Genomic DNA, 56,489 nt, shown 5'->3' with positions numbered 1-56,489 from the left:
TGTCGATGATTTAACCCCACAAATCAACCCTTTATGAAACTAAGAAGTATCGTGGTTGATGATTCATCAATGCAACGTATGGCGGTTGCCAAGTTGGTGAATAATCATCCTAACCTTGCTCTGGTGGCCGAGTACAGCAATGCGATCGAAGCCAAGAATGGCATCAAAAACAACGAGATCGATCTTATTTTCCTGGACGTAGAAATGCCTATCATCAACGGTTTCGACCTGCTCGAAACCCTGGAGAACCCTCCACAGGTGATCCTCATAACCGGGAAACCGGATTATGCCCTGAAGGCTTTCGACTACGACGTTACCGATTACCTGCACAAACCCATTACCATGGCGCGGTTTGACGCCTCCGTAAAACGGGCGGTAACCAAGTACGAACAAATCAACAAGGTTTCTGAAGACGAAGAGCACATCTTTGTAAAGAGCAACCTGAAAAAACGCAAGGTCTTCCTGAACGAAATCAAATGGATCGAGGCCCTGGGTGACTACATCAAACTGGTTACCGACGATGCCAATATTGTGATCCTGAGTACTATGAAGGCCTTTGAAAAGCAACTGCCCTCCGATAAATTCCTGCGCATCCACAAATCCTACATTGTGAATCTGGAAAAAATCGAAAAGTTCAACAGCAAGAACGTAGAGGTAGGCGGTCGCTCCATTCCCCTGAGCCGGAACAAGAAAACTGAGCTGGCGGAAGCCCTGAGCAACGTATAATCAGATATAATCTACATTATAGACCACACGAATACTTCTGTACTGGGAAATAGCATTAAAGGAACGTTCGATTCTTTTAATGCTATTTTTCGTTGGTGACAGGGGTTGCCCCGGCGGGATTTTCAGCAACACATTCATGTGGTACTGATTGCGGATCCGCGCCACCGCCGGGAATTCCGGCCCCAGCACCTGGGTGCCGAACTGCTGGCGCAGGGCCTGGGCAAACCAGGCGGCTCCCTCCCCCACCCGGTTATACTCCTTATGGCGGAACGTGATCTTTAATATCCGTACCGCCGGCGGGTATCGAAACTGTTCCCGCTCATAGAGTTGCTCCTTGTACATCCCCTCATAATCCCCGTTAGAAACCTGCACCAGGATCTGGTGGTGGGGGTTGTAGGTCTGGATCAGCACCTTGCCCCGTTCCCGGGTGCGGCCCGCGCGGCCGGACACCTGCGTAAGCAACTGGAAGCAGCGTTCGTGGGCGCGGAAATGCGGAAAGTGCAGCAGCGTATCCGCATTCATGATCCCCACCAGGCCCACGTGCCGGAAATCAAGCCCTTTGGTAAGCATCTGGGTGCCTACTAAAATGTCCGTTTCCCGGGCCTCAAAGGCCCCGATAATTTTCTGGTAACCGTATTTGCCCCGGGTGGTATCCAGGTCCATCCGGTCCACGATGGCCTCCGGGAAGAGCTCCCGCAGTTCGGCCTCCACCTGCTCTGTCCCGAAGCCCTTGGTATCCAGGGTGGGGTTGCCGCAGGCCTCGCAGGTCTGTTCCAGGGCCCGGTGGTGGCCGCAGTAATGGCAACGCAATTCATTGCGGTAGCGGTGAAAGGTCAGGCTTACATCGCAGTTGGGGCACTGGGGGGCATGCCCGCAACTCTGGCATTCCACAATGGGGGCGTATCCCCGGCGGTTCTGGAAGAGGATCACCTGCTGGCGGGACGCCAGGGTTTCGGAAATGGCCTCGGCCAGGGGTTCGGAAAACCGCCCTTTCATCCGCTTCTGGCGGTACTGCCGGGCCAGGTCAACCAGTTGGATGTCCGGTAGCAACACGTTCCCGTAGCGGCGTTCCATCCGGGCCAGCGCATATTTACCCTTCTGCACGTTGTGCATGCTTTCGATACTGGGGGTGGCTGAACCCAACAAAACCCGGGCCTTGTGGTAGCCGGCCAGTACTATGGCGGCATCCCGACCGTGGTAGCGGGGGGCCGGATCGAATTGTTTGAAGGTGTTTTCGTGTTCCTCGTCCACCAGCACCAGCCCCAGGTCTGCAAAGGGCAGAAAAAGGGCGGAACGGGCGCCGAGCACTACCGCAGCTTTCTCGGTGCCGGCCTGTACATGGTACCAGAGTTCGGAGCGCTCCATCAGGTTCAGCCGGGAGTGAAAGACCACCACCCGCCTGCCAAAAACGCGTTGCAAACGGTGCACCAGTTGCTGGGTGATCGCGATTTCCGGGACCAGATAAAGCACCTGCCGGTTTTCCTGTAAGGCTTCTTCGATCAGGCGTACATACACCTCGGTTTTCCCGGATGCCGTAACCCCGTAAAGCAATACGGGTTTCCCGCTTGCAAAGCCCTGTCGTACTTGCTGCAGGGCTGCCTCCTGATGCGGGCTCAATACGGGCATAGGGCCGGAAGGCCCCTCCTCCCCTACGGCAATGCGATCTTCCTCCAGCAGATACTCCTCCAGGATTTCCTTATCGATCAAAGCCTTGAGCACAGCCCGGGAGGCTCCTGCCTTTTCCTGCAGCACTTTGCTTTTGACCGGCTTTTCGGCCCCTTCCTGCAACTGGAACAACTGCAACAGGATGGCCGATTGTTTAGGTGCCCGGCCCAGGCTGTCCAGCAAAGTCTCCAGGGCCTGGTCCGACCGGTATTGGGCATGCAGGCGGATGTAGCGCACTGTCTTGGGGGTGTAGCGCTCCTGCAGTTTTTCCTGCAAACGGATCAGCCCCCGGGACCACATGCCGTGCAGAAGGGGGAGCACCCGTTTGCGGTCCACAATCTCCCCGATCTCCCCCACGCTCAGGGCCGGTTGGTGTTCCAGGGCTTCAAGGACCAGGTACTCCAGGTCATTGAGTTCCTCGCCCTGCAGGTCAGTACCTTCCACGCGCAGTACGCGTGTTTCGCTCTCCAGCAGGAATCCTGAGGGTACGGCCGTGCGGAAAACTTCCCCCAGGGTACACATATAATATCCGGCCATCCAGGCCCAGTGCCGGAGCTGCACCGGGCTCACCAGGGGCTGGTCATCCAGCACCCGGAATACCGGCTTGGGGGTATACGCTTCGGGGCGTTCCTTATGAAGGCGCAGTACCAGGCCGGTATAGAGCTTGGACTTCCCAAAGGGTACGGCCACCCTTGCCCCAATGGCTGCAGAGGCCACCTGAGATTCGGAAAGCACATAGGTAAAATTCCGTTCCAGGGGGATGGGCAGTAAGACTTCGGCATAGGTTTCCATAGGCCGGCCTTATTCGTCTTTTCCGAGTTGCTTCCTCAGGTAGGTAAGCGTGGCATTGAGTTCAAAGCCCAACAACAGAATGTTGGCGTTGAGCCAGATGTATACCATCAGGATCAGCAGGCCGCTAAGGGCGCCGTATAATTCATTGTAGCGGGCAAAACTGTCGATATAGATCCCGAACAGGTAGGAAGTCAGGATAATGAGCAGGGTGGTCATCAAAGCGCCGTACGAAAAGAATCTGGCCTTCTTCCCTTCGGCCGTCCCGAAATAATACAGGATGGCCGTGGTCAGGTAGGTAAGCAGGACAAAGAATACAATCTTGGCAATTCGCGCCCCGAAAATCTCCCCTTCGTCCAGTACCACCCCACTGGTGCGGGCCGTAAAATCCGTAAGGTAACCCAGGATATAAAATTCAAAATACACGTAGGCCACCGCCCCGGTGATCAGCAGCAGGGAGAGTACCAGCCCTACCATCAGGGCATAGGCATACTGTTTAAAGAAATTCCGGGTCAGCTCAATATGGTAACTGTTCTCGAAGCCCCCGAAAATGGAGTTCACCCCATTGGCCATCAGTAAGATGGAAATCAAAAAGGAGGTCGAGAGCCACCCGCCCTGCCGCTGGTCCTTGATTTGCTGGTAAACTTCGGAGAAATAGTCGCCCGTGGCAGTTGGCAGGAAGGTCTCCAGGAAATTCAGGAACTCCGCATCAAAATTCTGGTTCCCCAGGCTTACATACGGGATCAAAAACGGGATGAGGGTAATCAGAAAAATCAACAGGGGGAAAATAGCCATAAACAGGCTGAAGGCAATGGCGCTGGCCCGTGTGGAAAGGGCCCCCTGAATGATCCCCCGAACGTACATGGCCAGCAAGTCGTACAGGGAAAGGCCTTCAAAAGCGGTGAGCTGTATGCGCTTGAGCAAAGCTATGGCCTCACGGACCACAGGGAGTTTGAGCAGGCGTTCCTCCAGCGTCATGCCCATTTATTCCGCTTTTAGGCTCAGGTCCAGGTTGTAAACCGAATGCGTAAGGGCCCCGGATGAAATAAAATCCACCCCGCAAGCCGCGTATTCCCGCAACGTCTTTTCGTTGATCCCCCCGGAAGACTCCGTTTGTACCCGCCCGCCAATGCGTTTCACGGCCTTGCGGGTGTCTTCGTAATTAAAATTGTCCAGCAGGATACGGTGTACCCCGGGTTCGGAGAGGATCAGTTCCACCTCCTCCAGGTTTCGCGCCTCCACGATGATTTTCAGGTCCCGCCCGGTGCGCTCCAGATAGTCCCGGGTCTTGCGGATGGCCTGGGGAATACCTCCGGCAAAATCGATGTGGTTGTCCTTAAGCATGATCATGTCGTAGAGGGCAAACCTGTGGTTTTCACCCCCGCCAATGCGCACGGCCCATTTTTCCAGGGCCCGGATCCCGGGGGTGGTTTTCCGGGTATCTAAAATGCGGGTGCCCGTACCCTCCAGTATCTGGGCGTAGCGCGCAGTCTTGGTCGCAATGGCGCTCATACGCTGCATGGCATTGAGTACCAATCGCTCCGCCTTCAGGATGCTCTGGGACGAGCCTGCCACGCGAAAGGCAACATCCCCGTATTTCACCGGGGTGCCGTCCGCGATCAGTACCTCCATCTCCAGGGCCGGGTCTACGGTTTGAAAGACCTGCCGGGCAAACGCCACCCCGGCCAGTATTCCTGAATCCTTGACCAGCAAACGCGCACCGCCCCGGGCTGTTGCGGGGATGCATGCCAGGGAACTGTGGTCCCCGTCGCCCACGTCTTCCCTCAGGGCGTTGGCAATGATAAGGTCGATTTCTTCCTGAAACTTTTCGGGTGAGATCATCGCTGTGGTTTGGTGTACTAAAGTACTAAAATGTTCGGGGAATCCGGGGGGGCACGGCCAGGCATTTTCGGGTCTGCCGCCAATGGTGTACCTTCCCGGGGTGAAACTGCTTTTGCTTGCCGTAGGCCCCACAGATACAGGGGCCCTGACTGAACTGGTCACTACGTTTTCAGACCGGATTGGCCGCTATGTTCCCTTTGAACTGGAATGCATCCCCAATGTGCGGGCAAAAGGGGCAGACCCTGCCCTGTTGCGCCAAAAAGAATCCGACGCCCTCATACGGCGCCTTGAAAGCCGGGACCTGGTCTGGCTGCTGGACGAAAAGGGGAAGGAATTTACTTCACGCCAGTTTGCAGACTATCTCCAGAAAGGGATGAATACCGGCCCTAAGCGCCTGGTACTGGTCATTGGCGGGGCATACGGCTTCGGACCAGAGCTGCAGGCCAGGGCAAACGGGCGCATCTCCCTCTCCCGCATGACTTTTAACCATCAGGTGGTACGCCTGCTGGCCGTGGAACAACTCTACCGCGCCCTGTCCATCCTGAAGGGCGACCCGTATCACAACGATTAAGAATAACCGGAACAAATCCTGCGGGGGTAAGCTGCGGTTTGAGGTTGGTCCGCTGCAATCCGGTTTCGGACCTGCACCCTACTTTTAAGCCGGGTGGGCGGGTGGCTCCCCTAAGAGGCTGCACACAAGGTTTCAACCCAGAAGCCCTACATCCTGAACCCTGGGCCCTTCCCTAAAAGCGCCTGCCCGATTGCCCCCTGCAACCGGCGGGTGGCTAGTACAACACCCGGAATTTTATAGTGTGTTCGATATTCTTCAGCGCCTTGATGGCCGCCTTATTGTAATCCTTATCCAGGTCTGTGATCACATATCCCACGTCGGGATCTGTGGAGAGGTACTGCCCGGTGATGTTCATATCGTAGGAGGCCAGCACCTGGTTGATATGGGCCATAATGCCGGGCACGTTCTTGTGGATGTGCAGGAAGCGGTGGGCCTTTTGCTGCTTGGGCAGGCGGATGTTGGGGAAGTTTACCGCATCTACCGTACTGCCGGAGTTGATGTACTCCATGATCTTGTTGGGCACAAAATCCGCAATGTTGCGCTGGGCCTCTTCCGTACTCCCCCCAATATGCGGGGTAAGGATCACGTTGTCCAGCCCGGCCAGTTCCGTGAGGTAGGGCCCATTGCTGGCGGGTTCTTCCGGATACACGTCAATGGCAGCGCCCCCGAGTTTGCCACTCTTCAGGCCTTCCACCAGGGCGGGGATATCCACTACAAAACCCCGGGAGAGATTAATCAGGCACGCCCCGTGTCGCATCTGCCCGATTTCCCGTTCGCCAATAAAATTCCTGTTGGCGGGGTTGTCGTCCACATGGAGGGTCACCACATCGGAAACGTTCAGCAAATCCTCCAGGCTGTCGCACTTCACGGCGTTGCCCAGGGCCAGCTGTTCGTCCACGTCGTAATAATACACGCGCATGCCCATGGCCTCGGCCAGGACGGAAAGTTGTTTCCCGATATTTCCATAACCCACGATCCCCAGGTTCTTGCCGCGGATTTCCCGGGCATTGGCTGCGGTTTTGTTCCACTGGCCGGAATGAATTTCCGTACTCCGGGGAAAAATGCTGCGCATCAGCATGATAATTTCCCCCACCGCCAGTTCGACCACGGAGCGGGTATTGCTATACGGAGCATTAAAGACCACCACGCCCTTCTGGCGGGCGTAGTCTAAATCTATCTGGGTTGTTCCGATACAGAACGCCCCCACCACCATGAGCTTGTTGGCGGCATCCAGCACCCGTTGGGTTACCTGGGTTTTGGAGCGGATACCCAGCACGTGCACGCCTCTGATCTTTTCCACGAGTTCGTCTTCGGATAGGCTGTGTTTGACCAGCTCTACGGAGAACCCGTCTTCGGTCAGGTTTTCAAAGGCTGCCGGGTGTACATTCTCCAGCAATAAAATCTTGATACGGTTCTTGGGGTAGGAAAGGTTTCTAGGCAAATCGTTTACAAATAAAAATTCATCCAGGTTGGGGGCTACGTGATCCGCATGGCGGGTAGCCTTGTCGCGGTGCACGTTTTCGGTATAGGCGAAAAATTTATGGGCAATTCCGGCCTCGCGCATCACATAATCGCTGTAGCCGTCGCCAATGACCTGTACCTCGCCTTCCAGGTTCAGGGCGCGCAGGCAGTCGATCTTCCCGTTGTGTGCAGCCAGGTAATTTTCCTTGTCGAAACCGACAATATTCCCGTCCGCATCACATTCAAAGGTGTTCGCATAGACCCGCTCCGCTGGGATGTTGTATTCCGAGACAATGGGTACGATAAACTCCTTAAAACCCGCAGAAATCACATAGATATCTTCCGCATAAGTCTCGAAGAATTCCTTATTCGCAGCAATGGATCGGGAAATCTTTTTGCGGAGTTGGGCAATGAGAGGTTTCAGGTCTTTCCGGTGCGCACCCAGCAGGCGGATCCGCCGTTCCAGGGATTCGGTAAAGGAGATGTCTCCGTCTATGCCGAGGTTTGTGATTTCCTGGATTTCCCGGATAATCGCCCCCCGGTCTTCCCGGTCGCCCAGGGTAATTTCGGCCAGGACATCCAGGGCCTCCACCTGGGTCAGGGTGCTGTCAAAATCGAAGACAAATTTGCGGCTCACGGTCAGGTGTTTTCAGGGCGTGAATATAACAAGAAAAACCCGCTTCGGCAGGAAGCCGACGCCAAATTCGAAAGGCCGTTACAAAGGCAGGCGGCTTTGTTAAAAAAATGCGGGCTATCTCCCTTTTCATTGCGAATTCCGCATTGGGAAGGCTTTAGCCCATCCGGGCCAGCAGCCCTGCGCAAATGGCCATTCCAAAGCTTAGCAGCGTACCTATGAGGATATACTCCGTCCATTTGCGGTTGTTCTGCTCCTTCAGGTCGTTAAAACGGAACACGGACTTGGCGGCAATCAGCAGGCCTATGGCTTCCCAGTGGTCCAGCAGGATAAAAAGGAACACCAGCAGCCGCTCCAGAATGCCGATATACATCCCCGCCCCGGGCAGGGAAGCGTGGTCCCACTGGATCTGACGGGACAACCCTTCCAGCAGGCGGGCGTTCAGGATGGCGGCCGGGTAAGTCACAAAAAATAACCCGGTAACCAGGGCCCAGTTGGTCTGCTGCAACATCCCCTGCAAGGCCTCCAGGGTATGCGGATAAGAGGCCACGGCCCCCAGCACGGCCAGGTGTGCGGCCTGGTCCAGCAGGAATGGGACTTCTACCCGCTTATACCTTTTTTCGGTATACAGCTTGACCAGGTCAATTACCCCATGGGACAACGCCACCAGCAGGGCGGGTTTCCATCCCGAGGGCGTCCAGAGCAGCAACCAGGCCAGCCCAAAATGGATGCCCACATGCAGGTAAAAAAAAGGCGATGCCGCCTTTCGGGCCTGTTTATGGATCAGGGCCCGGCGGGGTTGGAGCAGAAAGTCCCCAAGCAGGTGGGCCAACAGGAGTTTTACGAACATGGGGGCAGGGTTTTGAGGTAATCGGTTTGATAATATTCCAGTAATTCCCACACCAGATCCAGGCGAGCCCGGCTTTGGCGCTGGCTAACGGCAGGCTGCCGGATGCCCAGGCTATTGGCGAGTTCCTGCTGGGAGGCTTCCGGGTGGTCCAGGACCATCCCGGCCATTTCCGCGGAAACCTGTGTCCACTGGTCCATAAACTGGAGGGCCAGTCGCAGCATCAGGTTCAGGGTGCGATCCGGAGCGGCTGCCCCACTGGCTACCTGCAGGTGTATTTTCCGGGTTTTCAGTTGTTCAAAGAGCCTTCCGGAGTGGCGGTAGGCCCCCCCATTGGATTCCGAGAGGTTCGTGGCATGGTGGTTCTCGCCCCCCAACCCGATTGCGATCCGGATATCCATCCCGGAAAAAGTGCGCACCAGGGCCTTTAGGCGGAAGGCTATCCGGAGGGCATCCTTGGGGTCCAGGCGCAACTGCAGTTCATCACCCCGGTAAATGACCCAATCGGACGGGCTTTTGCCCTTGCGGGAGAGCAGGGCCTTAAGCGGCGGCAACCAATCCGCGGGCGGGTGGGCCGCAGAATTGATGAGGTCGGCGGTAAGAACGGCGATCACTGTATAAGGTTTTTAGCTTATTTTTATATATATAAGCAAATATATCAATAATAAAGAACATGCGCAAATCTAAAACCACCTGCGTACGGCCTGGCCATATTGGCGGTAAGCCCCGCCAAAGCGGTCTTCCAAAATTCGCTCTTCAGGCCGGATCTGAAACCGGTTCATATAGGCGACAAACAGGCCGGCCGTTACGGCGTTAAACGCATTGCCCAGCCAGAGGCCCCAGGCCAGCAAAACCAGGAGCAGGGCCAGGTACATGGGATTCCTGCTGAAGCGGAAAACCCCTCCGGTTACCAGTGCCCCGGTCGCTTCCGGGCGGAAGGGGTCCAGGGTGGTCCCCCGCCGGAGGAACTGACCCACGGAAATCAAACCCACCAGGATGCCGAGGCCAGCCAGCACCTGCCAGAGGAGTTCCCTCCCGAAAAAATCGAACTGGCCCACGGGCAAAAAGGCAGCCAGCAGGTACATGGCCCCGCCAAATGCCAGGAAAACCAGGGCTGGCGGGATTTTCAATTCCAATGCATGGGTTCTGAACATCTCTCAAATGTAGTATTTTTGATGTGGAACCGACCCCTGCCCTATGGAAAAAGAATTGGTGTTTGCCACCCATAATCCCCACAAACTGGAAGAAGTCCGCCAGATGCTGCCCCCGGGCTTCCGATTGCTTTCCCTTTCGGATATCGGCTGTATGGAAACCATCCCGGAAACCGCCGAAACCCTGGAAGGTAATGCCCGCCTGAAAGCCGCACACGTGCAGCAACATTACGGGTACGACTGCATTGCAGATGATACCGGCCTTGAAGTAGAAGCCCTGAACGGGGCCCCGGGGGTCTATTCGGCCCGGTATGCCGGCCCAGAGGGCAATGCAAAGGCCAATTGCGAAAAGCTGTTAACCGCCCTGGCCGACACTGATCACCGCAGTGCCCGCTTCCGCACCATCATTGCCCTGACCGAAGGGGATACCTTTCATTATTTTGAGGGGGTTGCCCAGGGAGAAATCCTCAGGGCCCCACAAGGAGAAGGCGGTTTCGGGTACGACCCCATCTTCCGCCCCACAGGGCATTCCCGCAGTTTTGCCGAATTGACCCGGGACGAAAAAAACCGGATCAGCCACCGGGGAAAGGCCTTTCGTGCCCTGCAGGCGTTTATGGAGGATGCAGGAGCCCATAAACCAGGCTGAATACCAGAAATTTAAAGTCTTCGAAAAAAGACGGTGTCTGGATTATTCGAAGTATATTTGCCCCCGAATTGCAACCGCCGTCCAACCCTGCTTTCCAATATATTCAGGACGCCGAACGCCTGGTTGACCAACCACACTACATGTCTACATTTACCGATTTGGGGTTGAGCGCCCCTGTTTTAAAAGCCATTGAAGCCCTTGGCTTCGAAACTCCTACTGAAATCCAGCAACGGGCCATCCCCGAATTGCTTACCGGGGATAAGGACCTGGTAGCACTGGCCCAAACCGGTACCGGGAAGACGGCTGCCTTTGGCCTGCCACTGCTGGAGTGTATAGACACCGACAGCCGCACCACCCAGGCGATTATTCTGGCGCCTACCCGCGAGCTCTGCCTGCAGATCACCAACGAAATGCAAGCGTATGCCAAGTTTATCCCTGGGTTCTCGGTGGTTGCCGTATACGGAGGCGCCTCCATTCAGGAACAGGCCCGCGCCCTGAAGCGCGGCGCCCATATCATTGCAGCCACCCCCGGCCGGATCAAGGACATGATCTCCAGGGGCCTGGCAGACCTTTCCAAGGTAACCTACTGCGTGCTGGACGAGGCGGACGAAATGCTGAACATGGGTTTCTATGAAGACCTGACCGACATCCTTTCGCATACCCCTTCGGACAAATCGACCTGGCTTTTTTCGGCTACCATGCCGGATGCCGTAGCCCGGATTGCCCGCGAATTTATGCACCAACCCACCGAATTGACCGTAGGCGGGCGCAACGTGGCCACAGCTACCGTACGCCACGAATATTACTTAGTAGGCGGGCGGGAACGCTACGCCGCTTTGCGCCGTTTGGCCGACGCCAACCCCGGTTTGTTTTCCGTAGTCTTTTGCCGTACCAAAAGGGATGCGCAAAAGGTGGCCGAAAAACTGATTGAAGACGGCTACAATGCGGGGGCCTTACACGGCGACCTCAGCCAACAACAGCGGGATCTGGTCATGAGCGCCTTCCGCAAACGGCAGTTACAATTACTCGTAGCCACCGATGTGGCCGCCCGTGGCATCGATGTGGACGACATCACCCACGTTATCCATTATCAGCTGCCGGACGATATTGAAACCTATACCCACCGGAGCGGCAGAACCGGCAGGGCTGGAAAATCTGGGGTTTCCCTGATTATCATGACCCGATCGGAGCGTGGGCGCATCCGCGCCCTGGAACGCATAACAGGCCGGCCCTTTGAGGAACTGCCCCTGCCCACCGGGATGGAGATCTGCGAAATACAGTTGTATCACCTGGCGGATTCGATCCGCAACACAGAAATCCATCCGGAGGTTAAAACCTACCTGCCCGCCGTGAACGACCTGCTCGACGGCCTGGACCGGGACGATCTAATCGCCAAAATGGTATCGGTAGAATTCAGCCGTTTTGCCGAATTCTATGCCAAAAACCAGGATCCCAAGGCAAGTCCGAAAGCAGGTGGAACGTCCGAACAATTGCCCGGGAATGCCCCGGCGCGCTTCTTTATCAATGTTGGGGAGCGGGACGGGCTGGACTGGATGATCCTCAAGGACATGCTGAAGGAAGCTACCGGCCTGGGCAAAGAAGATATCTTCAAGGTGGAGACCAAGGACAGCTTCTCCTTTTTTAGCACGGAACCCGAAGTAGCCCCCCTGATCCTGGAGAGCCTGAAAGGGGCCAACCTGGAAGGCCGGGAAATCAAGGTGGAACTCACCGATGCTCCCCCGGCATACAAGGGGAAGAAAAAACCCTGGAAAAAAGGCGGGAAGCCCCCCTATGCCAAAAAAGGCAAAGGCTACGGGAAGCCCCCCGGAAAAAAGGGGAAAGGGTATGGGAAACCGGCCGGGAAAAAGAATAAAAAAGGGAAGAAACAAGCTGGTAAAGGCTAGTTAATCCCATGCTAAAATTTGGCATTCACCTGGATTTTTTACGTTATTAGCGTAGTGAATGCATCCCTCCCAATCAGGTACCTGCTCCTGCTGGCATTAACCTGGCTGGCGGCCTTTCCGGCCCTGGCCCAGGACGCCGATTCAGAAGACACTTTTTCCGCCGTGGTCATCAATGCCCAGAGCCAGTTGCCTCTGGAGAGCGTACACGTGATTAACCTGAACCAGGTGGTGGGCACTATCACCAATGCCCAGGGGGAATTTTCCATACGCGCCGCGGTTAACGATACCCTCTATTTTTCCTACCTGGGCTTTAAATCCCAGAAAATCCGGGTAACCAATGATATGTTCCGGTTTTCCGGGACCAAAATTGCCCTGACCGAGCTGGCCTATGCCCTGGAGGAGGTAATTGTACGCCCCTACCAGCTTACGGGATACCTGGAGGTGGACGTGCGCAACCTCCCGGTAAACACAGCCTACCAGTACAGCATTTCCGGGCTCCCGGTAAGTTATGAGGCGGGCAGTAAAAACCCCAGTGCCGTAACTAAGGTCCTTGGCGCCATCCTGAACCCGGCGGACCTGTTGCGGAATTTATTCGGGAAACACCCCCGGCAGATGCGCAAGTTGCGGCAGATCAAGGAAGACGACCGCATCCGGGATCTGCTGGCATCCAAATTTGACCGGGAAACCCTGACCGAACTCCTGCAGCTCGAGAAAGTGGACATCGAAGACATCCTCACCAATTGTAATTATTCCAGCTCGTTTATACAAACCGCAAATGACCTTCAGATTCTGGATGCCCTGAGCAGCTGCTACGAGGAATTTAAGGTGCTGAACCGGGAAAATTAGTTTTATTTCTCCCCGCCATTTTATAGCTTTAGGCAAAGCTAATACATGAAACCACTGTTGCTGCCGCTGCTGGCCTTGCTGCTGCTCTGGAATTGCCAGGGCGAACCCCAGAAACAGGACGCCTCCCAAACCACAGAAGAACAAGCCAAAACAGCTGCGCAAACGGACAGCATACCCTTCCTCTGGGAAGGGGCCAATGTTTATTTCCTCCTCACGGACCGTTTCAGAAACGGAAAGCCCGAGAACGACGTAAACTTTAACCGCACCCTCCCCACAGGCCCCTTACGGGGGTTTATGGGGGGAGACCTGGCCGGGATTATCGACAAAATTGAAGCCGGGTATTTTGACCGTCTTGGGGTGAATGCCATCTGGTTTACTCCCGTAGTAGAGCAAATCCACGGGGCCACAGACGAGGGCACCGGCCTCTCTTACGGATACCACGGCTACTGGGCCAAGGACTGGACGGCCCTGGACCCTAATTTTGGGACAAGGGCCGAACTGGAACGCCTGGTGGAAACCGCCCACAGCCATGGGATTAGGGTACTGATGGATGTGGTGCTGAACCACACCGGCCCGGTTACGGACCAGGACGCTGCCTGGCCCAAGGACTGGGTGCGGCAGGAACCTGTCTGCACTTTCGATTCCTATGAAAACACAACCGCCTGTACCCTGGTGGAAAACCTCCCCGATATCTATACGGAATCCGATGCCCCGGTGGAACTGCCGGACGCCCTGCTGGCCAAGTGGAAGGCCGAAGGGCGGCTGAGCCTGGAACTGGATGAGCTACAGGTGTTTTTTGAACGCACCGGCTACCCCAGGGCACCCCGCTTTTACCTCATTAAATGGCTCACGGATTACGTGAATGATTTGGGCATAGACGGCTTCCGGGTAGACACGGCTAAACACGCGGATGAAAAGGCCTGGGGCGAACTCTACAAGCAGGCTTCCTTCGCGTTCGAAAACTGGAAAAAACTGCATCCGGATCGCATCCTGGACCAGAATCCCTTTTTTATGGTGGGCGAGGTATACGGGTATGGGATTTCCGGGGGTCGCGACTACGATTTCGGCAACCGCAAAGTGGACTATTTCGACCACGGGTTCAAGGCCCTGATCAACTTCGAGTTGAAGATGGACGCCGCCAATCCCTACGAAGAGACCTTTCGCAAATACAACCGCTTACTGCAAAACCCCCTGAACGGTAAATCCGTAATGAACTACCTGAGCTCCCACGACGACGGCAACCCCTTTGACCCGGACCGGGTGCAACCCTACCGGGCTGCCAATGTGCTGTTGCTCACCCCTGGAATTTCTCAGATCTATTACGGGGATGAAACCTCGCGCCCGCTTAGAGCCGAAGGCGCGGTGGGCGATGCCAACCTCAGGACGTTTATGAACTGGGGTGATCTGGACAGCCTGGAAACCACCCAAAACATCCTGGACCACTGGCAAAAACTGGGACGTTTCCGCCGGATGCACCCCGCAGTGGGGGCAGGGCGGCACCACCGACTGAGCAGTTCACCCTACGTGTTCAGCCGAAGCTATACCGGGGAAGGCTTTCGCGATAAGGTGGTGATTGGCCTGGACCTAAAGGAAGGCAAGAAGTCCCTTCTGGTGCGTGGCTTCTTTGGAGACGGCACCGCGCTTCGGGATGCCTACTCCGGGCAGGAACTGGTGGTGCGCAACGGGCGCGCCGAATTTGAAAGCCCCTTTGCCGTGGCTCTGCTGGAACTCAAACCTTAAGCCAGCACCTAAGCCTGTGAATACAGGGCAACCCGGTTGCCCTCGCTATCCAGGAATAGGCCCATATAGCCCATGCCTTCGGCAATCAATTTTTTGGATTGCAGGATTTCCCCGCCCAGGCCGGCAATCCGGTCCAACTGGGTCTGTACATCCGCACACTGCAGATATACCAACGTACCCTGGTCCTTGCTGGGAAAGTAAAATTCCGGGTGTTTCACCAGGGAACCCGGCGCCCCGGACTTACCCGGGGCCATGGGAAACCACCCCATCTCCAGATCATTCATCTGTTGCACGTGGATCTCTATATCGAATACCTTTTCGTAAAATGCCCGGGCCCGTTGCATATCCGTAACGGGGATTTCGAACCAGGCTACCATATTTGTTTCCATAGTTTGCTGTTAGGCGTTGGTTTCCATTAGGGCCTTCAGGGAGGCCAGGCCTTCCTCAAAATCCTTTCCTACCATTTTGTCCATGCTCATAAAGAGCATCATCAGGCGCATGGGAAAGCCATTCTCCCCCTTAAATCCCCATCGGACACGGGTGCCGGAGCCCAAAGGTTCAACCTCCATGTAAGCATCGGAGGTGGATTTCCAGGGCTTGAGGAACCGCAATTCGGTTTCGATGCGGCGGCCGGGTTCGATACGGGTAATCTCCTGTTCCCCGGACCCGACTTCCTTATTGCCTTCCCAGGCGCTCACGGCGCCTACCATGCCGTCCTTGCCCCTGAAATCCTTTTTCATATCCGGGTCCCGCTTGCCCCAGGGGGACCAGTGGTCCTGATTCTTCAGGAGCTTGAGGTACTCAAAGACCTCCTGCGGGGGTTTCTGGATTTCGATACTTCGGGAAACGTCGTAGCGGGCAGGGCCCAGCTGGTACAGGACAATAAGCAGGAGTAAGAGTCCTGCAATAATATAGAGTGCGGTTGTCATAAGGCAGGTTGTTGTTTCTGGCGGGATGGGGGCCTGGCATGGCGCCCGCTTTACCCGCCTTCTTAAGGTACAAAAAATCAGGATTCGCTCCGGAAACGGGCAATAATATCCTCAGAAGACTTGATGGTTTTTTTTGTCCAGTCCAGGCGCTTCTCCAGCTGGTCGGCCTCGGATAGCCCCCAGGGCATATCGGACTGCCGAAGGCGCTGTGTTAAGCGGTACAGCAGGATGGCCGCCGCCACAGAGATGTTCAGGCTTTCGGTAAACCCCTGCATAGGGATGTGGATGGTGTGGTCGGCCTGCTCCATTACTTCCTGGCTCAGGCCTTCCTTTTCGGTGCCCAGGAACAGGGCCAGGGGGCGGTCCAGGGGAAAGTCGTCCGGGGTCAGGCTCCCCTCGCGGGGAGAGGTGGCTACAATGCGGAATCCGCGGGCTTTCAGGGCACGCAGGCAATCGGCCGTGGTGGCATGCCGGTGGATATCCACCCAGCGCTGGGCGCCCATGGCAATTTTTTTATCCAGCCTCCGGCCAAAACGGGCCTCAATCAGGTGGGCCTCCTGCAGGCCAAAAACATCGCAGGAGCGGATTACCGCACTGGCGTTGTGCAGCTGGAACACATCTTCCAGGGCCACCGTAATGTAGCGGGTACGCCGGGCCAGGACCTCCAGGAATCGGGCCTTGCGTTGGGAGGTTAAAAACCCCTCCAGGTATTCCAATAATTCCGGGTCAAAACTTGGCATATGTCCGTTTGGCGCCTAAATTTAACAAAATTCATCGCGGGGCAGACCCGGCAAAACAGATGGGATATACGAAAAAACGATTGGTGGTCCTGAGCGGGGCCGGGATGAGTGCAGACAGTGGTATCCGTACCTTCCGGGATGAAGACGGGCTTTGGGAAGGGCACGATGTGATGGAAGTGGCCTCTCCGGCCGGATATCACCGAAACCCCGAACTCGTGCTGGATTTTTACAACCAGCGGCGTCGGCAACTCAAATCCGTAGCCCCCAATGCCGGGCACCAGGCCCTGGCGGAACTGGAGGCAGCCTTTGAGGTAAATATCGTAACCCAGAACGTGGACGACCTGCACGAACGGGCAGGCAGCTCACGGGTGCTGCATCTGCACGGCGAACTCCGCAAGGTGCGCAGTACCGGGCCTGGAGCAGAGGTGTTTTTCTGGGAAGACGACCTCGCGCTGGAAGACCGCTGCCCGAAAGGCTACCCCATGCGACCGCACATTGTCTGGTTTGGAGAAGAAGTGCCCTTGCTCCAACCCGCCTCAACCTGCGTACAACAGGCGGACCTTTTGCTCATTGTAGGCACCTCTATGCAGGTATATCCGGCTGCCGGGCTGGTGCATTACAAGCGTACCGGGGTACCCCTGTATTTTATTGACCCCAGGCCTCAGGTGCTCCCGGGGGATTTCGACGGGTTGGAAATTATTGCGGAGCGGGCAGCAGTGGGCGTGCCTACTCTTGTGCGGCAGCTGTTGGGTAAAGGGTCCGGGACTTTTTAGCCCAGGCGATAAGGGCCTCCTTTTCTTCAGCCGTCAGGCGGGCTCCGGCGTGCGTCCAGGTGTATTCGCGCAGGGGCATTTCGCCTTCCTCTACCGTTTCCACCACCTCTTCCAGCTTGTGGTCTTTCTTTTTGGCGGAATACGCAGCCCACTCGGAAAAATTCAGGTGTTCCTTCCCTTCGTCTACATGGCTGGCCAGCCAGAAGGACACCGGGGCTATATGATTGTACCAGGGGTATTCCGTATGATCGCTATGGCAATCGTAACAGGCTTTGGAAAGGGTTTGAGACACCCCTTCCGGCGGGGTAGTTTCCTGCAGGAAGGCCTGCAGGTGGTCTGAAGTGGACTCATTCTTTTCCGGCCGAATGAACTGGATCACGATAAAGGCCAACAGCAGGGCCCAGGCTATTTTTTTCCCTATTTTCACGATGTGTATCTTTTTCACTAAAGTACAAACTTGGAAGAGAAAGCCCAACTGCTACATCGGCTGGATTATGTAGATGCCACCCGGAAAGCCCGCACGGCCATGGCCGGGGAGGTGCTGGCCAACCCGCAGTGGGTGCCCACCCTGCTGGATATCGGCTTCGGGGCAGAAGAACCCGCAGGGCACCGGGCCTGTTGGGTATTGGAACGGGCCATTGGGGAAACCCCGGGAATCCTGTTCCCGCACCTGGAAGCATTCACCCTGGGGCTGGAACACCTGCAGGGGGAGTCTTCCATCCGGCCCATGGCCAAAATCTGTGAAATCCTGTCCCTGGCGTATACCCGGAAGCCGGAAGCATCCCGCCCGCCCCTGAGCATGGTGCAGCGGGAGCGCATGGTGGTGGCTTGTTTTGACTGGCTAATCGGCCCGCACAAAGTGGCCCCGAAAGCCTTTGCCATGCAAACCCTGTTTGCCCTGGGGCGGGAATGGCCCTGGGTTCACCGGGAGTTACGGGCTACCCTGGAAAAAGGCTACCCCACAGGCAGCGCCGGCTATCAGGCCAGGGCCCGAAAGGTCCTGAAATTGCTGGATAAACCGGCATAATCCCTATCTTTGCCTCTTTCTAAACGACCCCCTATGGCCGCAGATCCGTTATTAGCCATTTCGCCCGTGGATGGGCGCTACCAGGGCAAAGTTGCCCGCCTGAGCGACTATTTTTCCGAAGCCGCCCTGATCCGCTACCGCCTGCGGGTGGAGGTGGAGTACTTCATCGCCCTGTGCGAGCTCCCCCTGCCCCAACTTAAAGCAGTGGATGCCAGCCGGTTTGCAGCGATGCGCGCCATTTACGAAAATTTTTCCCTGGAGGATGCCCGTGCGGTCAAGGCCATTGAGAAAATCACTAACCACGACGTAAAGGCCGTGGAATATTTCCTGAAACAACGCTTTGACGACCTGGGCCTTTCCGCCTGCAAGGAATTTATCCATTTCGGGCTTACCTCCCAGGACATCAACAATACCGCCATCCCGCTTTCCCTGAAGGAAGCGGTGGGGGAAGTCTACATCCCGGCCTACCAGGCCGTACTGGAGAAACTCGAAGCCCTGAGCGACGAGTGGAAGGACATCCCCATGCTGGCCCGCACCCACGGGCAACCGGCCTCCCCTACCCGCCTGGGTAAGGAAATCGCCGTTTTCGCTACCCGCCTGCGGGAGCAGTTCGACCTGTTGAACGACATCCCGTCCGCCGCGAAGTTTGGTGGGGCCACCGGGAATTTCAACGCCCATGCCATTGCCTACCCCGGGGTAGACTGGAAAGCCTTCGGCCAGCGTTTTGTGCAGGAGCAACTGGGACTGCACCACTCCTTCCCCACCACCCAGATTGAACACTACGACCATATGGCGGCCCTCTTTGACGGGTTGCGCCGCATCAACACCATCCTGGTCGACCTGAACCGGGATATGTGGGCATACATCTCCATGGATTACTTCAAACAGCGCATCCGGGAAGGGGAAGTCGGGTCTTCCGCCATGCCGCATAAGGTGAACCCCATCGATTTCGAGAACTCGGAAGGTAACCTGGGCATTGCCAACGCCCTGTTCGGGCACCTGGCTGCCAAACTGCCCATTTCCCGCCTGCAACGGGACCTGACCGACAGCACGGTACTCCGGAACATCGGGGTGCCCCTGGCCCATACGCTGATCGCCTTCGAAGCTACCCTGAAAGGCCTGGGCAAACTCCTGCTGAACCGGCAGCGCCTGGAATCCGACCTGGAAGACAATTGGGCCGTGGTGGCCGAAGCTCTGCAGACCATCCTGAGGCGGGAGGGCTATCCCAACCCCTACGAGGCCCTGAAGGCCCTGACGCGCACCAACGCCCGGATTACGGCCGCGACCATGGCTGAATTCATCGATGCGTTAGACATTGCTGAGGCCGTTAAGGCCGAGATGCGGGCCATCCGCCCCGAAACCTATACCGGTATATAGAGAAAAGCCGCCCTGGGGCGGCTTTTAAAGGGAACTACCTCTAACGGGGGATTATTTCTGTATCTGTACGCGATGCGGGTACGGAATCTCGATCCCGGCTTTATCCAGGGCCAGTTTACACCCTTCATACGTGGCAAAGTATACGTCCCAGTAATCCTCAGGGGTACTGTAGGGGCGTACCGCCAGGTTTACCGAGCTGTCTCCCAACTCCAGCACGTTCACGGACGGGGCGGGATCCTGTAGAACTTTGGGGTTGCTGGTCAGGACTTCGGTGAGTACCGCCTTGGCCTTCTGCAGGTCCTCCCCGTAGCCTATACCCACCACCACATCGACCCGGATCTTGCCCAGAGCCGTATAATTGATAATATTGCCGTTGGCCATGGCCCCGTTGGGCACAATGGCTAGTTTGTTCTGGGGCGTACTGAGCTTGGTGGTAAAGATTTCAATCTCCTTTACCACGCCCAAAACCCCCTGGGCTTCAATCAGGTCGCCAATGCGGTAGGGCTTGAAGATCATGATCAGCACCCCGCCGGCAAAGTTGGACAGGGAACCCTGCAAGGCCAGGCCCACGGCCAGGCCGGCAGCTGCTATAACCGCGGCAAAGGTGGTTACGTCTACCCCAAGTTTCTGGATCACCACCAGGATCAGGGCTACCCGCAGGGCCCAGGAGAGGAGGTTCAGCAGGAAGCGCTGCAGAGATTCGTCATAAGCGCTCTTCTGCATCACCTTGCGGACACCCCGCATCAGGCGCCTCAGGATCCAGGAGCCTACGATCCAAATCAATAAAGCCCCAACAATACGGGGGCCGTAATCTGCGGCGAATTCCACCGCCTTGTTCATCCATAATTGTGCTTGTTCCATGGGTATGTTCTTGTGTTCGTTCGCTCTTATGACACGCCCTGTCTCCGAAAGTCACAAAAAAAAATCCCGCAGCGCCGGGCTGCGGGATTGAAAATGCGGTACAACGGAATTAACCTTTCAGCATCCCGGAAAGTTCGCCCAGGCCGGAGCCTTTAAAGTCCGCCTGGTCAATGGCCTGTAACAATTGTACAAAATGGGCCGGGTTCATATTCTTGCCCAGCACGCGGATTACGGCAAAGCCGTTATCCTTGTTGTGGCCGTAGATCACCACCTCGTCTATGGCGTCTTCACTGCCCAGGTATTTCACCACGCCCTTCCCGTATTTGGTGTTGAGCTGGATGAGCTCCTTAAACTGAGGCGCTTTCAGGATGGCCTTTACCTTGGCTGTTTCCTCCTGGTAGAGCTGGGCATTCGCTTCGGTTTTTTTGAAGGCGAGAATGTTCAGCTTATGCAGGGAATGCAGGGCTTCCTGCTGGGAGGCATCCAGGTTGGCCTCCTCCAGTTTCAGGATACTGGCCGGGACATCCAGGGATATAAAATTCGGGTTCTCGGAATTGTCCACATAGTACTCCTGCAGGTTCTGGCTGCCGGAGCAACTCCCGAGGAGGAGCAACAGGAACAAGCCGCCAAAGATCCAGGCTTTCATGGCATAAATGCGTTTCATCTGGGTTGGGTTTATGAAATCCCGGGGGCAAGCCCCCGGGAATTTTCGGTTGTTACTGTTTGGATTTATTTTTCTCCGCCTGGTTGAGTTCCTCAGGGAGATTCATCTTGCGGGTCAGGGCCCCGATCTTGGTCAGGTCAATGTCCCCGGTCAGGGTCAGCAGGACGGTTTCGACCTGGCGGTCGTTCACCTCCACGTCCATGTTCTTGATCCCGGTCACAAACATGAGCAGCTCGCTTACATGGTCGCTGTCCTTGCCCTCGCGGATGTAGAACTTCACGTTGGCATCCTTGTCCTTTACGCGCATCAGCTCGCTCAGGGAGGCGGATTTCAGGTAGCGGTCTACCGTGGCTTGCATGTCTGCAGATACCCCTTTGTCTTCGGTAATAAAGACTTTGACGCCGCTCAGGCTCTTGGCGATCTGCATGAATTCCCGGGCTTCCGGATCGTCCACATCCACGTCCATCTTGACCAGGAGTTCAAACATGTTTTTGTTGACAATCACGGAACTTACCTGGTCCATGTCCTCGTATTTGTCAAAGATTGACTGCGCACCGGCCAATACGGGGGCCAACAACAGCAGGCTTAGGGCTACTAACTTTTTCATCGTTTTTTGATTTTACTGGTTTTTGTAAATTTTTTGTTTCGTCGTTTCAAAGGTTTCCAGATGCGCCACCTTCTCGGTGCCGCGATCCAGGTTCTGGGCAATCAGCCCCAGGGCTTTGCGGGTCTGCTGGTAGGCATACTCCGCTTCGCGCTGCTCTTGGTACTGGTTGCCGAAATAAAAGCCAAGTGCGAGAACTGCAACCGCTGCAACGGATAACCACCTGTATGGCATGCTTCTGGTTTTTAATGGTACCTGCCGGGTATACCGTTCCTGCTTGGCCTGGGAAAAGAACTGGAACATGGGGGTGTATTCCTCCAGGTGGGGCGCTACGTCCCCGCTTTCAAAATACGCCCGGAGTTCCTGCTCCTCGGCTGCGCTGGTGGCTGCCTCGAAGTACTTTTCCAAAAGTTTTTCTATTCTATCCGATCCCATAGCGATGTTTTTCTAAAAGTTTCTCCCGAACCGCCTTCCGGGCCCTGGATAGGGCCACCCGTACGGCTGTGGGTTTCATATCGAGCAATTTTTCAATCTCTTCGTATTCGTAGGCCTCTACATCCCGCAGCTGCAGAATCATCCGCTGCTGCTCCGGTAACTCTTCCATGATGCGCTCTACCCATTCCAGGCTGTTGCGGCGCTCTACCTGCTGTTGCAGGGAGGCCCCGGTTTCCGCGTAATTGCTGTGTACCAGCTTCAGGTTCGCGGACTGCTTGGATTTCAGGCGGTCCAGGCAGAAGTTCTTGGTCATGGTCATGGCAAAGGCTTCTACATTATTATAGCGGTGCATTTGCTTTTTCCCGGCCCAGAGCTTCAGCAATACCTCCTGGGTGGCGTCCTCGGCTTCCTCTGCGGAAATCAACAGGCGCTTGGCCAGGCGGTAGAGCTTGTCCTTGAACGGCATCACGATGTTTAAGAACTCTGACTGCGTCATACGTGCAGGTTGGGTTGTTGTGGTCATCACCTTTTACGAGGGCTTTACACCAGCAAGACGATGGGGGCCTAATTTTGTTACAAAAAATTTTTTTTTAGGGCCTTAACCCCTAAATTGGGTCCTTAAAGCTACGGATTTAGGCGTATCCCCCAACCCTCCGGGCGCCCGCCCCAAGCGGTCCTGGAACGGTTTTTGCGCCACTTCCGACAAAAAAAATGCACCATGAAAAAGTTTGCCTACGCCCTTGCGGCCCTGATGGTCGTGGCCTGCAGCAAGGATAACGAGACCAACCCCGGTCCCGATCCGGTCGGGAACCTGGATGTTCAGGACTTTATGTGGAAAGCCATGAACATCTGGTATTACTGGCAACAGGACGTGCCGGACCTGGCGGATACCCGGTTTTCCACCGATGCCGAATACACCCAGTACCTGGCCTCGGAAACTGACCCCGCCGTTTTCTTCCAGAGCCTCCTCTTTAGCGCGGACCGCTTCAGCTTCCTGAGCGAAGATTATGTGGAACTCACCCAGAACCTTTCCGGGGTTTCCCGCAGCAACGGCCTGGAATTTGGCCTTACCTACCAGGATGCCAACAGCAATGGGGCCCTGGATCCTTCCGATCCCGTTTACGGGACCGTACGCTATATCGTGCCCAACTCCAGCGCCGCCGCGGCGGATATTGCGCGGGGCGAGGTCTTTGTTGGGGTGGACGGGCAGGCCATGAACGGTGGTAATTACCGGGACCTGCTCTTTGGCGACAATGCCAGCTACACCCTGCAGATGGCGGATGTACAGGGCGGGGTGATCACCCCCAACGGGAAGGAAGTGCCCCTGACCAAAGAGGAAAACCTGGTGGAAAACCCGGTTTACATTGCCAAAACCCTGGATGTACAGGGCCAGAAAGTGGCCTACCTCATGTACAACGGCTTCACCAACGAATTTGATGAGGACCTGAACGCTGCCTTCGGCACCTTTGTGGCCGAGGGAGCGACGGACCTGGTACTGGACCTGCGTTACAACAGCGGGGGTTCTGTGAACAGTTCCCGCCTGCTCTCCAGTATGATTTTTGGCCGGCGCACCCAGGACGTATACCTGGTACAACGCTGGAACGATCGCCTGCAGCAGATCTTTACCCAGGACGACCCGGATGCCCTGACGGATTACTTTGCCGCCACTACCGGGGCGGGAAGCACCATCAATACGCTGAACCTGCAGCGGGTGTACATTCTGACTACGCGCAGCACGGCCTCCTCCAGCGAGCTGGTGATCAACGGCCTGAACCCGTATATCGATGTGGTAACCATAGGAACCACCACCACGGGCAAGAACGAATTTTCCCTTACTATGGTAGACGACCCGGACCGGCAGGGGGCCCCATATATTTATACGTCCTCCCGGGAGAGCCAGATCAACCCCAACAACAGCTGGGCCATCCAGCCCCTGGTGGGCCGGAATGAAAATTCTGCGGGCTTTTCCGATTACACCTCCGGCTTTCCCCCGGATATCGAGCTTCGGGAAGACCTGGAAAACATGGGGGTGCTGGGCGAAGTGACCGAGCCCTTGCTTGCCCGTGCCCTGGAGGAGATTACCGGGATATCCGGCAAACGCAGCTTCGAGGTATGTACCCCGGACCGCCCCTTTACCCACAGCAAGATGTTCAAGCCCTTGCGGGACAATATGTATGTGGAACCCGGAACGGATTTCCAATTGCCGGACAACCTGCTGAAAACCCTACAGTAATCACGCCTGTTTCCTGAAAAATAAAAAGCCCCCGAAATTCGGGGGCTTTTCTATTCGGTTATCTAAAACCGGAAAGACCATCCCAACTGGGCGGTACGACCCGGGGTCTGGTAACCCACCACCTCGGTGAATTCGGTATTGAAGATATTGTTGACGGCCAGGAACGCCTCCAGGCGGTCCGATATAAACGTATACCGCAGGCGTGCATCCACCAGGGAAAAGGCATCCAGTTCTACCTGGGTCTGCGTGCTGAAATCCGTATCCGGCCGGTCCCCGGTAAAGGCATAGGCCAGAGTGCCCTGCCAGCGCGGGGCCAGGGACCCGGACAGCAGCGCGTTAAACTTGTGCTTCGGGATGCGGATGGCAGCATCGCCCTGCCGCTCGGTAAAGGTGTAGTTGGCCTGCAGGTTCCAGCCTTCGGAAAGGGTCAGGTACCCTTCGATTTCCACCCCGGATACCCGGATGTCGTCCGCGGCATTGAAATAGGCAAAATTGGCATTATCGAAGACCACGGCCTGTTGCTCCCGCCGGTTGAAATAGAGCAGGCTCCAGCGCAGGGTTTCCCCGGGCCGTCCCTCCAGCCCGGCCTCCAGGCTGCGGTCCGTTTCGGGTTCCAGGTCCGGGTTGGCCCCAAAGGCCCCGTAAAGCTGTTGCAGGGTTGGGGTAATGTAGGCCGTGGAAAAGGACCCGAATACCTTCCAGTACCCCCCATCCGCCGGAAGGGTCCAGGAGGGGTTAAGCTGGTAGACCCACTGGCTCCCGTACTCCGAATGCAGGTTCAGGCGGGCCCCGGCATTCAGGTTAAAGCCTTTGGCGCTGCCCCAGACCACATTGACAAAAGGGTCTATCAGGGTAAAGGACTCCGGGGCCTCCAGGTCTGCCCGGTCCCTCAGGTATTGCACCCCGGCTACCAGGTTCAGGTTTTGATCCAGGGGCTTGCGCACCAGGACCTCCCCGGCCCAGTTGCCGCCGGTATAGGCCGCCGGGAAGGCACCCCGGTCTTCCGAGGCGTAGGCGGCATAGGCCGCATAGGCCTCCAGGATAAAACCGGTGCCTGTATACTGGAATTGCGTCCCGATGCGCTCCTGGTCCGTCTGGTATTCATGAGGGGCATCCGTACCCCCAAAGGCATCGTCGTACCCGGTCTTCATTCGCGTGCGATCCGCAAAAACGGAAAGCCGCGTCTGCTGCCCGGCCAGCCAGGACAGGCGGGCATTGAAACTACTGTTGCGATAGGCGTCCTTTTCGTCCGTATCCGTAGCCAGGGCCGAAAGCCCGTTGGCCAGGCGGTGGGAAAAACCCGCCTGGTAGGAAAAGGCACCGCTTGTGCCGCTTAACCCCAGGCTGGAGGTATACTGCCCAAAGGTCCAGGCATCGTTTTCGGCCGCCCGGTGGGTGCCGGCGCTGTTCTGCACGCTTAACTCCAGGGGTCGGTCTGCGGGTTTTCGGGTGCGGATATCGATCACGGCTGTAGCCGCATTGGTCCCGTAGAGGGTACTGGCCGCCCCTTTCACGATTTCGATGGAGGCCACCTGGTCCAGGGGCAGGAGCCGCAGGTCGTACTGCTGGGAAAAGGACGAGGGGTCGTTTACACGTACCCCGTCTACCAGTACCAGCACCTGCCGGCCCCGGCCACCCCTGGCATAGAGCCCGAGAACTTCCCCGGGGCGCCCGCGCCCCCCGCCGATTTCAAAGCCGGCCTGCCGGTTCAGTACATCGGCCACACTGCCGCCCTGGTAGGCCTTCAGGGCTTCGGCATCCAGCCGGATTACGGTTTTCCCCGATTGTTCGCGGGGGATGGGCACCCGGGTATCGGTGATCACTACTTCGTCCAGGCGGGTTACCGCTGTGGAATCCTGCCCGTTCTGGGCATGAGCAGTAAGGACGGTACAGAGTACGGTCCATGCTGCCTTGTGCATGTTTTTCATGTCGCTTGAGTTTGGACACGGGAAGGCGTTTCTGTAAAAAAGCTACCTAAACTTTTATCCCGAAAGTTTAACAATGTGTGGGTGAAGGGGGCAGGTCTCCTGACTTGCGTCCCCGGGGCCAGCCTTCCCACCCGGTTCCGGGCAGTGGCATGAAGATGGCCTGGGGCACCCGCGGATGCGGGTAAAGCTTACAGTTGCGGGAACAGTTCCGGATTTACACCGGATTCCCTTTTAATCCCGAAAGCCGAAGGCCGTCGGGAACCCATTTCGGGGAGCAAGGTAGCCAAAAGTTGCGAATTTTTGCAGGCCGATTTTTAGGGCTACTTTTAGGCCGGAAAACCGGCAGTCCCATGGCATACCGCTTCTTTTTGGTCCTTTTGCTGCTCACGGCCTGCCGCGGCGGGAACCCGTCCCCCCCCGGGGCGGACGGATCAGGGCCCCTACCCGTTTCCCTGGATTACGCCCGGGGTTTTGCGGCAAGCCGCCAACCGGGAGGCTGGGTGCTGCTCACCGTAAACGAACCCTGGCCCGGGGCCGGCAGGGCCTATCACTACGCCCTGGTTCCGGACTCCGTATCCCGGGCCACCCTGCCCGGGGCCGATACCCTGGATGGGGTGATTCCGACCCCGGTGCGCCGGATAGTCCTGACCTCCACCACCCATATCCCCGCCCTGGAAACCCTGGAAGCTGCGAGTACCCTGGTAGGCTTCCCGGGCCTGGACTACATCTCCTCCCCCCAAACCCTGGATCGGATAGCCCGGGGCGAAGTGGCCGAACTGGGGGCCAACGAGCAACTCAACACAGAACGGGTGCTGGAAACCGGGCCGGACCTGGTGGTCGGTTTTGGGGTAAGCGATGCGCCCCGCGCCTACCGCGGCATACAACAAGCCGGGATCCCGGTAATCTTCAACGGGGACTGGACGGAACAAAGCCCTTTGGGCAAGGCGGAATGGATCAAATTCTTCGGCTTGTTGCTGGAAAAATCCAGGGCTGCGGAAATAGCCTTCGCCACCATCGAAAAGGAATATTTGCAGGCCCGGGCTCTGGCCCGGACGGCTCCGGAAAAACCCAGGGTTCTGAGCGGGGCCCTGTACCGGGACGTGTGGTACCTGCCTGCCGGGGAAAGCTGGGCGGCCCGCTTCCTGGAGGACGCACATGCCAACTACCTCTGGGCAGACCACCCCGGAACCGGCAGTCTGTCCCTGAGCCTGGAGGCCGTGCTGGAACGGGCAGACCAGGCCACAGCCTGGGTATCGCCCTCCCAGTTTACCTCCTATACCGAGATGCGCGAGGCGCAGGCCCTGTACGCCCGGATCCCCGCCTTCCAGGACCGGGCGGTATTCACCTATGCCGCTACCCGCGGGCCGGGCGGTGGTCTCTTGTATTTTGAACTGGGCCCCGCACGCCCGGACCTGGTGCTGAAGGACCTGATCCATTACCTGCACCCGGGCCTGCTGGCGGATTATAAGCCTGTTTTCTTTAAACCCCTTGACCCTTGACCCGTAGCCAACCAAAGCCCATGCGCTATATATTGCTGCTCGTCCTGCTGGCCGCGGCCCTGGTGCTGAACCTGAGTCTGGGGTCTGCAGACATCCCCCTGAAGGATACCCTTGGGGTGCTGCTTGGGCGGGACGGCCTGCCCGAAACCTGGCGATATATTATTTGGGACTACCGCCTGCCCAAGGCCCTGACGGCTATTTTGGCCGGGAGCGGCCTGGCCCTGAGCGGGCTGCTCATGCAAACCTTCTTCCGCAACCCCCTGGCCGGCCCCTTTGTGCTGGGTATCAGCTCCGGGGCCAGCCTGGGGGCCGCCTTGTTGATCCTGGGAGCCAGCCTGCTCCCGGTCGCGGCCGGGGTATGGTTTTCGGATGCAGGCCTGGCCCTGGCCAGCAGCCTGGGCAGTTTCCTGGTACTGGCCGTAGTCCTTACGGTTTCAGCTCGCCTGAAAGATGCCATGGCCCTGCTCATTGTAGGCCTGATGTTCGGCAGTATTACGGCGGCCCTGGTTACCGTGCTGGCTTCTTTTTCCAATGCCGAGGCCCTGCAGCAATACATCTTTTGGTCCTACGGCAGCGTAGGGAACCTGAGCTGGGGGCAACTGGGCATCCTGTTGGTGGTTTTCCTGGCCGGGTGCGGCATCAGCCTCTGGCAGGTAAAAGGCCTTAACGCCCTGCTGCTGGGCGAAAAATACGCTGCCTCCATGGGCACCTCCCTGCCCCGGTTGCGGTTCTGGCTGATCCTGGCCACCGGCTTGCTGGCGGGTGGGGTTACTGCTTTTACCGGGCCGATCGCCTTTGTAGGGTTGGCCGTACCCCATCTTACCCGCCTGTGGTTTACCACCTCGGACCACCGCCACCTATTGCCCGGGGTCCTGGGGGTGGGGGCAGCCCTGATGCTGGTTTGCGATACGGTGGCCCAACTGCCCTATTCCGCCTACGTCCTGCCCATCAATGCCATTACCTCGGTGGTGGGGGCCCCGGTGGTGATCTGGCTGTTGCTGCGGCGCAATAAAATGCTGTTCTGATCCGGGCCGTTTAGGATTTCTCCAACAGAGCCCGTACTTTCGTCCTTCCCATTTTCCATATGGAAGTCAAGACCCACCATCCCGCCCTGGAAGCGGCCGACCTGCAAATCGGATACCCGCGTAACCGGCCGCCCCTGCGGTTGTCCGGTTCCATCCGTATGCAACTGGAGCCCGGGAGTCTTACTGCCATTGTGGGGCCAAACGGGGTTGGGAAATCCACCCTGCTGCGCACCCTGGCCGGGTTGCAACCGGCCCTGGCCGGTGCGATTTACTGGCAGGGGCAGTTGCTGGAGGAGATTCCTTTAGCCCAGCGGGCTACCTGCCTGAGTATTGTCCTGACCGACCCCCCGGCATCGCGCAACCTTACCGTAGGCGAACTGGTTGCCCTGGGGCGCCACCCCCATACCAACTGGGCCGGTCGCATGGGAGAGGCAGACCGGGCAGCGGTACGCGAGGCCCTGGAACAATTACAACTGACGAACCTCCGGAAACGGCCCTGCCATACCCTGAGCGACGGGCAGCTGCAGCGGGCATTGATTGCCAGGGCGTTGGCCCAGCAAACCCCGCTTATGCTGCTGGATGAGCCCACCACCCACCTGGACCTCCACCACAAAGTCAACATCCTCAAAGCCCTGGGGCATATTGCACGCGAGCGCAGGATCACCATCGCCTTTACCACCCATGAAATTGAACTGGCCCTGCAGCTTTGTGATGCCCTGCTGATCCTGAAGCCCGAAACAGCCAGCTATGGCCCCCCTGCGGAACTCATTGCCTCCGGAGCCCTGCAAAGCCTCTTCCCGACGGATGCCGTCCGTTTCGATACGGAAAGCGGCACGTTTCGGGTGCAACCCTAATCCCTGCCCCGGACTGCTTTTCTTCTTCAGGCTTCTTCCTATCTTTACACCAAAGGCAAGACAGCATGGATACGATTTGGATCGTGGTTATCGGATTGGGATGCCTGGGCATCGGTTTTTTCCTGGGCAGCTACATCCTGAAGCTTAAAACCCAAAGCGCTCAGAGCGCGCTGCAGGAGCGCGAACGGCAACTGGGCAGCAACCTGGAACGCCTGGGCGGGGAACTGCAGGAAACGCGACAGCAGGCCCAGACCCTGCAACTGGATCGGGAGCGGCTGCGGGAAGAACTGGTCCGCCGGGAATCGCAGCTGGCCAGCCTACAGGAGAAGCAGGCCGAGCAGCAGCAGGCGCTGGAGGAGATGCAGGAGAAGTTTACCAAGGAATTCGAAAACCTGGCCAATAAAATCCTGGACGAAAAGAGCCTGAAATTCACCGAGCAAAACCAGAAGAACATCAAAAACATCCTCAACCCCCTGCAGGAGCGCATCCAGCTCTTCGAGAAAAAGGTTGAGGAAACCCGCAAGGAAAACTACGGCATCCACCAGGCCTTGCGGGAACAACTGCTGAACCTGCAGAACCAGAACCTGAAAATCACCCAGGAGGCCGAAAACCTGACCCGCGCGCTGAAAGGCGACAGCAAGATGCAGGGGAACTGGGGAGAACTGGTGCTGGAGCGGGTACTGGAAAAATCCGGCCTGGAGCGGGACCGGGAATATTCCGTGCAACAGAGCTTTACCCGGGAAGACGGCAGCCGCCTGATGCCGGACGTGATCATCCACCTGCCCAACGGCAACAAAATGGTGGTGGATTCCAAGGTGTCCCTTACGGACTACGAACGCTTTGTCAATGCCGAGGAAGACCAGCGGGAACGGCACCTGAAAGACCACGTGTCCTCCCTGCGCCGCCATGTGGACCAGCTATCCGCCAAGAAGTACGAGGACCTCTACGAAATGGAAAGCCCGGATTTTGTGCTGATGTTTGTCCCGATTGAAACCGCCTTTACCATTGCCATCAATTTTGACAATGAGATCTACAACTCCGCCTTCGCCAAGAATATCGTTATCGTAACCCCCTCTACCCTGCTGGCCACCCTGCGCACCATAGACAGCATGTGGAGCAACGAAAAACAGCGCCGTAATGCCCTGGAAATTGCGCGCCAGGCCGGGAACCTCTACGACAAATTTGTAGGCTTTGTGGAGGACCTCACCGAGGTGGGCCGCAAGATGGACCTGGCCAAAAAGGATTACGAAGGCGCCATGAACAAACTGGTCTCCGGCAAGGGCGACCTGATCAGCCGGACCGAGAAACTCCGGCAATTGGGGGCCAAGGCCAAGAAATCCATCCCGGAATCCCTGTTGAAGCGCGCTGCGGAAACCTCCGGGGCCGCCTCCCTGGAATCGTCCCCAGAAACCCCTTAACCCAGACCCATGAAAAAAGCCCTGTTCGCAACCCTCGGCATCCTGTTGCTCCTCTTTATGGGGGTATATGCCTTTTTATACTACGTGCCCTTCAGCGAAGGGGTGCGGGCCGGGGAACTCATCAAAATCAGCCATAAAGGGGTACTGATCAAAACCTGGGAGGGCCAGATCAGCCAGGGGATTTCAGGGGCTCAGATCTTTTCTTTTTCCGTTTTGGACAAGGAGGAAGAGGTCATCAAACAACTGGAGGAATACCAGGGGGAATACGTGAAGCTCTACTACCGGGAACACTTTGCCACCTTTCCCTGGTGGGGAGACACCCCATATTTTATTTACCGGGTAGAACCGGACCAATCCCCCCACAGGAGGCGATAAACTCCGCGGACAGCCCGGCCGCAGCCTCCGCATCCAGCAGCCACAGCAACTTCCCGTCCGTCGGGCTTACCCGCGCGGCGGGATAGTGTTTGGCAGCCTCCGGCCCCTCCAGTACTTCCCGGACCATTTCCGCCTTGGAAGCCCCGGTAACCAAAAAGACCACCCGCCTGGCATTGTTGATCCAGGGCCCCGTTAAGCTGATGCGTTTTTGCCCGCTTTCCGGGTGGGTAGCCACCACGCACCCTTCGGGGGCATCCCACAACCCCATCTGGTGGGGAAATACCGATGCCGTATGCCCGTCGTCCCCCATCCCCAGGATTACCAAATCAAACTGCGGCATCTCATGGGCTTGGGGCAAGAGAGCTTCCAGTACCCCGGCGTACCGGGGTGCCTCATCATCCGGCCTGGCCTCCCCATGTACCCGATGTACCCGATCCGGGGCAATCCCCAGGGGTTCCAATAAGTGCCTTGCCGTCATCCCATAATTGCTTTCCGGGTGATCCGGGGGCACGCAGCGCTCGTCCCCCCAATACCAATGCAGAGCATCCCAGGGCAGTTGCTCCCGGAAATGGGCGGCCATATGGTCAAACCATATTTTGGGGGTACTGCCCCCGGATAGGGCCAGGTGGTATGCTTCCCTGCTTTGGCACCAGGCCACCAGGTATTCGGAAAGGGCTTCGGCAACGGCTTGTTTGGTCGGGAGGATCTGTACTTCCATAAGAGATCAGGTAATGATACAAAAGGCGGGGTCGTCCCGCAGGTGGGCGCCCGGATTGCGCCAGTAATGGGGGCCTTCAAACATATCGTCGGCATTGCGGGGGCCCCACATCCCGGCGGTATACCCGTAGGTGGGCACATCCTTGCCGTGCTTCCAGTAGTCGAGGATAGGGTCCACGAATTCCCAGGCCGCCTCTACCTCGTCCGCCCGGGCGTAAAGGGTGGCATCGCCCTGCATGGCGTCCAGCAGGAGGCGCTCGTAGGCGTCCATCACCCGGGATTCCGACAGGTCTGAATAGTAGAAATCCATATTGGCCCGCTCTACCTGGAAGCCCTGCCCGGGCACCTTTACCCCAAATTTAATCAGGACCCCCTCATCCGGCTGGATACGGATAATGAGTTTGTTGTCTTTACTGTCCAAATGCTCCTCCCGGAACAGTTGGTGGTGGGGGCTCTGGAAGTGGATCACCACTTCGGTAACCTTGGTGGGCATACGCTTGGCGGTGCGCACAAAAAACGGCACCCCGGCCCACCGCCAGTTATCCACATAGAATTTTATGGCCGCATAGGTTTCTGTGGTGGAGTGCGGGTCTACCCCGGGTTCTTCCCGGTACCCGGGCACCTGCTGCCCGTCAATTTCCCCGGCCAGGTACTGCCCGCGAATAGTATGGGCACTGAGCTCCTCCGGGTCCCGCATAATGCGCAGGGACCTGAGTGCTTTTACTTTTTCGTTCCGGATGGATTCCGCATCCGATCCTATCGGTGGCTCCATCACCACCAGGGAAACGATCTGCAACAGGTGGTTCTGAAACATGTCGCGCAGGGCCCCGGCTCCATCGTAATAGCCGCCCCGTTTGCCCACCCCCACACTTTCGGCGTTGGTAATCTCTACATGGCGGATGTAATTCCGGTTCCAGAGGGGCTCAAAAATGGAATTGGCAAAACGCGTGACCAGCAGGTTCTGCACGGTTTCCTTCCCCAGGTAATGGTCAATCCGGTAGATCTGCGATTCTTCAAAATACTGCTGCAGGCTGGTATTGAGCTGCCGGGCCGTTGCCAGGTCGTACCCAAAGGGCTTTTCCACGATTAAGCGGCGGTGGCCCTCGCCCTGGTCTGTCAGGCCCTGCTCGTGCAGGCGACGGGCAATTCCTTCATAAATGCTGGGAGGGACCGAGAGGTAAAACAGGCAGTTCCTGCCCGTGTTTTCCTTTTGCTGCAGGGCTTCAATGCGCTCCCGTAGTGCCGTATAATCCCCATCGTACCCGTTTTCCAGCGCCATGGAATGCAGTTTTTCCGCGAACTCCTTCCTGCGGCCATGATTGCCGATCGTTTCTGGGATGTGGCGGTTTTCCAGGGCCACCCGCCGACGGAATTCGGCATCGTCACCCCCGCTTCGGCTCACCCCGAGTACCGCAAACCCCTCGGGCAGGTGCCCCTGTTGGAAGAGGTCGAAAAGGGAAGGGATGAGCTTGCGCTCGGTCAGGTCCCCGGAGGCCCCGAAGATCACCAGTAGCTGGTTGGGTGTACGCTGCATGTGACGGTTTTTAAACACCCGGCTGCCTGCCTTGAGCCCCGGCCGGGAATGGATAATTTGCCCTATTTTTGAAGGCGCAGTCAAAGATAGGGTTATTTTGCTCCGGCAAAAAGCCGCCGGACTGCCTAAAAAGTTATGATATGCCTGAAAGGGACTTGAGTACATTCGGCCTGGTTGGCCTGGGAGTTATGGGCCGGAATTTCATCTTAAACGTGGCGGACAAGGGCTTTACTGCCCTGGGTTATGATTTGGATCCTGAAAAAGCGGCGGCACTCGAAAAAGAGGGGGCTGCCAGTGGCCGGGTCCGCGCCACGGACAACCTTGAAGCCTTTGTCGGGGGGTTGGAACGCCCAAGGCGGATCATGCTGCTGGTGCCGGCCGGCAAGCCGGTGGATGCCGTTATCGATGCCCTGCTGCCCCACTTGGAGGCAGGCGACATCATCGTAGACGGCGGTAACTCCTTCTATAAGGATACGGACCGTCGCGAAGCCTTTTTGAAGGAAAAGGGGATCCACTTTTTTGGCGCCGGGGTATCCGGCGGGGCTGAAGGGGCCCGCAGGGGGCCCAGCATCATGCCCGGGGGCTCCCGGGAGGCCTATGCCCACCTGAAACCGATTTTCGAGGCCGTTGCTGCCCGTTACCAAAATGAGCCCTGCGTGGCCTACCTGGGGCCTAAATCGGCCGGGAATTACGTTAAAATGGTCCACAACGGCATCGAATACGCCCTGATGCAGGCCATTGCCGAAACCTACGACCTGCTCAAACACCTGGGCGGACTGGACAATGCCCAACTGGCAGCAACCTTTTCCCGCTGGAACGAAGGCCGCCTGCAGTCCTTTCTGGTAGAGATTACCTCACATATCTTCCGGCAACCGGACCCCCTGGGAAGCGGGGCCCTGGTAGACCGCATCCTGGATAAAGCCAAACAGAAGGGCACCGGCAAATGGACTTCCCAAAACGCTATGGACCTTGGGATTCCGGTCCCGTCCCTGGATATCTCCGTGAGCATGCGGCAGATTTCGGCCCTGAAACCGATCCGTGAAAAGGCCGAAGGCATGTACCCCAAACCGGCACTCCCTGCGGCAGACCTGCAATGGGTTGAAGCAGCCGAGGCTACCCTGTATTTTACCTTTATCACGGCCTATGCCCAGGGCATGCATTTGCTCTCGGAAGCCTCAAAGGCTTATGGATACGAATTGGAACTGGGGGAAATCGCCAAGATCTGGCGGGCCGGCTGCATTATCCGGGCTGCCCTGCTGGCCGATATCACCGGGGCTTATCAGGCCCGACCGGAGCTGGATAACCTGTTGCTGGACCCGGGCTTTGCCGAAAAGGTCCGCCCCGCTTTGGAGCCCACACGCCGCCTGGTATCGGCCGGAATACAACACGGTATTGCCATCCCTACCCTGGCCGGCAGCCTGTCGTATTTTGACGCGATGAGCAGCGGGCGCTTACCCCTGAACCTGGTACAGGCCCAACGGGATTACTTCGGGGCGCACACCTACGAGCGTACGGACCGGGAAGGCACCTTCCACACGGAGTGGTAGGCCGGGGGTTCTCCGCAATCCGGGAATTCCCTTATTTACTCAGGTACATGGTACGCCGGGCGTAGAGGTTGTAGAACTCGTCGTCCTTCAGGCTGTCGATAAACAGGATGCTCTCTCCCGTACTCTTCATCTCCGGCCCCAGGTTCTTGTTCACATTCGGGAACTTGTTGAAACTGAACACCGGCTGCTTGATGGCAAAGCCCTCAAGCTGGGGGTTGAAGGTAAAGTCCTTGAGCTTGTTGTGGCCCAGCATCACCTTGGTGGCGTAATTCACATAGGGTTCCTTGTAGGCCTTGGCGATAAAGGGCACCGTACGGGACGCCCTGGGGTTCGCCTCGATTACATACACCTTGTCGTCCTTCACGGCAAACTGGATGTTAATCAGCCCTACGGTGTTCAGGGCCAGGGCTATTTTCCGCGTATGGTCCTTGATCTGCTGCAGCACAAATTCCCCCAGGTTAAAGGGCGGCAGGGTGGCATTGGAGTCCCCGGAGTGGATCCCGCAGGGCTCAATGTGTTCCATGATCCCGATAATGTATACGTCTTCCCCGTCGCAGATGGCATCGGCCTCGGCCTCTATGGCCCCATCCAGGTAGTGGTCCAGCAGCAGTTTGTTGTTGGGGATTTTCCGGAGCAGGTCCACCACGTGGGCCTCCAGCTCTTCCTTGTTGATGACGATCTTCATGCCCTGGCCGCCGAGGACGTAAGACGGACGAACCAGGAGTGGGAATTTCAATTCATCGGCAAGTTCAAGGGCCTGGTCGGCGCTTTCGGCTACCCCGAACTGGGGATAGGGAATATCGTTGTCCTTCAGCAGGCTGGAGAAGCTGCCGCGGTCTTCGGCCAGGTCCAGGCTGGCAAAACTGGTACCGATAATGCGGATGCCGTATTTATCCAGCTTTTCGGCCAGCTTCAGGGCAGTCTGCCCACCCAGCTGTACGATCACCCCTTCGGGTTTTTCGTGCAGGATAATGTCGTAGATATGCTCCCAGAACACGGGTTCAAAGTAGAGTTTGTCCGCCGTGTCGAAGTCCGTGGAGACCGTTTCCGGGTTACAGTTGATCATGATGGTCTCGTACCCGCATTCGGCAGAGGCCAGAACCCCGTGCACACAGCAGTAGTCAAACTCAATTCCCTGCCCGATGCGGTTGGGGCCGGAGCCCAGCACCACAATCTTTTTCCGGTCCGTGACTTCGCTGTCGTTGGCCACATAGCGCTTCCCGTCCGCGGTTTCGATTTCCTCCTCGAAGGTGGAGTAATAATAGGGCGTCAGGGCCTGGAATTCTGCGGCACAGGTATCCACCAGTTTATATACCCGTTTGATGTCGAGGTTCATTCGTTTCTCGTGCACCTCGCTCTCCCAGCATTCCAGCATATGGGCAATCTGCCGGTCGGCAAACCCTTTTTGCTTGGCTTCCAGTAATAATGCCTTGGGCAGGGTTTCAATAGAATAACGGCTGATTTCCTTTTCCAACTGGTACAATTCCTCGTATTGTTTGAGGAACCACATATCGATCTTGGTGATCTCGTGGATACGGCTCAGGGGGATGCCCAGTTGGATGGCGTCGTAGATTACAAACACCCGGTCCCAGCTGGCGTGGGTCAGCTTCTGGATAATGGTGTCGTAATCCGTGTAGCCCTTGCCGTCTGCGCCCAGGCCGTTGCGTTTGATCTCCAGGGACTGGGTGGCCTTGTGCAGGGCTTCCTGAAAGGAACGCCCAATGCCCATCACCTCCCCTACGGCTTTCATCTGCAGCCCCAGAGTGCGGTCCGCCCCCTCGAATTTATCGAAGTTCCAGCGGGGGATCTTCACGATCACGTAATCCAGCGTGGGCTCAAAGAGGGCCGAGGTGGATTTGGTGATCTGGTTCTCCAGCTCGTCCAGGTGGTAGCCAATAGCCAGTTTGGCGGCTACCTTGGCAATGGGGTATCCCGTAGCCTTGGAAGCCAGGGCCGAAGAGCGGGACACCCGGGGGTTGATCTCAATGGCAATGATGTCTTCCTTCTCGTCCGGGCTCACCGCGAACTGCACGTTACAGCCGCCGGCAAAGTCGCCGATGGCGCGCATCATTTTGATGGCCATATCCCGCATCCGCTGAAAAGTGCGGTCCGAGAGGGTCATGGCCGGGGCCACAGTGATGGAATCTCCGGTGTGGATCCCCATGGGGTCCATGTTCTCGATGGTACAGATAATGACCACGTTGTCATTCTTGTCGCGCAGCAGCTCCAGCTCGTATTCCTTCCACCCCATCATGGCCTTGTCGATCATTACCTCGTGGATGGGGGAAATCTCCAGGCCGCGGCTCAGGAGTTCGTCAAAATCCTCCGGCCGGTAAACAATGGATGCCCCGGCACCGCCCAGGGTATAGCTGGCGCGAATTACCAGGGGAAACCCGAATTCCTGGGCGATCTCTTTCCCCTGCAGGAAAGAAGTGGCGGTAGCCTGAGGCGCCATGGGCACTCCGATACGCTCCATCAGGTCCCGGAATTTTTCCCGGTCCTCGGTAATGTTAATGGCGTCGATATCCACCCCGATGATATCGATCCCAAAGTCTTCCCAAATGCCCTTGTCGCCCGCCTCGATACACAGGTTCAGCGCGGTTTGCCCGCCCATGGTCGGCAGTACGGCATCGATTTCCGGATGATCCTTCAGCACCTTTACGATGGACTTGGTGGTAAGCGGCAGCAGGTATACGTGGTCTGCCATGGATGGGTCCGTCATGATGGTGGCCGGGTTGCTGTTGATCAGCACCGTTTTGATCCCGTCCTCGCGCAGGGAGCGCAGGGCTTGGGAGCCGGAGTAATCAAATTCGCAGGCCTGGCCAATGACGATGGGGCCAGATCCGATAATCAAAATGCTGTTGATGTCTTTTCTTCTGGGCATGCTATGAGTTTCGTGTTAGGCGGTTCAAGGATAAAAAAAAGGTGTCACTTTTAAAAAGCAACACCTTTAAACTTGTCAACAGGATATCCCATTTACTTTTTGTGTCGTGGCTCGGAGGAAACGCTTAATTTCTTGCGACCTTTAGCTCTTCTGCGGGCCAATACCTTTCTACCGTTGGCAGATGCCATACGCTCACGGAATCCGTGCTTGTTCCTCCTCTTTCTCTTGGATGGCTGAAATGTTCTTTTCATCTTGAATTGTTTTCCCCGGAATGAGGCCCGAAGGCTTAAAAAATCTGGGCGCAAATATACGAAGAGTTTTCGCAATCCCAAATGCACCCTCATTTTTTTTCGAAGACTTTTTACTACTTTTGCAGGGACGTTTATCGGCCCAGCCTTCCATGTATAAAACCCTTTTGTTTCTCGTACTTCTGACAGGGAGTGCCGGTATCTGCACCGGCCAGCAGCCGCTGGGCTACCAGTGGAAAAAAGGGGATGTTTTCACCGTAGAACAACGTTCTTTACAGGAAATGGAACAACAACTGCAGGGCGACACCCACAAGGTAAGCAGCACTGTTTCGGCCCTGCTGGAATTCAGGGTGATTGCGGAAGGGGCAGCAAGCAGCATCCTTGAAATGGCCTACCGGGACCTGTTTTTTCATATCGACAGCAGCCTGAAAGGCGAATTGCTGGATATCCATGCCCGGGAACTGGACAGTAGCAACGTGCATTCCCGCATATTCCATAGCATGTTGGATACGCCCGTTCGTCTGGAAGTGGACCCGCAGGGACACATCCTGCAGGTTTGGGGGGGAGACAGCCTGATCAACCGGATGGTTGCCCGAGCCGGAATAGAAACTGCTTTGGTCCGCACCCAGGTCCGCAAATCGCTGGAATCCCAGTATGGTCCCGAGGCTTTGGCGGCCAGCTGCGAACAGCTGACCCTGATCTATCCGAAAAAGCAGGCCGTAGCCGGGGCTACCTGGGAAACCCGGGCCCGCGAACCCCATGGCGGCAGCCACACCTGGACCCTGGAACACCGTGATACCGATCAATGGGTTATTAGCGGGGAAGGGGAAGTACGGATGAATGAAACCCAACCGGGGAGTGAAATGCGCCTGTCCGGACAACAACACTGCCGGATCCTGGCCGATGCCCAAACGGGCTTTCCCAAAGAAATGCGGGTGGAAGGCCATTGCGAGGGCTTTTCTACCATGGCAGAAACCGGCGGCCTGAAAATCCCCACACAAGTCAAGACACAAGTAACCTACACCCTAATCGATCACAGACATGTTCAATAAAAACATCAAAATCATACTGGCAGCTGCCCTGGTGGGTACTGCCGGATATCAGTTTGTCCAGGGCGAAATCGGAAACGGGATCATGCTGATCCTGCTGGCCCTGATTTTCGTATTCCTGTATTTCCGGAACGAAATCATCCTGATGGCCTTCCTGAAAATGCGCAAGCAGGATTTGGACGGCACCGAAAAATGGCTGGCGAAAATCAAGAATCCCGAGGCGGCCCTCACCACCAAGCAGCAGGGGTATTACAACTATCTGCACGGGATTATATACTCCCAGAAAAACCTCACCCAGGCCGAGAAGTACTTCCGTAAGGCTCTGAAGCTGGGGTTGAATATGGATTACGATGTGGCCATGGCCAAATTGAGCCTGGCGGGCATAGCCATGCAGAAACGCCGCAAACGCGAGGCCACTACCTTGCTTTCCGAAGCCAAAAAGCTGGATAAGAACAACATGCTTACCGAGCAGATCAAGATGATGCAGCAGCAGCTGAAAAAGATCTAAAGGGAATACCTCATAGCTGAAGGAAAGAAGCTTTAAAGCCTTCATTATGAAGGGGGTGAGCGCCCCTAATCCAGAGGTCGGGGTTGCAAACCCCTCCCCCGCCCGACTTCAAAATAAACTCGAAGCCTGCACCGGGCAATCATTGCTGGGGCGTTCCTGGAACTCAGGGTCCGAAACGCTTGCGGAGCTTATGCTGTACCCGCCCAAAAACGGTTACGCATCCTGCCAGCAGAAGCAGGCCCGAAAGGCCCAGGGTTACCGACAGGGGGTTGACCAGGGTCTCCATGGGTTAGCCATGTAATGTGCGTTTAGCCTGGCGACGATCAGGGCCCAACGGTATAATAGCCCTTCAGTGGAATGGCAATCTGGTATTTTTTACCGGAGGCATTGTTCAGGTGGGGTTCCCGCAGCCAGGGGTTGTGCCGCTTCAGGATCTTGTAGTTGATCTCGTACTGTTTGGCAAAAGCGGCAAAATCGGAAACCGGGGTATCCACTTCCACCTGGAAGGTGGGCACGTTGGTATAGAGGTCTTCCTTCCCGATATCGAAGCCGTACTTCTGCGGGTGGGACAGGATCTCCTTAATGGCCAGGATGCGGAACACATAACGCCCGGTTTCCTGCCCCAGCAGGAGTTCGTAGTAGTCGTCTGCCTTTTGAATATTCAGGTAGCGGTCAATAGAACCCGTACCGGTGTTGTAGGCAGCAGCAGCCATGGTCCAGCTGCCGTATTTCTCCTTGTATTTTTTCAGGTAACGGCAGGCTACTTCGGTGGCCTTCTCCAGGTGGTAGCGCTCATCCACGTTGTTATTTACCTCCAGGCCGTATTCCCGCCCGGTGGCCTTCATAATCTGCCAGAACCCGGTAGCCCCTGCCGGAGATACCACATTCTGCAAACCACTTTCGGCCACGGCCAGGTATTTGAAATCGTCCGGGACCCCGTTTTTGGCCAGGATGGGTTCTATCACGGGAAAGTACTTATGGGCCCGCTTCATCAGCAGCAGGGCATTGGACTGCCAGTACGTATTTACCAAAAATTCCCGGTCAATGCGCTCCATCACCTCCGGGTCTTCCTGGGGTACGGCTTCCCCGGCAAAATTCAGGTCTTCCGGGATTTCGATGGCGGAAATCCGGTAGGAAGGGGCCACCCGGGTTTGGTCTGCGGATGCATCCACAATCTGTTCGGCTTCTGCCTGGGGTTCCATTTGTTGTTGCACGGCAAATACCAGGGTGCTGAGCACGCTCAGGATTCCGATCGTCATCAGGGCATTCTTCAAAAAGCGCATGTCGGAGGGTTTAAGGGTTTGATTTCAAAGGTATAAAATTAGAACCTTGATCTTCTAAAATTATTGCGGGCAGGTGTTGGTTAAACCAGCGGAAGCGGTGGATGATCATGGTGTGGGTGCCGCCGGGAACCCGGATACAGGGACCGATATGCCCAATGGGAAAGACCGCATCCTGTTCCCCGTGGATGTGGACCAGCCCGGGCAACGGGCTGTCCCTTTTCCAGTTTACAATCTGCTCCAGGGCCCAGTCCAGGTAGGTCTTGTCGCGCATGGAGAGGTAGCGGTCGTAGAGTTCCAGCCGCCGGGTTACCGGGTCGCCAAAAGCGTACCGGGCCAGCACTTCCACATTCTCCACCAGGCTGGTGGGCAGTAACTTATGGAGTTTCGTGTATCGGGCCAGCAGCAACCGCCGGGGCATTTCCGCCTTGCATTTAATGCTGGAAATGATGATGACCTTCCGCGCCTGTACCCAGGCTGCCATTTCCTGCACTAAAAAGCCGCCAAAGGAAACCCCGACCAGCACCGGGTGCTTGTGCCGTATCCCGGCCGCCATTTCCCTGGCATATTCCTGCAGAGACATGCCGGGCCGGGGTACAAACCATTCCAGATATTCCACATGGAAGGCCTGCCCCGGGAGTTTCAGGTGTTCGAAGATCTCCGGGCTGGCGGCCATTCCGGGCATGAAGTATACGGGGATGGGTTCGGGATTCTGGGCTTTCAAAACGCGCTATAACTTAGGATTTTAGCATTTTTTTTGCTAACTTTGATGCTTGACGGCAATCGGGCAGATTATGTGCTAATGACCAGCCCGAACACATGACGAATTACGGCCTTTCGGGGTGCGTAATTTTTTTTCCGATATCAAATGTAAAGCAAACCATATGAACCAACTGGCAATTAAGGACAACAGTTTCCTGCGTCAATTCGAAACACGCGTAAACGGGCATCTCGCCAAAATCGAATATTCCTCCCAGGAACGCAAGGTATTTTTAACCAAACTCGTAATCCCGGAAGAAATTACACAGGATGGGTTCAAAGAAGATTTCATCAAAGGGGTGTTGCACCTGATCCAGGAACAAAACCTAAGGGTGGTGCCCACCAGCCCGCAGATTGCCGGATTCCTCCGGAAAAACCGTCAGTACAAGGAGATGCTGCCCGTAGGCATCCGGATCTGATCGAAAGTTTTTAATCCTCACCGCATAACGCGGAAGACCATCCCGGCCAGGCGCCGGGTTTTTTTATGCCGGAACCCCTGCCGGGATCGGCTCATAGCGCACCATCCCATCGGTATCGATTTCCGTAAGGCGCACCCGGTGCAGGGTATTCACCAGGGCAGGATCCCAAGGGGCTTTCACCTTCACGTAATTCTCGGTAAATCCATGGATATACCCCTCGCGGTTTTCGCCCTCCAGCAGGATGGTCCGCTCGGTCCCCAACTGGGACTGGTAAAATTGCCGCCGCTTTTTCTCCGACAGGCTCCGGAGCATCTTGCTGCGGCGGCGGCGTTCGGCCGGCTCTACCACCCCGTCCATTTCGGCTGCCGGGGTATTTGGGCGTTCGGAATAGGTGAACACGTGCAGGTAGGAGATGTCCAGGGCGTGAAGGAATTCGTAGGTTTCCATAAAATGCGCCTCGGTCTCGCCCGGGAAACCCACAATCACGTCCACTCCAATACAGGCATCCGGCATCACCTGCCGGATACGCGATACGCGCTCCTGGTATAATTCCCGGAGGTAGCGCCGGCGCATAAGTTTCAGGATGTCGTTACTGCCGCTCTGAAGGGGAATGTGGAAATGGGGTACAAAATGCTTGCTGGACGCCACAAAATCGATGGTTTCGTTCCGTAGCAGGTTGGGTTCAATGGAAGATATCCGCAACCGGTGTATGCCCGGCACGCGGTCCAGTTCACGAACCAGTTCCAGGAAGGTGTGCTCGTGTTTCTTATTGCCGAATTCCCCCTTGCCATAATCGCCGATATTCACCCCGGTCAAGACGATTTCGCGTATGCCCTGGGCCGAGATTTCCCGGGCTTGCTCCAGCACCTGCGCCAGGGTAGCACTGCGGGAGATCCCCCTTGCCAGGGGGATGGTGCAGTAGGTACATTTGTAGTCACACCCGTCCTGCACCTTGAGAAAGGCCCGGGTACGGTCCCCGATCGCGTAGCTGCCCACATAAAAATCCGCGTCCCGGATCTCGCAGGAATGCACCTGGCCATGGGTTTGTTTTTCCAGGGAGCCCAGGTAGTCTGCCAATTTGAATTTTTCCGTAGCCCCCAGCACCAGGTCTACCCCCGGGATGGCGGCAATCTCCTCCGGCTGCAGCTGGGCATAACACCCCACCAGGGCCACAAACCCCTCCGGATTGGCGCGCAGGGCCTGGCGCACTGCCTGGCGGCAGCGCTTGTCCGCATTGTCCGTTACCGAACAAGTATTGATCACGTAGAGGTCTGCAGGCTGGTCAAAACCCACTTTCTCGAAGCCCTCGGCTTCCAGATCCCGTGCAATAGTCGACGTTTCTGAAAAATTCAGTTTGCATCCCAGGGTATGAAAGGCCACTGTTTTCGGCATGGATTCGCTTATTTTTTTAGGCGCAGGGCCGCAAAGGTACGCAAAAGCCACGAGGGGTAAAACCCGGGGGCTGAAGCCTTTAGTACTTCCGCCAGTGGGCGGTGTCTGCAAACACCTGCTCCAGAATGCGGGCATCTTCTTCCGTAAAGGCCACATCGCGCCGGGCCATCATCACTTTGGCAGCCTCAAAGGCGCGTACGGGCAGGTACTCGGTAAAGCCTTTGGCCCCGCCCCAGCTAAAACTGGGCACAAAATTCCTGGGGAAGCCCGGAGTATAGATGTTGCAGTTCACCCCGATCACCGTTCCCGTATTGAACATGGTATTGATGGCGGTCTTACTGTGGTCACCCATCATCAGGCCACAGAATTGCAGGCCGGTATTTTCAAAACGGCCGCTCTGGTAGTTCCACAGCCGTACTTTGGCGTAATTGTTCTTCAGGTTGGAATTGTTGGAATCCGCCCCTATGTTGCACCACTCCCCTAAAACGGAGTTGCCCAGGTAGCCGTCGTGGCCTTTGCTGGAGTATCCGAAAATCACCGAATTACTGATCTCCCCGCAAACCTTGCCATGCGGGCCCACGGTGGTGGGGCCATAAATTTTGGCGCCCATTTTCACCACCCCTTTCTCGCAAAGGGCAAAGCCGCCGCGAATCATGTTTCCCTCCATCACCAGGGAGTCCTTACCGAGGTATATGGGCCCTTCCGTGGCATTGAGGATGCTGTATTCCACCTGGGCGCCGGGCTCCAGGAAGATACGGTCCGGGCGAATGACCCGGTTGGATTCCGGAATGGGCTGGGATTTCCGCCCGCTGGTCAACAGCTCAAAATCCGCTTCCAGGGCGGGGCCGTTTTCTGAAAAAATTTCCCAGGTGTTCCGCAGCAGTTGTACCGGGCCGGTATATGAAACGGCTTCCAGATCCCCGGCTCTGGCAGGGGAAATCGGTTCGGGGCAACGGTAGGCCAGTAATTCCTCCCCGGCCCAGAGGGCTTTGCCGGAAGGCAGGGCCTGTACGGCCTTAACCAGAGCGTCGTCCGGGAGCAGGCTCCCGCAGAGCATCAGGTTATCCGCCCCGCTATCCATGGGAAATTTCCCGGAGAGGTAGGCCTCGGTCATGTGGCTTACCGGGGCCTGCAGGCGGTGTTCCCACTTTTCGGCCAGGGTGAGAATCCCCATACGGATTGCAGCCACGGGCCGGGTAAAGGTAAAGGGCAGCAGGGAGGTACGGTAGCTGCCGTCAAAAAGGATGTAATGCATAGCAATGACCTTTGGCACAAAGGTAAGAAAAGGGGGGCAGCAGGGGGATGCGATCCGCCGCCTTTCCCGGCTGCTGGTCGAAAATCACCAAAAAAAAAAGCAATGCCGGCGGGCATTGCTCCTTATCTTGGCAAGCGGTCCGAAATTATTTCTTTTCGAACTTCTTGTATTTGTTCTTGAACTTGTCAATACGCCCGGCAGTATCCACCAATTTGGCTTTCCCGGTGTAAAACGGGTGGGAAGTGCGGGAGATCTCGAGTTTCACCAACGGATATTCTACCCCGTCCACTTCCAGGGTTTCCTTGGTTTCGGCGGTAGACTTGGTGATAAATACATCGTCGTTAGACATGTCTTTGAAGGCCACCAGTCGGTAATTGTCGGGATGAATCTCTTTCTGCATGATAAACAGCAATTAGTTTCCTGAATTTTTCAGGCTGCAAATGTAAACAATTTATTTTTAAATCCACGAAGGAAATCCGTCAAAAATAGCTGTCTTTTTTTTAACTTTCCTGTAACAAATTGGGGCTGTGGCCTACTTATAACGAAGGAATTCAAAACATCTGTATATTATGGAAGCTAACCAACCTACCACCAACAAATTTGCACTGAATTACGGCATCCTGCTGGGCGCCCTGGGCGTTGTCCTGGCCTTTATGCTCTACCTGCAGGACCTGCACTACCAGCAAGGTTTTTCCAACCTGGTTATCGCCTTTGTGCTTACCCTGGGGGTGGCCATTGTGGCTATGCTGCAGTTCCGTAAGGCGAACGGGGGTAAAATGACCTTTGGCCAGGCCCTGAAAATTGGGGTGGGCATGTCTTTGATCTCCGCCCTGATTACCATTGCTTTTAATTACATCCTGACCCATGTGATCGATCCGGATACCACGGATAAAGCTATGGCCTTTGCCGCAGAGCAAATGCGGGAGCAATACAACCTCACCCAGGAGCAGATAGACGCCCAACTGGCCATTTCCAAAAAAATGTCCGCCCCGTATATCCAGATCCCGCTGGGGATCATTTTCAGTGTAATCATCGGGTTCCTGGCCTCCCTGGTACCTGCCCTGGTGCTGCGTAAAGCCTGATTGGGAGAATCCCCGGGTTATTCGTTACCTTTGGTCCAAACCTGAAGTGAGGTATGCACCTTTCCATTGTCATTCCTTTACTGAACGAAGAGGAATCCCTGAAAGAACTCCACGATTGGATTGTATCGGTTATGCAATCCAATCGTTTTTTGTACGAGATCCTTTTTATTGACGACGGCAGCTCGGACGGCAGCTGGGAGGTGGTATGCGATCTGGCGGCCGAAAACCCCCAGGTGCGCGGCATCCGCTTCCTGAAAAATTTCGGCAAATCCCAGGCCCTGCACGCCGGTTTCCGGCAGGCCCAAGGGGACATTGTCATCACCATGGATGCCGACCTGCAGGACAATCCGGAAGAAATCCCGGAAATGGTCCGGAAGATTGAGGCTGAAGGCTATCAGATGGTTTCGGGCTGGAAAAAGAAGCGGTACGATTCCGTGCTGATGAAAAACCTGCCCTCCAAACTCTTCAACTGGGCTGCGCGAAAAACCTCCGGGGTCCGGCTGCACGATTTCAACTGCGGCCTGAAAGCGTTCCGGCGCGAGGTGATCGAGCAGATTGAAGTTTCGGGGGAGATGCATCGCTATATTCCGGTGCTGGCCAAGAATGCGGGGTTTTCCCGGATCGGGGAACAGGTGGTACAACACCAGGCCCGCAAGTACGGCCGCACCAAATTCGGGCCGGAACGTTTTATCAATGGCTTTCTGGACCTGATCACCATCTGGTTTGTCTCCAAGTTCGGAAAGCGCCCCATGCACCTCTTTGGGGCCCTGGGCGTGCTCATGTTTATTATCGGCTTCGGCTTTGCCCTTTACCTGGGCATCGACAAGCTCTTTATCAACCCCACCGGCCGCCTGCTTACGGACCGGCCGCAGTTCTTTATCGCCCTGACGGCCATGCTCATGGGGATTCAGTTCTTTATGGCGGGGTTCCTGGGGGAAATGATCCTGCGCAGCCGCAAGAGCGGGGACCGCTATACCATTTACGACCAGGTAAACCTTTCGACCGGCAAGGCCTGACCCCCACCCCCACATCCGGGATTTTTATCCCCTGCCCGGTCCTATTTAAAACGGGTAATGTACTTTTGCCAAAAACCCAATACCCATGCAATCTGACAAGGCTATTCTGGAAACGGCACGCACCTGGCTGAGCGACTTCTTTGACCCGGCCGTGAAAAAGGAAATCCAGGACCTGATCGACCATAACCCGGAAGACCTCAAGGACCGCTTCTACAAAGACCTCGAATTCGGTACCGGGGGCATGCGGGGTGTGATGGGCACCGGCACCAACCGCATCAACCAATACACCCTGGGCAAAAGCACCCAGGGCCTGAGCCAATACCTGCAGAAAACCTATGGGAAGGACGGGCTCAAAGTGGTGATTGCCTACGACTGCCGCCACAACAGCCAGTCCCTGGCCCGCACGGTGGCCGAGGTCTTTTCCGCCAATGGCATACAGGTCTACCTCTTTTCGGAGCTGCGGACTACCCCGGAACTCTCCTTTGCGGTGCGCTACCTGGGCTGCCATGCCGGCGTGGTGCTTACCGCTTCCCACAACCCCCCGGAATATAATGGGTACAAAGTGTACTGGACCGATGGCGGGCAGATTGTGCCGCCCCAGGACGGGGAAATCATTGCAGAAATCAACCGCCTGGACTTCAGCGATGTCCGCTTTGAGGCCAATCCGGACCTCATCACCCTGATCGACAAAGAGGTGGATGAGGCCTTCATTGAAGCTTCGGTAGCCAACGGCAGCATCGGGGCAGCAGGCCGGGATCAGTTTTCCATTGTGTTTACCTCCCTGCACGGCACCTCCATTACGGCCATTCCAGAAGTGTTAAAGCGCGCTGGCTACCCCAATGTGACCGTCATTGAGGAGCAGGCCAAACCGGACGGTAGCTTCCCTACCGTGAAATCCCCCAACCCCGAAGAACCGGAAGCCCTGGCTATGGCACTGGAAAAAGGGGAAGCCCTGGGGGCAGACATGGTGGTGGGCACGGACCCGGACAGCGACCGCCTGGGGATTGCCGTACGCAATGCGGAAGGCCGCCTGGAACTGCTGAACGGGAACCAGACCATGGTGCTGATGACCCGCTTCTTGCTGGACAAACAAAAGGCTGCCGGGCTTAAGGGGAATGAATATGTGGCGTCCACCATTGTTTCCACCCCCATGATGCCGGCCATGGCCAAGGCCTATGGGGTGGAATGCAAAACGTCCCTGACCGGCTTCAAATGGATTGCCAAGATGATCGTGGACTACCCGGACCAGCATTTTATAGGCGGCGGGGAGGAAAGCTTCGGCTTTATGGTCGGCGATTTTGTACGCGACAAGGACGCGGTAACCTCTACCCTGCTGGCCTGCGAGATCGCGGCCCAGGCCAAGGCGGACGGCAGCAGTTTCTACCAGGAACTCCTGCAGTGCTATGCGGACTTTGGCTGCTATCGCGAACGCCTGGTGTCCCTGACCAAGAAAGGCATGGACGGGGCTGCGGAAATTGCCCAGATGATGAAGGATTTCCGGGAAAACCCGCTGAAGACCCTGGACGGTTCCGAGGTGGTTCGCATAGACGACTACAATACGGCCGTTTCCCGGGACCCGCGTTCGGGCGAAACCGCCCCTATTGACCTGCCGCGCAGCAACGTGCTGATCTACACCACCGCAGACGGCACCCGCCTGGCGGCCCGCCCCAGCGGTACCGAACCCAAGATCAAGTTCTACGTGAGCGTAAACGGGCCCCTGGATACCCCGGATGGGTACGAGCAGGCCAAGACGGCCCTGGAAGCCAAGATTGACCGGGTGCTGGCCGAACTCAACCTGGAGGCATGAAGTACTTCCGGAAAATCCTGCGCTTTGCTGCCCCCTACCGGCGGTACGGCGCTTTGAATATCCTGTTCAACATCCTGTATGCCCTGTTCAGCGCCCTGTCCTTTGTGGCCCTGATTCCCATGCTGGAAGTACTTTTCGAACAGACCAAGCCTATTGAAAAGGCGCCTGTGTACACAGGAATCGGACAGCTGGAAAGTTATATCAAGGATTCGCTTTATTTCAAAATGGGCGCTGTGGCATCAGAAGATAAAATGCAAGCGCTGGTTTGGGTGATCGGACTGGTACTGGTGCTCTTCCTGTTGAAGAATATCTTCAACTACCTTGCCATGTACTTCATCACCTTTTTGCGCAATGGAGTTTTGAAGGACTTGCGCAACGCCCTCTACGACAAAATTGTGGGGCTGCCCGTTTCCTATTATTCCGAAAAACGCAAGGGGGATGTGATTGCCCGCATCACCTCTGATGTGCTGGAAATTCAGCATTCCTTCCTTTCCGTCCTGGAACTGATTGTTCGCGAACCCCTCACCATCCTCTTTACCATTGGGGCCATGTTCCTGATCAGCGTAAAGCTCACTCTCTTTGTATTCATCTTTATACCCCTCGCGGGCTTTTTGATCTCCAGGATCGGCAAGACCCTGAAGCGCAAATCGGATAGGGTGCAACAGGAACAGGGGACCTTTTTGTCCATTGTGGAGGAAACCCTTGGCGGGCTGCGCGTGATCAAGGCCTTTACGGCCGAAAATACTTTTGGCCGCCGTTTCCGGGCGTCCACCTCCCGGTTTTTCCGCTTTTCCAACAGCCTGCTGAACCGGCAGAACCTGGCCTCCCCCGTCGGGGAATTCCTGGGGATCCTGGTCATTGGGGTCCTGCTCTGGTTTGGCGGGCGGATGGTTTTGGTGGAAGGCACCCTGGACGCCTCTTCTTTTATTGCCTATATGGGGCTGGCCTATAACATCCTCACCCCTGCCAAGGCTATCAGCAAAGCCTCCTACGGGGTTAAGAAAGGCAATGCCGCCGCAGACCGGGTCCTCGAAATCCTGGAAACGCCCAACCCCATCCAGGACCCGCAGGACGGTCGGGTGTTGGAAGGGTTCGAAAGCGAACTGCGCCTGGAAGGGGTAAGCTTCAGGTACGACGGGGAACCCGTGTTGAAAGACTTCAGCCTGGCCATCCCCAAGGGGAAAACCGTGGCCCTGGTGGGGCATTCCGGCAGCGGAAAAAGTACCATTGCCAACCTGGTCACGCGCTTCTACGATGTGCAGCAAGGACGGATTACCCTGGACGGTGTGGATATCCGCCAGGTCACCAAGGCTTCCCTGCGCAAACTGATGGGCCTGGTTACCCAGGATTCCATCCTTTTTAACGACACGGTGCGCAACAATATTTTGCTGGGCCTGCCCGGGGCCTCCCAGGAGGCCGTGGAGGCCGCAGCACGCATTGCCAATGCCCATGAGTTTATCGCCCAGTTGCCACAAGGGTACGACACCCCTATCGGCGATAGCGGGAACAAGCTTAGCGGGGGGCAGAAACAACGCCTTTCCATTGCACGGGCCGTGCTCAAGAACCCGCCCATCATGATCCTGGACGAGGCCACCTCGGCCCTGGATACCGAAAGCGAACGCATGGTACAGGACGCCCTGGAAAAAATGATGCAGGGACGCACTTCCCTGGTCATTGCCCACCGCCTGAGCACCATACAGCATGCGGACCTGATTGTGGTGATGCAAAAGGGCGCCATTGTAGAAGCCGGAACGCACCGCGAATTGCTGGAAGCCAAAGGGGCATACTGCCGCCTGGTGGAAATGCAGCAGCTGGCCGGATAATAAAGGTTTTCAACGGCCCGTTTAAACCATTGGCCGCAGGGCGGGTCTAAACCATCCATCACAATGACTTCAGAAGCCGACTTCATAGCAGCCCTCCGGGACCCCGCTCAGCGGGACCTGGCCTTCCGCAGGCTGGTAGAGACCTACCAGGAGCGGCTCTATTGGCACATCCGGCGCATTGTGCTCTCCCACGACGATACGGACGATGTCCTGCAAAATACCTTCATCAAGGTATTCAAGCACATCGGGCAGTTTAAGGGAGACAGCCAGTTGTACTCCTGGCTGTACCGAATCGCTACCAATGAGGCCCTGAGCTTCCTGCGGAAACGATCCCGGATGCAGGGCTTTGACGAGGCCGAAATGCAGGAATATATGGTATCCCGCCTGGAGGCCGACCCCTATTTTGACGGGGATGCCGCCCAGCGGCAACTGCAGCAGGCCCTGGCCCGCCTGCCGGAAAAACAGCGGCTGGTTTTTAATATGAAGTATTTTGAGGAGATGAAGTACGACGATATCTCGGAGGTGCTGGATACTTCCGTGGGGGCCCTGAAGGCCTCCTACCACCATGCCGTTAAAAAAATTGAACAGTATCTGAAAACCGTAAACGCCTGAGGCGCGTATAACAAATTGGGTTTTAAACCATTTGGCAAAACCTGCATCTAAAGCATACATGAAGGCAAAAAAGGGACATAGCGGATTTCGTGTGCCGGAAGGATATTTCCGGGACCTGCCCGGCCGGCTGGAGCAACAGCTGCAGGCCGAAGGGGACTCCCTGCCTGCAGATGACGGTTTTAGCGTACCCGAGGGGTATTTCGATGCCTTTGCCGACCGCCTGGAGGCGCGCATGCGCCGGCCGAAAGGCCGGGTTCGCAACCTCTGGGCCGTATCCGGTTGGGTAGCTGCTGCGGCAGCTGCCGTAGTCCTGCTCCTGGTGCTCCGGCCAACCGGGGGGCAGGGATCGCCTGCCTTTGAAGACCTGGCCGGTTTTGAAATCGAAGCCTACCTGGACGGGTACGACGAGATGAGCACCTATGAACTGGCAGAAGCCCTGCCATTGGAAGATATTGCCCTGGATGCCGTGATGGAATCCGGCCCCGGGGAAGAACAAATCCTGGATTATCTGGACCAAAACATGGAATCCGATGATGCAATTTTTTGGAATGATGAAGACTAGAATCACCCTCTTGGGCATCCTGGCCGCAGCCTGCCTGCTGGCCCCACGCCAGGCTACTGCCCAGGACCCCGACAGCCGTGAAAAAATCAAGGCGCTGCAAGTGGCCTTCTTTACCGAGCGCCTGGAACTCAGCCCGCAGGAAGCCACTGTCTTCTGGCCCATGTACAACGCATACGAGAAGAAAAAAGAAGCCTTGCGAAACCAGGAAATCAAGGAAATCCGCAACCGGCTGGCTTCAGGAGAGGCCTTTGGGGAGCGGGAGGCTCAAGATATCCTGGAACGTTACCTTGCCCTGGAGCAGGAACAGGATGCCCTGGACCGCCGTTTCTACCGGGATTTGGCCAAAACGCTTTCGGCCTCCAAAACCCTGAAGCTATTTAAGGCAGAACACGATTTCCGGCGTCGGCTGCTGCGGGAATTCCGCAAGCGGGGCGGCAATATGCCCTAACCCCACCCTATTGCCGAAAAACGAGGCGGGCCACCCGGCCTCGGCCTGCAGCATAGGCCACCGAATCATTCAGGAAGCGCAGGGTATAGAAAGGCTCATCGTTCAGGTGCTGCCAATGCAGCCCTCCATCCCCGGAATAAGAAACCCCGGTAAACCCTACCGCTACCAGGTCCAGCCCCCCGGCACCCGGCACGTACTGTACGCAACTTTTGTACCCGGGCTGCTGCCCGTCTGCCACCAATTCCCAGCTTTGCCCCCCGTCTGTGGTCCGGGCTTTGTTTTGGCTTACCGCATCCGGCCGGGTATAATCCCCGCCTATGGCATAGCCCGTGATTTCATCCCAGAAGGCCAGGCTGTATAACCCCTGGGTGGGCTCGGGCCCGCCAGCAGGGGTTTGCACCACCTCCCAGGTATGGCCCCGGTCCGGGGAATGCCAGATTCGGGAGCGGGAGGAGACCACCCAGGCATGGTCGCCTTTGAGCACCAGGTTGGTATTGCTGGCGGCAAAGGCGCCTTCCCCATTCAGGGCCTCCGGTAGCGCGGTACAGGGCAGCTTTTCCCAATGCTGGCCGCCATCGCGCGTCACCAGGATACTCAGACACCCGCCCTGGGCATCGCCCACGGCCATCCCTTCCCGGTTATCCCAAAAGGCCATGGCATCGTAAAATACCTCGGGCCCGTCTTCCCGGTACACCAGTTCCATCTGTCCCTGGTCCCCGGTTTTGTACAACAGGGCCGGACTCCCTGCGGAGAGCATAAAAAAGTCGGTGGCCGTATGAGCTACGGCCCGGAATTCGGGAAGGGTATCCCCAAGGGCCTGCCGCCCGGCACGCACCTGGTGGTCCTCCAGGCCAAGGGTACCGAAAAACCCGTCGCTCCCGGCCATGGCCAGGGCGCCCGGCATAAGTTCTATGGCCCGGATGGACACCGAATCCCGATAGTAATCTGTTACCGTTACCCGGGTATACCTATGGGATCCGGGGCCACTGCAGGCGGCGGTGGCCAGCAGGGCCAACAGCAGCCAAAACTGATATTTCATGGGGTAGTTTTCTCGTAAAGATACCTTTATTTGACCCAAAACGATACCTTTGCCGCCATGCGATTCCACCGGAACTTAGTAGAGGCCGTCCTGGACGGGGCCGACCAGATTTTTAACCAGGGCCAGTATGCGGACAAGGCCGTGGAACGCCTGCTGAAGCGGGATAAACGCTGGGGAAGCCGCGACCGCGGCTTTATTGCGGAAACCCTTTACGAGCTGGTGCGCTATAAACGGCTTTACGCGGCCATTGCCGAGGTTAAGGACCCGTTTTCCCGGGAAGACCTGCAGCGGATTTTTGCGGTTTGGGCCATCCTGAAAGGGCACCGCCTACCCCCCTGGGAAATGTTCGCATCCACCCCCACCCGCAGGATCAAAGGGCGGTACGACACCCTTAAAACCCAGCGCAAGTACCGGGAATCTGTGCCGGACTGGCTGGATGCCCTGGGAGAAAAAAGCCTGGGGGAAGGCCTCTGGGAGCAAGAACTCCACGCCCAGAACGAACCTGCCCCCGTGGTGTTGCGCGCCAATACCCTGAAAGGGGACCGTAAAAAATTGCAGCAAGCCCTGGCGGCGGAGCAGATTGCCTCCAAGCCACTGGATGGGTTGCCGGAGGCCCTGGAACTGGAAGAACGCCCCAATGTGTTTCGAACCCAGGCGTTTCAGGACGGGGCTTTTGAAGTGCAGGATGCTTCCTCCCAGCAGGTGGCCCATTTCCTGCAGGCGGCCCCCGGGATGCGGGTGGTGGATACCTGTGCGGGCGCCGGGGGCAAAACCCTCCACCTGGCGGCATTGATGGAGAACAAGGGGCAGTTGCTGGCCATGGACATTTACGGGAACAAACTGCAGGAATTAAAGCGCCGCGCGCGCCGCGCCGGGGCCTTCAATATCGAAACCCGGGTACTGGAATCTACCAAACCCCTGAAGCGCCTGGCCGGGACGGCAGACCGCGTCCTGATCGATGCCCCCTGCACCGGCCTGGGGGTCCTGAGACGCAACCCGGATGCCAAATGGAAGCTGCAGCCGGAATTCCTGAAGGAAATTACCGGTACCCAGCAGGAAATCCTGCAGCGGTACAGCCGCCTGGTCAAACCCGGGGGCAAACTGGTCTACGCCACCTGTTCCATCCTGCCGGCCGAAAATGCCGAACAGGTACAAACCTTCCTGGCTTCCGAAGCGGGGAAGGCCTTCCGCCTGGAAGGGGAGAAGTCCCTGCTGGCCTCGCGGGACCACTCGGACGGCTTCTACATGGCGCGCCTCGTGCGGGAAGGGTAATGAACAATCCCAAAGCCAATTGTTAATACTTCGGCCTGCGCCATCCGGCTAAAAATGATACCTTTGTGGCCTAAATACCGGCCGTATATGATCCACTTTTTCGGAGACCCCCAGACCCAGCTTTACGCCCTGCAACACCAGGGAGAACTCCTTCCGGAAGACATCGCAAAACTCACCTGGCTTTTCGGCAACCGGCCAAAGCTCGATACGGCGTCAGTGGACGCCTTTTTTGTTGGACCCCGGGCAGCCATGGTGACCCCCTGGAGTACCAACGCCACGGAAATTACCCAGAACATGGGGATACAGGGGGTGGTGCGCATCGAATCCTTCCAGCGCGTATCCCCGGATTTCCAGGGATACGACCCCATGCTGAGCGAGAAATACAACGGCCTGCACCAGGGCATCTTCGAAATCGAACACCAGCCGGACCCGATCCGGGACATTACGGACATTGCCACCTACAATACCCAGGAAGGCCTGGCATTGAGCCCGGATGAAGTGGCCTACCTGGAAGCCCTGAGCGAACGCCTGGGCCGCCCCCTGACCGATTCCGAGGTCTTTGGATTCAGCCAGGTAAATTCGGAACACTGCCGGCACAAGATCTTTAACGGCACCTTTGTGATCGACCACCGGGAAATGCCCGAGTCCCTCTTTCAGCTGATTAAAAAGACCTCCAAGGCGCACCCCAACGATATTGTTTCTGCCTACAAGGACAATGTGGCCTTTGTGAAGGGCCCCGAAGTGGTGCAGTTTGCGCCCCAGGCCCCGGACCGCCCGGAATACTACCGGGAAACGCCCTTTTCCTCGGTGCTTTCCCTGAAGGCGGAGACCCACAACTTCCCCACAACCGTAGAGCCCTTTAACGGGGCTGCCACGGGTTCCGGGGGCGAAATCAGAGACCGCCTGGCCGGGGGCAAGGGATCCATCCCCCTGGCAGGTACTGCCGTTTACATGACCGCCTATTCCCGCCTGGAGGCGGACAGGCCCTGGGAACGTTTTGTTCCGGAGCGCAACTGGCTCTATCAAACCCCCATGGATATCCTGATCAAAGCCTCCAACGGGGCATCGGATTTCGGGAATAAATTCGGACAACCCCTGATCTGCGGCTCCGTCCTCACCTTTGAGCACGAAGAAGAAGGCCGCCTGCAGGCCTTCGACAAGGTTATCATGCTGGCCGGGGGCATCGGGTACGGGAAAACGGAACAGGCCAAAAAAGACACCCCCAGGAAAGGCGACAGCGTGCTGGTGATGGGGGGCGACAACTACCGTATCGGGATGGGCGGGGCCGCCGTATCCAGTGCAGATACGGGCGCCTTCAGCACAGCCATTGAACTGAACGCCGTACAGCGGTCCAACCCCGAGATGCAAAAACGGGTAGCCAACGCCATCCGGGGCCTGGCCGAAAACGACCACAACCCCATAGTCTCCATCCACGACCACGGGGCGGGCGGGCACCTGAACTGCCTCTCCGAACTGGTGGAAGAAACCGGCGGGCGTATCCATCTGGACAAGCTGCCCGTGGGTGACCCCACCTTGTCCGCCAAGGAAATCATCGGCAACGAATCCCAGGAACGCATGGGGCTGGTTATGGCTTCCAAGGACCTGGACCTTTTGCGCCGCATTGCCGAGCGGGAGCGTGCGCCCCTCTACGAAGTGGGCGAGATTACAGGAG

56 protein-coding genes and 1 riboswitch (1 of these 57 cut by a window edge) are annotated in these 56,489 nt (G+C 56.9%); of the genes, 28 read left to right on the top strand and 28 right to left on the bottom strand.

Translation table 11 applies throughout. The features are described 5' to 3' along the window. Positions 1 to 33: 33 nt before the first annotated feature. Positions 34 to 726 (top strand): LytR/AlgR family response regulator transcription factor, encoded by a 693-nt coding sequence (locus tag OZ410_RS14400; protein ID WP_277708718.1) that lies wholly within the window; start codon positions 34 to 36, stop codon positions 724 to 726. Here OZ410_RS14400 and priA read toward each other — a convergent pair whose 3' ends face one another. Genes priA through nadC form a run of 3 tightly spaced genes read right to left on the bottom strand, consistent with a single transcriptional unit; the run spans position 727 to position 5,022 of the window. Next, complete coding sequence (priA, locus tag OZ410_RS14395; protein ID WP_277708717.1) at positions 727 to 3,183, bottom strand: replication restart helicase PriA; 2,457 nt, start codon at positions 3,181 to 3,183, stop codon at positions 727 to 729. Between the two features lie 9 nt (positions 3,184 to 3,192). Continuing rightward, entirely contained in the window at positions 3,193 to 4,164 is a 972-nt protein-coding gene (locus OZ410_RS14390) for a YihY/virulence factor BrkB family protein (protein WP_277708716.1), read from the bottom strand. Beyond that, the gene (gene nadC / locus OZ410_RS14385) at positions 4,165 to 5,022 is read right to left on the bottom strand and encodes a carboxylating nicotinate-nucleotide diphosphorylase (RefSeq protein ID WP_277708715.1); all 858 of its coding nucleotides are present in this window, start codon (positions 5,020 to 5,022) and stop codon (positions 4,165 to 4,167) included. A gap of 100 nt (positions 5,023 to 5,122) precedes the next feature. On the opposite strand from nadC, the gene OZ410_RS14380 reads away from it, so the two are divergent. Next, complete coding sequence (locus tag OZ410_RS14380; RefSeq protein WP_277708714.1) at positions 5,123 to 5,593, top strand: 23S rRNA (pseudouridine(1915)-N(3))-methyltransferase RlmH; 471 nt, start codon at positions 5,123 to 5,125, stop codon at positions 5,591 to 5,593. Between the two features lie 214 nt (positions 5,594 to 5,807). Here OZ410_RS14380 and serA read toward each other — a convergent pair whose 3' ends face one another. The 4 genes from serA to OZ410_RS14360 form a co-directional block, all read right to left on the bottom strand. Next, entirely contained in the window at positions 5,808 to 7,691 is a 1,884-nt protein-coding gene (serA, locus tag OZ410_RS14375) for a phosphoglycerate dehydrogenase (RefSeq protein WP_277708713.1), read from the bottom strand. Positions 7,692 to 7,845: 154 nt separating this feature from the next. Then, on the bottom strand, positions 7,846 to 8,538 hold the full coding sequence (locus OZ410_RS14370; protein WP_277708712.1) for a DUF3307 domain-containing protein: 693 nt from the start codon (positions 8,536 to 8,538) through the stop codon (positions 7,846 to 7,848). Next, positions 8,529 to 9,149: a hypothetical protein gene (locus tag OZ410_RS14365; protein WP_277708711.1), complete on the bottom strand. Its 621-nt coding sequence runs from the start codon at positions 9,147 to 9,149 to the stop codon at positions 8,529 to 8,531. Before OZ410_RS14365 ends, OZ410_RS14370 begins: the two co-directional genes overlap by 10 nt. Before the next feature lie 69 nt (positions 9,150 to 9,218). Further along, on the bottom strand, positions 9,219 to 9,689 hold the full coding sequence (locus tag OZ410_RS14360; RefSeq protein WP_277708710.1) for a methyltransferase family protein: 471 nt from the start codon (positions 9,687 to 9,689) through the stop codon (positions 9,219 to 9,221). Positions 9,690 to 9,732: 43 nt separating this feature from the next. On the opposite strand from OZ410_RS14360, the gene OZ410_RS14355 reads away from it, so the two are divergent. From OZ410_RS14355 to OZ410_RS14340, 4 genes are all read left to right on the top strand, one after another. Beyond that, entirely contained in the window at positions 9,733 to 10,332 is a 600-nt protein-coding gene (locus OZ410_RS14355) for a non-canonical purine NTP diphosphatase (RefSeq protein ID WP_277708709.1), read from the top strand. A 140-nt stretch (positions 10,333 to 10,472) separates the two neighbouring features. Beyond that, positions 10,473 to 12,236, top strand: coding sequence for a DEAD/DEAH box helicase (locus OZ410_RS14350; RefSeq protein WP_277708708.1), 1,764 nt, complete (start codon positions 10,473 to 10,475; stop codon positions 12,234 to 12,236). A 105-nt stretch (positions 12,237 to 12,341) separates the two neighbouring features. Next, complete coding sequence (locus OZ410_RS14345) at positions 12,342 to 13,082, top strand: carboxypeptidase-like regulatory domain-containing protein (protein ID WP_277708732.1); 741 nt, start codon at positions 12,342 to 12,344, stop codon at positions 13,080 to 13,082. Between the two features lie 45 nt (positions 13,083 to 13,127). Then, positions 13,128 to 14,822: an alpha-amylase family glycosyl hydrolase gene (locus OZ410_RS14340; RefSeq protein WP_277708707.1), complete on the top strand. Its 1,695-nt coding sequence runs from the start codon at positions 13,128 to 13,130 to the stop codon at positions 14,820 to 14,822. Positions 14,823 to 14,830: 8 nt separating this feature from the next. Here OZ410_RS14340 and OZ410_RS14335 read toward each other — a convergent pair whose 3' ends face one another. The 3 genes from OZ410_RS14335 to OZ410_RS14325 form a co-directional block, all read right to left on the bottom strand. Then, positions 14,831 to 15,211, bottom strand: a complete 381-nt coding sequence (locus OZ410_RS14335; RefSeq protein ID WP_277708706.1) for a VOC family protein — start codon at positions 15,209 to 15,211, stop codon at positions 14,831 to 14,833. Positions 15,212 to 15,220: 9 nt separating this feature from the next. Next, positions 15,221 to 15,751 carry an SRPBCC family protein gene (locus OZ410_RS14330; RefSeq protein ID WP_277708705.1) on the bottom strand — a complete coding sequence of 177 codons (531 nt, stop codon included), beginning with the start codon at positions 15,749 to 15,751 and terminating at the stop codon, positions 15,221 to 15,223. A gap of 77 nt (positions 15,752 to 15,828) precedes the next feature. Further along, positions 15,829 to 16,491, bottom strand: a complete 663-nt coding sequence (locus tag OZ410_RS14325) for a TrmH family RNA methyltransferase (RefSeq protein ID WP_277708704.1) — start codon at positions 16,489 to 16,491, stop codon at positions 15,829 to 15,831. 59 nt (positions 16,492 to 16,550) lie between these two features. On the opposite strand from OZ410_RS14325, the gene OZ410_RS14320 reads away from it, so the two are divergent. Continuing rightward, entirely contained in the window at positions 16,551 to 17,264 is a 714-nt protein-coding gene (locus tag OZ410_RS14320) for an SIR2 family NAD-dependent protein deacylase (RefSeq protein WP_277708703.1), read from the top strand. Here OZ410_RS14320 and OZ410_RS14315 read toward each other — a convergent pair. Continuing rightward, a complete protein-coding gene (locus tag OZ410_RS14315) occupies positions 17,218 to 17,691 on the bottom strand; it encodes a heme-binding domain-containing protein (RefSeq protein ID WP_277708702.1) in 474 nt (157 codons plus the stop codon). The two genes, OZ410_RS14320 and OZ410_RS14315, sit on opposite strands and share 47 nt — an antisense overlap. Positions 17,692 to 17,721: 30 nt before the next feature. Between OZ410_RS14315 and OZ410_RS14310 the strand changes: the two genes are divergently transcribed. Beyond that, positions 17,722 to 18,291, top strand: a complete 570-nt coding sequence (locus OZ410_RS14310) for an adenylosuccinate lyase (RefSeq protein ID WP_277708701.1) — start codon at positions 17,722 to 17,724, stop codon at positions 18,289 to 18,291. Positions 18,292 to 18,324: 33 nt separating this feature from the next. Next, positions 18,325 to 19,668: an adenylosuccinate lyase gene (purB, locus tag OZ410_RS14305; protein WP_277708700.1), complete on the top strand. Its 1,344-nt coding sequence runs from the start codon at positions 18,325 to 18,327 to the stop codon at positions 19,666 to 19,668. A 51-nt stretch (positions 19,669 to 19,719) separates the two neighbouring features. Here purB and OZ410_RS14300 read toward each other — a convergent pair whose 3' ends face one another. The 5 genes from OZ410_RS14300 to OZ410_RS14280 form a co-directional block, all read right to left on the bottom strand. Further along, complete coding sequence (locus tag OZ410_RS14300; protein WP_277708699.1) at positions 19,720 to 20,529, bottom strand: mechanosensitive ion channel family protein; 810 nt, start codon at positions 20,527 to 20,529, stop codon at positions 19,720 to 19,722. Positions 20,530 to 20,638: 109 nt separating this feature from the next. Further along, complete coding sequence (locus OZ410_RS14295) at positions 20,639 to 21,193, bottom strand: DUF4252 domain-containing protein (RefSeq protein WP_277708698.1); 555 nt, start codon at positions 21,191 to 21,193, stop codon at positions 20,639 to 20,641. A gap of 52 nt (positions 21,194 to 21,245) precedes the next feature. Next, positions 21,246 to 21,800, bottom strand: a complete 555-nt coding sequence (locus OZ410_RS14290) for a DUF4252 domain-containing protein (protein ID WP_277708697.1) — start codon at positions 21,798 to 21,800, stop codon at positions 21,246 to 21,248. A 12-nt stretch (positions 21,801 to 21,812) separates the two neighbouring features. Continuing rightward, positions 21,813 to 22,232, bottom strand: a complete 420-nt coding sequence (locus OZ410_RS14285) for a hypothetical protein (RefSeq protein WP_277708696.1) — start codon at positions 22,230 to 22,232, stop codon at positions 21,813 to 21,815. Next, on the bottom strand, positions 22,219 to 22,728 hold the full coding sequence (locus tag OZ410_RS14280; RefSeq protein ID WP_277708695.1) for an RNA polymerase sigma factor: 510 nt from the start codon (positions 22,726 to 22,728) through the stop codon (positions 22,219 to 22,221). The genes OZ410_RS14285 and OZ410_RS14280 overlap by 14 nt, the downstream gene beginning before the upstream one ends. A gap of 222 nt (positions 22,729 to 22,950) precedes the next feature. Here OZ410_RS14280 and OZ410_RS14275 point away from each other — a divergent pair, with 222 nt between their 5' ends. Next, the gene (locus tag OZ410_RS14275; protein WP_277708694.1) at positions 22,951 to 24,465 is read left to right on the top strand and encodes a S41 family peptidase; all 1,515 of its coding nucleotides are present in this window, start codon (positions 22,951 to 22,953) and stop codon (positions 24,463 to 24,465) included. A 62-nt stretch (positions 24,466 to 24,527) separates the two neighbouring features. On the opposite strand, the gene OZ410_RS14270 is transcribed toward OZ410_RS14275, so the two are convergent. Beyond that, positions 24,528 to 26,393: a TonB-dependent receptor plug domain-containing protein gene (locus OZ410_RS14270; protein WP_277708693.1), complete on the bottom strand. Its 1,866-nt coding sequence runs from the start codon at positions 26,391 to 26,393 to the stop codon at positions 24,528 to 24,530. A gap of 72 nt (positions 26,394 to 26,465) precedes the next feature. Then, positions 26,466 to 26,674, bottom strand: a riboswitch (cobalamin riboswitch). Between the two features lie 69 nt (positions 26,675 to 26,743). Between OZ410_RS14270 and OZ410_RS14265 the strand changes: the two genes are divergently transcribed. The 5 genes from OZ410_RS14265 to OZ410_RS14245 all read left to right on the top strand — a co-directional run bounded on the left by OZ410_RS14265 (position 26,744) and on the right by OZ410_RS14245 (position 31,564). Next, positions 26,744 to 27,892: an ABC transporter substrate-binding protein gene (locus OZ410_RS14265; protein WP_277708692.1), complete on the top strand. Its 1,149-nt coding sequence runs from the start codon at positions 26,744 to 26,746 to the stop codon at positions 27,890 to 27,892. Between the two features lie 20 nt (positions 27,893 to 27,912). After that, positions 27,913 to 28,917 (top strand): iron ABC transporter permease, encoded by a 1,005-nt coding sequence (locus tag OZ410_RS14260; protein WP_277708691.1) that lies wholly within the window; start codon positions 27,913 to 27,915, stop codon positions 28,915 to 28,917. 59 nt (positions 28,918 to 28,976) lie between these two features. Beyond that, positions 28,977 to 29,771, top strand: coding sequence for an ABC transporter ATP-binding protein (locus OZ410_RS14255; protein ID WP_277708690.1), 795 nt, complete (start codon positions 28,977 to 28,979; stop codon positions 29,769 to 29,771). A 65-nt stretch (positions 29,772 to 29,836) separates the two neighbouring features. Further along, a complete protein-coding gene (locus OZ410_RS14250) occupies positions 29,837 to 31,189 on the top strand; it encodes a DNA recombination protein RmuC (RefSeq protein WP_277708689.1) in 1,353 nt (450 codons plus the stop codon). A gap of 9 nt (positions 31,190 to 31,198) precedes the next feature. Then, positions 31,199 to 31,564, top strand: coding sequence for a 6-phosphogluconate dehydrogenase (locus tag OZ410_RS14245; RefSeq protein ID WP_277708688.1), 366 nt, complete (start codon positions 31,199 to 31,201; stop codon positions 31,562 to 31,564). Here OZ410_RS14245 and pgl read toward each other — a convergent pair. Both pgl and zwf read right to left on the bottom strand, forming a co-directional pair. Beyond that, complete coding sequence (pgl, locus tag OZ410_RS14240; protein ID WP_277708687.1) at positions 31,518 to 32,282, bottom strand: 6-phosphogluconolactonase; 765 nt, start codon at positions 32,280 to 32,282, stop codon at positions 31,518 to 31,520. The genes OZ410_RS14245 and pgl overlap by 47 nt on opposite strands. 6 nt (positions 32,283 to 32,288) lie before the next feature. Beyond that, positions 32,289 to 33,815, bottom strand: a complete 1,527-nt coding sequence (gene zwf / locus OZ410_RS14235) for a glucose-6-phosphate dehydrogenase (RefSeq protein WP_277708686.1) — start codon at positions 33,813 to 33,815, stop codon at positions 32,289 to 32,291. Positions 33,816 to 33,955: 140 nt separating this feature from the next. Here zwf and gndA point away from each other — a divergent pair, with 140 nt between their 5' ends. Beyond that, on the top strand, positions 33,956 to 35,362 hold the full coding sequence (gene gndA, locus OZ410_RS14230; protein WP_420917762.1) for an NADP-dependent phosphogluconate dehydrogenase: 1,407 nt from the start codon (positions 33,956 to 33,958) through the stop codon (positions 35,360 to 35,362). 31 nt (positions 35,363 to 35,393) lie between these two features. Here gndA and carB read toward each other — a convergent pair whose 3' ends face one another. Beyond that, positions 35,394 to 38,246 carry a carbamoyl-phosphate synthase large subunit gene (carB, locus tag OZ410_RS14225; protein ID WP_277708684.1) on the bottom strand — a complete coding sequence of 951 codons (2,853 nt, stop codon included), beginning with the start codon at positions 38,244 to 38,246 and terminating at the stop codon, positions 35,394 to 35,396. A 92-nt stretch (positions 38,247 to 38,338) separates the two neighbouring features. Further along, positions 38,339 to 38,497, bottom strand: coding sequence for a 50S ribosomal protein L34 (rpmH, locus tag OZ410_RS14220; protein WP_088342410.1), 159 nt, complete (start codon positions 38,495 to 38,497; stop codon positions 38,339 to 38,341). A 164-nt stretch (positions 38,498 to 38,661) separates the two neighbouring features. Between rpmH and OZ410_RS14215 the strand changes: the two genes are divergently transcribed. Beyond that, positions 38,662 to 39,546: a DUF6263 family protein gene (locus OZ410_RS14215; RefSeq protein WP_277708683.1), complete on the top strand. Its 885-nt coding sequence runs from the start codon at positions 38,662 to 38,664 to the stop codon at positions 39,544 to 39,546. Next, a complete protein-coding gene (locus OZ410_RS14210) occupies positions 39,536 to 40,051 on the top strand; it encodes a DUF2892 domain-containing protein (RefSeq protein ID WP_277708682.1) in 516 nt (171 codons plus the stop codon). Before OZ410_RS14215 ends, OZ410_RS14210 begins: the two co-directional genes overlap by 11 nt. 163 nt (positions 40,052 to 40,214) lie before the next feature. Here OZ410_RS14210 and OZ410_RS14205 read toward each other — a convergent pair whose 3' ends face one another. The 3 genes from OZ410_RS14205 to OZ410_RS14195 are packed head-to-tail and all read right to left on the bottom strand — an operon-like array spanning position 40,215 to position 42,055. Next, positions 40,215 to 40,337 (bottom strand): hypothetical protein, encoded by a 123-nt coding sequence (locus OZ410_RS14205; RefSeq protein WP_277708681.1) that lies wholly within the window; start codon positions 40,335 to 40,337, stop codon positions 40,215 to 40,217. A 37-nt stretch (positions 40,338 to 40,374) separates the two neighbouring features. Beyond that, positions 40,375 to 41,334 carry a lytic transglycosylase domain-containing protein gene (locus OZ410_RS14200; protein WP_277708680.1) on the bottom strand — a complete coding sequence of 320 codons (960 nt, stop codon included), beginning with the start codon at positions 41,332 to 41,334 and terminating at the stop codon, positions 40,375 to 40,377. 10 nt (positions 41,335 to 41,344) lie between these two features. Beyond that, positions 41,345 to 42,055 (bottom strand): alpha/beta fold hydrolase, encoded by a 711-nt coding sequence (locus tag OZ410_RS14195; protein WP_338156662.1) that lies wholly within the window; start codon positions 42,053 to 42,055, stop codon positions 41,345 to 41,347. 160 nt (positions 42,056 to 42,215) lie between these two features. Between OZ410_RS14195 and OZ410_RS14190 the strand changes: the two genes are divergently transcribed. Further along, positions 42,216 to 42,509: a GNAT family N-acetyltransferase gene (locus OZ410_RS14190; protein ID WP_277708679.1), complete on the top strand. Its 294-nt coding sequence runs from the start codon at positions 42,216 to 42,218 to the stop codon at positions 42,507 to 42,509. 63 nt (positions 42,510 to 42,572) lie between these two features. Here OZ410_RS14190 and mtaB read toward each other — a convergent pair whose 3' ends face one another. The 3 genes from mtaB to OZ410_RS14175 all read right to left on the bottom strand — a co-directional run bounded on the left by mtaB (position 42,573) and on the right by OZ410_RS14175 (position 45,556). Further along, positions 42,573 to 43,901, bottom strand: a complete 1,329-nt coding sequence (gene mtaB, locus OZ410_RS14185) for a tRNA (N(6)-L-threonylcarbamoyladenosine(37)-C(2))-methylthiotransferase MtaB (RefSeq protein WP_277708678.1) — start codon at positions 43,899 to 43,901, stop codon at positions 42,573 to 42,575. Positions 43,902 to 43,980: 79 nt separating this feature from the next. Continuing rightward, entirely contained in the window at positions 43,981 to 45,156 is a 1,176-nt protein-coding gene (locus tag OZ410_RS14180) for a GlmU family protein (protein WP_277708677.1), read from the bottom strand. A gap of 145 nt (positions 45,157 to 45,301) precedes the next feature. Continuing rightward, a complete protein-coding gene (locus tag OZ410_RS14175) occupies positions 45,302 to 45,556 on the bottom strand; it encodes a type B 50S ribosomal protein L31 (RefSeq protein ID WP_277708676.1) in 255 nt (84 codons plus the stop codon). Between the two features lie 169 nt (positions 45,557 to 45,725). Here OZ410_RS14175 and OZ410_RS14170 point away from each other — a divergent pair, with 169 nt between their 5' ends. The 7 genes from OZ410_RS14170 to OZ410_RS14140 all read left to right on the top strand — a co-directional run bounded on the left by OZ410_RS14170 (position 45,726) and on the right by OZ410_RS14140 (position 52,506). Then, positions 45,726 to 46,238, top strand: a complete 513-nt coding sequence (locus tag OZ410_RS14170) for a DUF4199 domain-containing protein (protein WP_277708675.1) — start codon at positions 45,726 to 45,728, stop codon at positions 46,236 to 46,238. Between the two features lie 53 nt (positions 46,239 to 46,291). Next, complete coding sequence (locus OZ410_RS14165) at positions 46,292 to 47,254, top strand: glycosyltransferase family 2 protein (RefSeq protein WP_277708674.1); 963 nt, start codon at positions 46,292 to 46,294, stop codon at positions 47,252 to 47,254. Between the two features lie 85 nt (positions 47,255 to 47,339). After that, positions 47,340 to 49,061, top strand: a complete 1,722-nt coding sequence (locus OZ410_RS14160) for a phospho-sugar mutase (RefSeq protein ID WP_277708673.1) — start codon at positions 47,340 to 47,342, stop codon at positions 49,059 to 49,061. Next, positions 49,058 to 50,884, top strand: a complete 1,827-nt coding sequence (locus OZ410_RS14155; protein ID WP_277708672.1) for an ABC transporter ATP-binding protein — start codon at positions 49,058 to 49,060, stop codon at positions 50,882 to 50,884. The genes OZ410_RS14160 and OZ410_RS14155 overlap by 4 nt, the downstream gene beginning before the upstream one ends. A gap of 63 nt (positions 50,885 to 50,947) precedes the next feature. Next, a complete protein-coding gene (locus OZ410_RS14150; RefSeq protein WP_277708671.1) occupies positions 50,948 to 51,496 on the top strand; it encodes an RNA polymerase sigma factor in 549 nt (182 codons plus the stop codon). Between the two features lie 58 nt (positions 51,497 to 51,554). Then, entirely contained in the window at positions 51,555 to 52,058 is a 504-nt protein-coding gene (locus tag OZ410_RS14145; RefSeq protein ID WP_277708670.1) for a hypothetical protein, read from the top strand. Next, positions 52,045 to 52,506 carry a hypothetical protein gene (locus tag OZ410_RS14140; RefSeq protein WP_277708669.1) on the top strand — a complete coding sequence of 154 codons (462 nt, stop codon included), beginning with the start codon at positions 52,045 to 52,047 and terminating at the stop codon, positions 52,504 to 52,506. The genes OZ410_RS14145 and OZ410_RS14140 overlap by 14 nt, the downstream gene beginning before the upstream one ends. A gap of 7 nt (positions 52,507 to 52,513) precedes the next feature. On the opposite strand, the gene OZ410_RS14135 is transcribed toward OZ410_RS14140, so the two are convergent. Continuing rightward, on the bottom strand, positions 52,514 to 53,545 hold the full coding sequence (locus OZ410_RS14135; protein WP_277708668.1) for a WD40/YVTN/BNR-like repeat-containing protein: 1,032 nt from the start codon (positions 53,543 to 53,545) through the stop codon (positions 52,514 to 52,516). Between the two features lie 57 nt (positions 53,546 to 53,602). Between OZ410_RS14135 and OZ410_RS14130 the strand changes: the two genes are divergently transcribed. Further along, a complete protein-coding gene (locus OZ410_RS14130) occupies positions 53,603 to 54,817 on the top strand; it encodes an RsmB/NOP family class I SAM-dependent RNA methyltransferase (RefSeq protein WP_277708730.1) in 1,215 nt (404 codons plus the stop codon). An 87-nt stretch (positions 54,818 to 54,904) separates the two neighbouring features. Beyond that, positions 54,905 to 56,489, top strand: partial view of a phosphoribosylformylglycinamidine synthase gene (gene purL, locus OZ410_RS14125; protein WP_277708667.1) — the 5' portion only. It continues 2,078 nt past the right edge of the window; the window shows 1,585 of its 3,663 coding nt (coding positions 1-1,585); it begins with the start codon at positions 54,905 to 54,907; its stop codon lies beyond the right edge, outside the window.

This window comes from Robiginitalea aestuariiviva, from assembly GCF_029537735.1.
Lineage (GTDB): Bacteria > Bacteroidota > Bacteroidia > Flavobacteriales > Flavobacteriaceae > Robiginitalea > Robiginitalea aestuariiviva.
Note: the sequence above shows the minus strand (reverse complement) of the source record. Positions and strands in the feature narration are given on the sequence as shown.

Coding starts and splice junctions, on each gene's coding strand:
- OZ410_RS14400 (WP_277708718.1), top strand. CDS start 34: ATGAAACTAAGAAGTATCGTGGTTGATGATTCATCAATGCAACGTATG.
- priA (WP_277708717.1), bottom strand. CDS start 3,183: ATGGAAACCTATGCCGAAGTCTTACTGCCCATCCCCCTGGAACGGAAT.
- OZ410_RS14390 (WP_277708716.1), bottom strand. CDS start 4,164: ATGGGCATGACGCTGGAGGAACGCCTGCTCAAACTCCCTGTGGTCCGT.
- nadC (WP_277708715.1), bottom strand. CDS start 5,022: ATGATCTCACCCGAAAAGTTTCAGGAAGAAATCGACCTTATCATTGCC.
- OZ410_RS14370 (WP_277708712.1), bottom strand. CDS start 8,538: ATGTTCGTAAAACTCCTGTTGGCCCACCTGCTTGGGGACTTTCTGCTC.
- OZ410_RS14360 (WP_277708710.1), bottom strand. CDS start 9,689: ATGTTCAGAACCCATGCATTGGAATTGAAAATCCCGCCAGCCCTGGTT.
- OZ410_RS14355 (WP_277708709.1), top strand. CDS start 9,733: ATGGAAAAAGAATTGGTGTTTGCCACCCATAATCCCCACAAACTGGAA.
- OZ410_RS14350 (WP_277708708.1), top strand. CDS start 10,473: ATGTCTACATTTACCGATTTGGGGTTGAGCGCCCCTGTTTTAAAAGCC.
- OZ410_RS14340 (WP_277708707.1), top strand. CDS start 13,128: ATGAAACCACTGTTGCTGCCGCTGCTGGCCTTGCTGCTGCTCTGGAAT.
- OZ410_RS14335 (WP_277708706.1), bottom strand. CDS start 15,211: ATGGAAACAAATATGGTAGCCTGGTTCGAAATCCCCGTTACGGATATG.
- OZ410_RS14330 (WP_277708705.1), bottom strand. CDS start 15,751: ATGACAACCGCACTCTATATTATTGCAGGACTCTTACTCCTGCTTATT.
- OZ410_RS14325 (WP_277708704.1), bottom strand. CDS start 16,491: ATGCCAAGTTTTGACCCGGAATTATTGGAATACCTGGAGGGGTTTTTA.
- OZ410_RS14320 (WP_277708703.1), top strand. CDS start 16,551: ATGGGATATACGAAAAAACGATTGGTGGTCCTGAGCGGGGCCGGGATG.
- purB (WP_277708700.1), top strand. CDS start 18,325: ATGGCCGCAGATCCGTTATTAGCCATTTCGCCCGTGGATGGGCGCTAC.
- OZ410_RS14300 (WP_277708699.1), bottom strand. CDS start 20,529: ATGGAACAAGCACAATTATGGATGAACAAGGCGGTGGAATTCGCCGCA.
- OZ410_RS14295 (WP_277708698.1), bottom strand. CDS start 21,193: ATGAAACGCATTTATGCCATGAAAGCCTGGATCTTTGGCGGCTTGTTC.
- OZ410_RS14290 (WP_277708697.1), bottom strand. CDS start 21,800: ATGAAAAAGTTAGTAGCCCTAAGCCTGCTGTTGTTGGCCCCCGTATTG.
- OZ410_RS14285 (WP_277708696.1), bottom strand. CDS start 22,232: ATGGGATCGGATAGAATAGAAAAACTTTTGGAAAAGTACTTCGAGGCA.
- OZ410_RS14280 (WP_277708695.1), bottom strand. CDS start 22,728: ATGACGCAGTCAGAGTTCTTAAACATCGTGATGCCGTTCAAGGACAAG.
- OZ410_RS14275 (WP_277708694.1), top strand. CDS start 22,951: ATGAAAAAGTTTGCCTACGCCCTTGCGGCCCTGATGGTCGTGGCCTGC.
- OZ410_RS14270 (WP_277708693.1), bottom strand. CDS start 26,393: ATGAAAAACATGCACAAGGCAGCATGGACCGTACTCTGTACCGTCCTT.
- OZ410_RS14265 (WP_277708692.1), top strand. CDS start 26,744: ATGGCATACCGCTTCTTTTTGGTCCTTTTGCTGCTCACGGCCTGCCGC.
- OZ410_RS14260 (WP_277708691.1), top strand. CDS start 27,913: ATGCGCTATATATTGCTGCTCGTCCTGCTGGCCGCGGCCCTGGTGCTG.
- OZ410_RS14255 (WP_277708690.1), top strand. CDS start 28,977: ATGGAAGTCAAGACCCACCATCCCGCCCTGGAAGCGGCCGACCTGCAA.
- OZ410_RS14250 (WP_277708689.1), top strand. CDS start 29,837: ATGGATACGATTTGGATCGTGGTTATCGGATTGGGATGCCTGGGCATC.
- OZ410_RS14245 (WP_277708688.1), top strand. CDS start 31,199: ATGAAAAAAGCCCTGTTCGCAACCCTCGGCATCCTGTTGCTCCTCTTT.
- pgl (WP_277708687.1), bottom strand. CDS start 32,282: ATGGAAGTACAGATCCTCCCGACCAAACAAGCCGTTGCCGAAGCCCTT.
- zwf (WP_277708686.1), bottom strand. CDS start 33,815: ATGCAGCGTACACCCAACCAGCTACTGGTGATCTTCGGGGCCTCCGGG.
- gndA (WP_420917762.1), top strand. CDS start 33,956: ATGCCTGAAAGGGACTTGAGTACATTCGGCCTGGTTGGCCTGGGAGTT.
- carB (WP_277708684.1), bottom strand. CDS start 38,246: ATGCCCAGAAGAAAAGACATCAACAGCATTTTGATTATCGGATCTGGC.
- rpmH (WP_088342410.1), bottom strand. CDS start 38,497: ATGAAAAGAACATTTCAGCCATCCAAGAGAAAGAGGAGGAACAAGCAC.
- OZ410_RS14210 (WP_277708682.1), top strand. CDS start 39,536: ATGTTCAATAAAAACATCAAAATCATACTGGCAGCTGCCCTGGTGGGT.
- OZ410_RS14205 (WP_277708681.1), bottom strand. CDS start 40,337: ATGGAGACCCTGGTCAACCCCCTGTCGGTAACCCTGGGCCTTTCGGGC.
- OZ410_RS14200 (WP_277708680.1), bottom strand. CDS start 41,334: ATGCGCTTTTTGAAGAATGCCCTGATGACGATCGGAATCCTGAGCGTG.
- OZ410_RS14190 (WP_277708679.1), top strand. CDS start 42,216: ATGAACCAACTGGCAATTAAGGACAACAGTTTCCTGCGTCAATTCGAA.
- mtaB (WP_277708678.1), bottom strand. CDS start 43,901: ATGCCGAAAACAGTGGCCTTTCATACCCTGGGATGCAAACTGAATTTT.
- OZ410_RS14180 (WP_277708677.1), bottom strand. CDS start 45,156: ATGCATTACATCCTTTTTGACGGCAGCTACCGTACCTCCCTGCTGCCC.
- OZ410_RS14175 (WP_277708676.1), bottom strand. CDS start 45,556: ATGCAGAAAGAGATTCATCCCGACAATTACCGACTGGTGGCCTTCAAA.
- OZ410_RS14170 (WP_277708675.1), top strand. CDS start 45,726: ATGGAAGCTAACCAACCTACCACCAACAAATTTGCACTGAATTACGGC.
- OZ410_RS14165 (WP_277708674.1), top strand. CDS start 46,292: ATGCACCTTTCCATTGTCATTCCTTTACTGAACGAAGAGGAATCCCTG.
- OZ410_RS14160 (WP_277708673.1), top strand. CDS start 47,340: ATGCAATCTGACAAGGCTATTCTGGAAACGGCACGCACCTGGCTGAGC.
- OZ410_RS14155 (WP_277708672.1), top strand. CDS start 49,058: ATGAAGTACTTCCGGAAAATCCTGCGCTTTGCTGCCCCCTACCGGCGG.
- OZ410_RS14150 (WP_277708671.1), top strand. CDS start 50,948: ATGACTTCAGAAGCCGACTTCATAGCAGCCCTCCGGGACCCCGCTCAG.
- OZ410_RS14145 (WP_277708670.1), top strand. CDS start 51,555: ATGAAGGCAAAAAAGGGACATAGCGGATTTCGTGTGCCGGAAGGATAT.
- OZ410_RS14140 (WP_277708669.1), top strand. CDS start 52,045: ATGATGAAGACTAGAATCACCCTCTTGGGCATCCTGGCCGCAGCCTGC.
- OZ410_RS14135 (WP_277708668.1), bottom strand. CDS start 53,545: ATGAAATATCAGTTTTGGCTGCTGTTGGCCCTGCTGGCCACCGCCGCC.
- OZ410_RS14130 (WP_277708730.1), top strand. CDS start 53,603: ATGCGATTCCACCGGAACTTAGTAGAGGCCGTCCTGGACGGGGCCGAC.